Annotated in this window: 53 protein-coding genes (2 of these 53 running past the window's edge); 35 read left to right on the top strand and 18 right to left on the bottom strand. The window is 50.9% G+C overall.

The window, feature by feature from the left end:
• Positions 1-471, top strand: the 3' portion of a protein-coding gene (locus ABWW03_RS01860; protein ID WP_353406002.1) for a phospholipase D-like domain-containing protein. Its footprint begins 210 nt before the window's first position; only the last 471 of its 681 coding nucleotides appear in the window; its start codon lies off the left edge, out of view; its stop codon occupies positions 469-471.
• A 15-nt stretch (positions 472-486) separates the two neighbouring features.
• Here the strand turns inward: ABWW03_RS01860 and ABWW03_RS01855 are convergent, their stop codons facing one another.
• Positions 487-1,422 (bottom strand): alpha/beta hydrolase, encoded by a 936-nt coding sequence (locus ABWW03_RS01855; protein WP_353406001.1) that lies wholly within the window; start codon positions 1,420-1,422, stop codon positions 487-489.
• Positions 1,423-1,623: 201 nt separating this feature from the next.
• Between ABWW03_RS01855 and ABWW03_RS01850 the strand changes: the two genes are divergently transcribed.
• The gene (locus tag ABWW03_RS01850; protein WP_353407109.1) at positions 1,624-2,271 is read left to right on the top strand and encodes an MBL fold metallo-hydrolase; all 648 of its coding nucleotides are present in this window, start codon (positions 1,624-1,626) and stop codon (positions 2,269-2,271) included.
• 83 nt (positions 2,272-2,354) lie between these two features.
• On the top strand, positions 2,355-2,789 hold the full coding sequence (locus ABWW03_RS01845) for a hotdog fold thioesterase (RefSeq protein ID WP_353405999.1): 435 nt from the start codon (positions 2,355-2,357) through the stop codon (positions 2,787-2,789).
• A gap of 3 nt (positions 2,790-2,792) precedes the next feature.
• On the opposite strand, the gene ABWW03_RS01840 is transcribed toward ABWW03_RS01845, so the two are convergent.
• The 5 genes from ABWW03_RS01840 to ABWW03_RS01820 all read right to left on the bottom strand — a co-directional run bounded on the left by ABWW03_RS01840 (position 2,793) and on the right by ABWW03_RS01820 (position 6,541).
• Positions 2,793-3,191: an acyl-CoA thioesterase gene (locus ABWW03_RS01840; protein ID WP_353405998.1), complete on the bottom strand. Its 399-nt coding sequence runs from the start codon at positions 3,189-3,191 to the stop codon at positions 2,793-2,795.
• 84 nt (positions 3,192-3,275) lie between these two features.
• Complete coding sequence (locus ABWW03_RS01835) at positions 3,276-4,433, bottom strand: aspartyl/asparaginyl beta-hydroxylase domain-containing protein (protein WP_353405996.1); 1,158 nt, start codon at positions 4,431-4,433, stop codon at positions 3,276-3,278.
• A gap of 105 nt (positions 4,434-4,538) precedes the next feature.
• Positions 4,539-5,480 (bottom strand): DUF4097 family beta strand repeat-containing protein, encoded by a 942-nt coding sequence (locus ABWW03_RS01830; protein ID WP_353405995.1) that lies wholly within the window; start codon positions 5,478-5,480, stop codon positions 4,539-4,541.
• A gap of 10 nt (positions 5,481-5,490) precedes the next feature.
• The gene (locus ABWW03_RS01825; protein ID WP_353405994.1) at positions 5,491-5,985 is read right to left on the bottom strand and encodes a hypothetical protein; all 495 of its coding nucleotides are present in this window, start codon (positions 5,983-5,985) and stop codon (positions 5,491-5,493) included.
• Entirely contained in the window at positions 5,972-6,541 is a 570-nt protein-coding gene (locus ABWW03_RS01820) for an RNA polymerase sigma factor (protein ID WP_353405993.1), read from the bottom strand. Before ABWW03_RS01820 ends, ABWW03_RS01825 begins: the two co-directional genes overlap by 14 nt.
• A 202-nt stretch (positions 6,542-6,743) precedes the next feature.
• On the opposite strand from ABWW03_RS01820, the gene hemE reads away from it, so the two are divergent.
• Both hemE and ABWW03_RS01810 read left to right on the top strand, forming a co-directional pair.
• Complete coding sequence (gene hemE / locus ABWW03_RS01815; protein ID WP_353405992.1) at positions 6,744-7,820, top strand: uroporphyrinogen decarboxylase; 1,077 nt, start codon at positions 6,744-6,746, stop codon at positions 7,818-7,820.
• 100 nt (positions 7,821-7,920) lie between these two features.
• Positions 7,921-9,288 carry an HD-GYP domain-containing protein gene (locus ABWW03_RS01810; protein WP_353405991.1) on the top strand — a complete coding sequence of 456 codons (1,368 nt, stop codon included), beginning with the start codon at positions 7,921-7,923 and terminating at the stop codon, positions 9,286-9,288.
• A gap of 35 nt (positions 9,289-9,323) precedes the next feature.
• Here ABWW03_RS01810 and asd read toward each other — a convergent pair whose 3' ends face one another.
• The 4 genes from asd to rsgA form a co-directional block, all read right to left on the bottom strand.
• Positions 9,324-10,217: an archaetidylserine decarboxylase gene (asd, locus tag ABWW03_RS01805; protein ID WP_353405990.1), complete on the bottom strand. Its 894-nt coding sequence runs from the start codon at positions 10,215-10,217 to the stop codon at positions 9,324-9,326.
• Positions 10,218-10,230: 13 nt separating this feature from the next.
• A complete protein-coding gene (locus tag ABWW03_RS01800; RefSeq protein WP_353405989.1) occupies positions 10,231-11,046 on the bottom strand; it encodes a sulfurtransferase in 816 nt (271 codons plus the stop codon).
• Positions 11,047-11,122: 76 nt separating this feature from the next.
• Positions 11,123-12,661 carry a hypothetical protein gene (locus tag ABWW03_RS01795; RefSeq protein WP_353405988.1) on the bottom strand — a complete coding sequence of 513 codons (1,539 nt, stop codon included), beginning with the start codon at positions 12,659-12,661 and terminating at the stop codon, positions 11,123-11,125.
• A gap of 46 nt (positions 12,662-12,707) precedes the next feature.
• Positions 12,708-13,733: a small ribosomal subunit biogenesis GTPase RsgA gene (gene rsgA, locus ABWW03_RS01790; protein ID WP_353405987.1), complete on the bottom strand. Its 1,026-nt coding sequence runs from the start codon at positions 13,731-13,733 to the stop codon at positions 12,708-12,710.
• 102 nt (positions 13,734-13,835) lie between these two features.
• Between rsgA and orn the strand changes: the two genes are divergently transcribed.
• On the top strand, positions 13,836-14,396 hold the full coding sequence (gene orn, locus ABWW03_RS01785) for an oligoribonuclease (RefSeq protein ID WP_353405986.1): 561 nt from the start codon (positions 13,836-13,838) through the stop codon (positions 14,394-14,396).
• Between the two features lie 4 nt (positions 14,397-14,400).
• On the opposite strand, the gene queG is transcribed toward orn, so the two are convergent.
• Positions 14,401-15,507, bottom strand: a complete 1,107-nt coding sequence (queG, locus tag ABWW03_RS01780; protein ID WP_353405985.1) for a tRNA epoxyqueuosine(34) reductase QueG — start codon at positions 15,505-15,507, stop codon at positions 14,401-14,403.
• A gap of 129 nt (positions 15,508-15,636) precedes the next feature.
• Between queG and ABWW03_RS01775 the strand changes: the two genes are divergently transcribed.
• The 4 genes from ABWW03_RS01775 to mutL all read left to right on the top strand — a co-directional run bounded on the left by ABWW03_RS01775 (position 15,637) and on the right by mutL (position 21,193).
• Positions 15,637-17,154: an NAD(P)H-hydrate dehydratase gene (locus ABWW03_RS01775; RefSeq protein WP_353405983.1), complete on the top strand. Its 1,518-nt coding sequence runs from the start codon at positions 15,637-15,639 to the stop codon at positions 17,152-17,154.
• A complete protein-coding gene (gene tsaE / locus ABWW03_RS01770) occupies positions 17,148-17,654 on the top strand; it encodes a tRNA (adenosine(37)-N6)-threonylcarbamoyltransferase complex ATPase subunit type 1 TsaE (protein ID WP_435372743.1) in 507 nt (168 codons plus the stop codon). The genes ABWW03_RS01775 and tsaE overlap by 7 nt, the downstream gene beginning before the upstream one ends.
• 180 nt (positions 17,655-17,834) lie before the next feature.
• On the top strand, positions 17,835-19,190 hold the full coding sequence (locus tag ABWW03_RS01765) for an N-acetylmuramoyl-L-alanine amidase (RefSeq protein ID WP_435372733.1): 1,356 nt from the start codon (positions 17,835-17,837) through the stop codon (positions 19,188-19,190).
• A gap of 113 nt (positions 19,191-19,303) precedes the next feature.
• Positions 19,304-21,193: a DNA mismatch repair endonuclease MutL gene (mutL, locus tag ABWW03_RS01760; RefSeq protein WP_353405980.1), complete on the top strand. Its 1,890-nt coding sequence runs from the start codon at positions 19,304-19,306 to the stop codon at positions 21,191-21,193.
• Here the strand turns inward: mutL and ABWW03_RS01755 are convergent.
• Positions 21,177-23,612, bottom strand: coding sequence for a bifunctional diguanylate cyclase/phosphodiesterase (locus tag ABWW03_RS01755; protein ID WP_353405979.1), 2,436 nt, complete (start codon positions 23,610-23,612; stop codon positions 21,177-21,179). The two genes, mutL and ABWW03_RS01755, sit on opposite strands and share 17 nt — an antisense overlap.
• A 451-nt stretch (positions 23,613-24,063) precedes the next feature.
• On the opposite strand from ABWW03_RS01755, the gene miaA reads away from it, so the two are divergent.
• From miaA to ABWW03_RS01715, 8 genes are all read left to right on the top strand, one after another.
• Positions 24,064-25,062, top strand: coding sequence for a tRNA (adenosine(37)-N6)-dimethylallyltransferase MiaA (miaA, locus tag ABWW03_RS01750; protein WP_353407107.1), 999 nt, complete (start codon positions 24,064-24,066; stop codon positions 25,060-25,062).
• Positions 25,063-25,203: 141 nt separating this feature from the next.
• Positions 25,204-25,455, top strand: a complete 252-nt coding sequence (gene hfq / locus ABWW03_RS01745) for an RNA chaperone Hfq (protein ID WP_166850557.1) — start codon at positions 25,204-25,206, stop codon at positions 25,453-25,455.
• Positions 25,456-25,471: 16 nt separating this feature from the next.
• A complete protein-coding gene (gene hflX / locus ABWW03_RS01740; protein ID WP_353405977.1) occupies positions 25,472-26,785 on the top strand; it encodes a ribosome rescue GTPase HflX in 1,314 nt (437 codons plus the stop codon).
• Between the two features lie 145 nt (positions 26,786-26,930).
• On the top strand, positions 26,931-28,085 hold the full coding sequence (gene hflK / locus ABWW03_RS01735) for an FtsH protease activity modulator HflK (RefSeq protein WP_353405975.1): 1,155 nt from the start codon (positions 26,931-26,933) through the stop codon (positions 28,083-28,085).
• The gene (gene hflC / locus ABWW03_RS01730; protein WP_353405974.1) at positions 28,085-28,966 is read left to right on the top strand and encodes a protease modulator HflC; all 882 of its coding nucleotides are present in this window, start codon (positions 28,085-28,087) and stop codon (positions 28,964-28,966) included. The genes hflK and hflC overlap by 1 nt, the downstream gene beginning before the upstream one ends.
• A gap of 362 nt (positions 28,967-29,328) precedes the next feature.
• Positions 29,329-30,525 (top strand): ATP phosphoribosyltransferase regulatory subunit, encoded by a 1,197-nt coding sequence (locus ABWW03_RS01725; RefSeq protein WP_353405973.1) that lies wholly within the window; start codon positions 29,329-29,331, stop codon positions 30,523-30,525.
• A 37-nt stretch (positions 30,526-30,562) separates the two neighbouring features.
• A complete protein-coding gene (locus tag ABWW03_RS01720) occupies positions 30,563-31,855 on the top strand; it encodes an adenylosuccinate synthase (protein WP_353405972.1) in 1,293 nt (430 codons plus the stop codon).
• Between the two features lie 179 nt (positions 31,856-32,034).
• A complete protein-coding gene (locus ABWW03_RS01715; protein ID WP_353405971.1) occupies positions 32,035-32,850 on the top strand; it encodes a substrate-binding periplasmic protein in 816 nt (271 codons plus the stop codon).
• A gap of 2 nt (positions 32,851-32,852) precedes the next feature.
• Here ABWW03_RS01715 and ABWW03_RS01710 read toward each other — a convergent pair whose 3' ends face one another.
• From ABWW03_RS01710 to ABWW03_RS01700, 3 genes are all read right to left on the bottom strand, one after another.
• Entirely contained in the window at positions 32,853-33,323 is a 471-nt protein-coding gene (locus tag ABWW03_RS01710) for a hypothetical protein (protein WP_353405970.1), read from the bottom strand.
• 62 nt (positions 33,324-33,385) lie between these two features.
• Positions 33,386-35,248, bottom strand: a complete 1,863-nt coding sequence (locus ABWW03_RS01705) for an alkaline phosphatase D family protein (RefSeq protein WP_353405968.1) — start codon at positions 35,246-35,248, stop codon at positions 33,386-33,388.
• Positions 35,249-35,251: 3 nt separating this feature from the next.
• A complete protein-coding gene (locus ABWW03_RS01700; RefSeq protein WP_353405967.1) occupies positions 35,252-36,553 on the bottom strand; it encodes a DUF2252 family protein in 1,302 nt (433 codons plus the stop codon).
• Between the two features lie 426 nt (positions 36,554-36,979).
• On the opposite strand from ABWW03_RS01700, the gene ABWW03_RS01695 reads away from it, so the two are divergent.
• The 4 genes from ABWW03_RS01695 to ABWW03_RS01680 are packed head-to-tail and all read left to right on the top strand — an operon-like array spanning position 36,980 to position 40,443.
• Positions 36,980-37,987 (top strand): LysR family transcriptional regulator, encoded by a 1,008-nt coding sequence (locus ABWW03_RS01695; RefSeq protein ID WP_353405965.1) that lies wholly within the window; start codon positions 36,980-36,982, stop codon positions 37,985-37,987.
• 5 nt (positions 37,988-37,992) lie between these two features.
• The gene (locus ABWW03_RS01690) at positions 37,993-38,811 is read left to right on the top strand and encodes a spermidine synthase (protein WP_353405964.1); all 819 of its coding nucleotides are present in this window, start codon (positions 37,993-37,995) and stop codon (positions 38,809-38,811) included.
• 24 nt (positions 38,812-38,835) lie between these two features.
• Positions 38,836-39,699 (top strand): alpha/beta fold hydrolase, encoded by an 864-nt coding sequence (locus ABWW03_RS01685; protein WP_353405963.1) that lies wholly within the window; start codon positions 38,836-38,838, stop codon positions 39,697-39,699.
• A 51-nt stretch (positions 39,700-39,750) separates the two neighbouring features.
• On the top strand, positions 39,751-40,443 hold the full coding sequence (locus ABWW03_RS01680; protein WP_353405962.1) for a M48 family metallopeptidase: 693 nt from the start codon (positions 39,751-39,753) through the stop codon (positions 40,441-40,443).
• 93 nt (positions 40,444-40,536) lie between these two features.
• Here the strand turns inward: ABWW03_RS01680 and ABWW03_RS01675 are convergent, their stop codons facing one another.
• Both ABWW03_RS01675 and ABWW03_RS01670 read right to left on the bottom strand, forming a co-directional pair.
• On the bottom strand, positions 40,537-41,931 hold the full coding sequence (locus tag ABWW03_RS01675) for a TolC family outer membrane protein (RefSeq protein WP_353405961.1): 1,395 nt from the start codon (positions 41,929-41,931) through the stop codon (positions 40,537-40,539).
• Between the two features lie 177 nt (positions 41,932-42,108).
• Entirely contained in the window at positions 42,109-43,143 is a 1,035-nt protein-coding gene (locus tag ABWW03_RS01670) for an AraC family transcriptional regulator (protein WP_353405959.1), read from the bottom strand.
• A gap of 170 nt (positions 43,144-43,313) precedes the next feature.
• On the opposite strand from ABWW03_RS01670, the gene ABWW03_RS01665 reads away from it, so the two are divergent.
• The gene (locus ABWW03_RS01665; RefSeq protein WP_353405957.1) at positions 43,314-43,694 is read left to right on the top strand and encodes an MAPEG family protein; all 381 of its coding nucleotides are present in this window, start codon (positions 43,314-43,316) and stop codon (positions 43,692-43,694) included.
• A 60-nt stretch (positions 43,695-43,754) separates the two neighbouring features.
• On the opposite strand, the gene ABWW03_RS01660 is transcribed toward ABWW03_RS01665, so the two are convergent.
• The gene (locus ABWW03_RS01660) at positions 43,755-44,696 is read right to left on the bottom strand and encodes a LysR family transcriptional regulator (RefSeq protein WP_353405955.1); all 942 of its coding nucleotides are present in this window, start codon (positions 44,694-44,696) and stop codon (positions 43,755-43,757) included.
• A gap of 180 nt (positions 44,697-44,876) precedes the next feature.
• Between ABWW03_RS01660 and ABWW03_RS01655 the strand changes: the two genes are divergently transcribed.
• The 12 genes from ABWW03_RS01655 to cpdA form a co-directional block, all read left to right on the top strand.
• A complete protein-coding gene (locus ABWW03_RS01655) occupies positions 44,877-46,418 on the top strand; it encodes an arylsulfatase (protein ID WP_353405953.1) in 1,542 nt (513 codons plus the stop codon).
• Between the two features lie 139 nt (positions 46,419-46,557).
• A complete protein-coding gene (locus tag ABWW03_RS01650) occupies positions 46,558-47,523 on the top strand; it encodes an AAA family ATPase (RefSeq protein ID WP_353405952.1) in 966 nt (321 codons plus the stop codon).
• On the top strand, positions 47,523-48,473 hold the full coding sequence (locus tag ABWW03_RS01645) for a DUF58 domain-containing protein (protein ID WP_353405951.1): 951 nt from the start codon (positions 47,523-47,525) through the stop codon (positions 48,471-48,473). Before ABWW03_RS01650 ends, ABWW03_RS01645 begins: the two co-directional genes overlap by 1 nt.
• A complete protein-coding gene (locus ABWW03_RS01640; protein ID WP_353405950.1) occupies positions 48,470-49,120 on the top strand; it encodes a DUF4381 family protein in 651 nt (216 codons plus the stop codon). Before ABWW03_RS01645 ends, ABWW03_RS01640 begins: the two co-directional genes overlap by 4 nt.
• Positions 49,107-50,147 (top strand): VWA domain-containing protein, encoded by a 1,041-nt coding sequence (locus tag ABWW03_RS01635; protein WP_353405949.1) that lies wholly within the window; start codon positions 49,107-49,109, stop codon positions 50,145-50,147. Before ABWW03_RS01640 ends, ABWW03_RS01635 begins: the two co-directional genes overlap by 14 nt.
• Positions 50,140-51,054, top strand: a complete 915-nt coding sequence (locus ABWW03_RS01630) for a hypothetical protein (RefSeq protein ID WP_353405948.1) — start codon at positions 50,140-50,142, stop codon at positions 51,052-51,054. Before ABWW03_RS01635 ends, ABWW03_RS01630 begins: the two co-directional genes overlap by 8 nt.
• A gap of 3 nt (positions 51,055-51,057) precedes the next feature.
• A complete protein-coding gene (locus ABWW03_RS01625) occupies positions 51,058-51,747 on the top strand; it encodes a tetratricopeptide repeat protein (RefSeq protein ID WP_353405947.1) in 690 nt (229 codons plus the stop codon).
• On the top strand, positions 51,744-53,129 hold the full coding sequence (locus ABWW03_RS01620) for a hypothetical protein (RefSeq protein ID WP_353405945.1): 1,386 nt from the start codon (positions 51,744-51,746) through the stop codon (positions 53,127-53,129). The genes ABWW03_RS01625 and ABWW03_RS01620 overlap by 4 nt, the downstream gene beginning before the upstream one ends.
• Positions 53,130-53,182: 53 nt before the next feature.
• Positions 53,183-55,264 carry a tetratricopeptide repeat protein gene (locus tag ABWW03_RS01615; protein WP_353405944.1) on the top strand — a complete coding sequence of 694 codons (2,082 nt, stop codon included), beginning with the start codon at positions 53,183-53,185 and terminating at the stop codon, positions 55,262-55,264.
• Between the two features lie 16 nt (positions 55,265-55,280).
• Positions 55,281-55,937, top strand: a complete 657-nt coding sequence (locus ABWW03_RS01610) for an NUDIX domain-containing protein (RefSeq protein ID WP_353405942.1) — start codon at positions 55,281-55,283, stop codon at positions 55,935-55,937.
• 29 nt (positions 55,938-55,966) lie between these two features.
• Positions 55,967-56,422 (top strand): DUF1249 domain-containing protein, encoded by a 456-nt coding sequence (locus tag ABWW03_RS01605; RefSeq protein WP_353405941.1) that lies wholly within the window; start codon positions 55,967-55,969, stop codon positions 56,420-56,422.
• A 127-nt stretch (positions 56,423-56,549) separates the two neighbouring features.
• Positions 56,550-57,083, top strand: the 5' portion of a protein-coding gene (gene cpdA / locus ABWW03_RS01600; protein ID WP_353405940.1) for a 3',5'-cyclic-AMP phosphodiesterase. The gene runs 279 nt beyond the window's last position; the window shows 534 of its 813 coding nt (coding positions 1-534); its start codon is at positions 56,550-56,552; its stop codon lies beyond the right edge, outside the window.

The following is a 57,083-nucleotide window of genomic DNA, read 5'->3' as shown; positions in this document are numbered from 1 at the left end:
GTGGTTAAGGTCTGTAAGCAGGACAGCGGTTTTTATAAAACTGAGCAGGTTTATTTCAGCCCCGGAAATACCTGTCGAGAGGCCATTGTTCAACAGATCCGCGCTGCTCGGAAACAGATTGAAATCTGTGTGTTTACTATTTCAGACGATATTATTACGAAGGCAATTTTGGATGCGCATCAGCGCAATATCGATGTGCGTATCATCAGCGATAATGATAAATCCCACGACCTGGGCAGCGATATTGAACGTATGCAAGAGGCAGGTGTGAATCTGCGCTTGGACCACAGCCCATACCATATGCACCATAAATTCGCCTTATTTGATCAACGCCTGCTGATCAATGGGAGTTTCAATTGGACTCGCAGCGCCAGCACAAAAAATCAGGAAAATATTGTGCTGAGCTACGAACGTAAATTACTGCGAGAATTTTCTGTGCTGTTTGAACAGCTTTGGCAGGCCTACGAATAAACGCAGTTGCTTCTTTCATTGGCCGGCAGACAGCGTGCTGTGTTTGTCGACAAAGCTCACGATGTTTTGAATAAAGACTTCGGGCTCGAAATAAAACGCGGCAACATGAGTGCCCCAGGCTCCGTGCTTGTCGTAGATCCAGTGGTCACTGGCTGGATCAGCGAAGGCGTGATATTCAATATCTTTTCGAGTGTTTCTCAGGGCTTCAGCGTGCTCCAGGCGCGTGACCGGATCGCCAACGTCTTGCAGCAATAGGGTGGGCAAACGTTGTTGGCTGGCGACGGTAAAGGCCGACGGTTCGAAGTCACGTTGTTGCAAGGTACTCCAAACGACCAGTTCCGCGAGCCAGCTTGGAACCCCGGTGCTGGCCTGGGCGCCCAGTTCCAAAGCATCTTTGGTATTGAGCATCGGGTCAAATAAGATCAGGCCTCGGCTGCGGGAATCGACATCGGCAAGATGAATGACCGCTGCGCCTCCCATGGACAAGCCAAAACTGAAAATGGGCAGTTGCTGCGGGTTTTTCAGCTCGATTTGATCAAGAGCTGCAATGAGATCCGGGCGCTCAGCAATGCCCATTCCCAGCTCGCCTTGTTCGCTGCGTGCTGAGGTTCCGTGATTACGCAGGTCGATGGCCAATAGAGACAAACCTTCAGCCAAAAGAGCTTTGTACATTGCCAATGAATTGGGGAAGCGTCCTTCTTTTGAACCGTTTGCACCGTGCACCATCAACAGGATGGCCTTGGGGGTTTCAGCAGGCATCCACCAGCCGTGGAGCTTGAGGGCTTGGTCTTTCGGCTCGAAATGAATGTCTTCATAAGCAATGCCCAAATCGGCTGGGGTTTGCTTGGGGATTTGATTTTTCGCGGCGAGCATATGGTTCGGCAGTACCAGCCCAACAATCACACAGGTGGTGAGCAATAAAATGGCTAGCCCTATACTGAGCTTTTTCATGGAAGGTCCTTAGTGTCTCTTGTTCAGGTGGCGTTTCCGACCTGATTGGATAGGCTATGGCATTGAGTGCCAGCATTGCCGATAATAGTGAGTAATCGTTACCTTGGTCAATTCATCGTCGGAATAGGCCAGTGAGCCCAGCGGCTAATTTGGGCATAATACGAGACGACTATAAATCAATTCAGGCCCGATCAGAGAGTTATTGTGAAATTCCAAGTTATCCCCGTGACCCCTTACCAGCAAAATTGCAGCCTGCTATGGTGTGAAAAAACCATGGAGGGTGTTGTTGTCGATCCTGGTGGAGATCTGGATCGTATCAAGCAAGCGGTTCAGCAGTTGGGCATTACGCTGGTCAAAATTATTAATACCCATGCCCATCTGGATCATGTGGGAGGGGTGGCCGCGTTGGCAAAAGAACTCGAATTGCCGATTGAGGGCCCGCATCAAGAAGATGATTTCTGGATTCAATCGCTCCCCAATCAAGCTCAGATGATGGGTTTTCCACCGGCCAGTACCTTTGTACCGAACCGTTGGTTGGAACAGGGTGACGACATCCGCTTTGGGGAAGAGGTTTTGGAAGTGCGTCATTGTCCCGGACACACTCCGGGTCATGTGATTTTCTTTCACCGAGGCACTAAGTTGGCAATCGTAGGCGATGTTTTGTTTCAAGGATCGATCGGCCGTACTGATTTTCCTCGTGGGGATTTTGACACCCTGGTGAAGTCTATCCGTGAGCAGTTATGGACACTGGGCGATGATGTAAGCTTTATTCCCGGACATGGCCCGATGTCAACATTTGGCCATGAGCGTAAGACTAACCCGTTTGTTTCCGATAAAAATTTCGGTTAATTCCATTGAGAAGCTCGCGCAATTTATCAGCGCAAATCGCAGACACATTCAGCGAGCTTTGAACTGCCGTAGTAGAGAGTGTTATGACTGAGCGTATTTGGTTTTCAGAACCCAGCCTTGAAGAATTCACCAAGGGCCATAAAAACACAGCCGTAGAGGCCATGGGCATTGAAATCACCGAAATCGGTGATGATTATATTCGTGGCACCATGCCAGCGGATCATCGTACGTTCCAGCCCTTCGGTTTAATCCACGGTGGCGCCAATGTCGTGTTGGCGGAAACCTTGGGCAGTATTGGTGCGAATCTGGTGATCGATCCCAGTAAAGAATTCAGTGTCGGCCAGGAAGTCAATGCGAACCATGTTCGCGGTGTGCGAGAAGGCCATGTCATCGGAACGGCGACGTTAGCGTATCGCGGTCGCAGTTCCCAGGTTTGGGAAATTCACATCGAAGATGATAAAGGGCGTTTGAGCTGTATTTCCCGATTGACAATGGCGGTGGTGCCGCTGAAGCGTTAAGTGCTATTCCGCTTTGCGCAACACCGATTCCATAGCTGCACGTAACCCCAATGGAATGTCCACGGTCGCACGACTCGTTCGATCAATCCACACATGGGTAAAGTGCCCCTGGGCGGCTGCTTCATCGTCGTTGGGGGCAAACAATGCGGCAGCGTATTGCACGGAGCTGCGTCCGATTTTATTAACCCGTACACCGACATCAATAGTTTGATGTTCAGGCCAGCCCAATTCTTTAAAATAGTCGCAGCCGGAATTGACGATGAGGCCAATGATCGGGTCGCTGGCCATGTTCAATCCGCCTTCCTGATGCAGGAATAAGTTCACAGCATTATCAATAAACTGGCTATGAACATTGTTGTTTAAATGGCCGTAAATATCATTGTCCTGAAATTTGGTGCTCATCTGAGTGAACCAAAAATAATCACTGCGCGAGTCCGATGATGGTTTCATGGTTGCTATGCCCGGCTGGTAGTTAATGCTTATGAATTATGATTGATACGACTTGATGCTGTTGAGTAACTTGGCAATGGCGTCACGCTCGGCTTCGTTTAGCTCCGGGCGCCAGATTTCAAAAATCAGTACTACGCGTTCGGAGTCGGAATCGTTCCAGGCTTCATGCTCAATTGAATCATCAAAGATCATCACTTTACCCTCTTGCCAGGGGCGGCTCTCATTACCACAGCGCAGGGCGCCGCAGTTCTCTGGAATGATCAATGGCAGGTGGCAAATCAAACGAGTATTCAAAAATCCGTGATGTGGGTCTATGCGTGTTTTTGGTCGCAAGCGAGAAAACAATACGTTAGGGGAGCTGCCGGGAACTCGGGCGAACGGAATGTTGTCCAGAGCGCTGATGGTGTTTGGAAAATGCGCTTTGGCATCGTCCAGGCAGTTGCCGTTTTTCCAAAGATAGAATGCGCCCCAATCATTATTATTCCAGTTTTTACTCCGACTTAAGGTGGGCACTTCTTCGCTGCTTTGTAAATAGGGTTCAAAATCTACCCCTTTGGCCAGCGCGGCCTCCAGTTCCTGCTTGATAGTTGCGGTAGCGGATTCCAGTTCGTCCACCCAGTCAAATTGCTCGGTATCAAAAAATTGAATGTGGGGCAGTCGTGGAAAGAAAAACTTGGATGGTTGTTGAGGGTAAAATTGTTTTTTCCCCATGCTGATATCGAGCGCTTCCTGAAAACGGGGGCCGGTACTTTCCGAGTTAAGTCCCAGGGCGTTTACTTGATCCTGAAGATAATTCAGCTGTTCGGTTTCAACACGGTCGTAATTGGCTTGGGCGCGTGGAATTTGAGCGCGTAAGTCAGGGGCGAGTTGTGGGTCTTGTTCTGCCTGAATCAAAAAACCTTGATAGAACTCTGCCGCCGTAGCTTTGTCTCCGCTGTGCCAGAGGTTGTCTGCTTTGAAGAGCAGGGCCTGGGGATTTCTGGGTTGCAGCTGTAGGGACTGATTGACAGCATCGAGTGCGCCTTGTGAATCCTGGGCATTCCCGCAGGCAAACGCCAGTCCGAGCCATACGCCGGCATTTGCCTGAGCTTGGGGATGTTGCAGTGCAGACTGAAAGAGTCGTTTGGCTTGTTGGGCCTGGCCGCTACGCAGGGCTTGGGATGCCTGATTCAGCTGTTCTTGTAAGGCTTGCATGGCTCACTTCTTTTGGTTTGAAACGAAACGCCTAAGAGTAGAGCCTGGGGCTGCTCGGCACAAGCTTTTTAAGGCTTGTGCCGGTGGGGTTGCTATTGGATCGAGCTAGTTTGCTTTTAATTCGATACGTGCGCTGACGCTGGTAATTCGAACGTCGGCAGAGCCATTGTTTAAGGTCATATCCAAAGAGCGGCCGGGTCCGTATTGTGGTCGTACCGCTTCTTGGTCGCTCAGTTGATTTTTAATACGGCCGCCGGCGTGATTTCTCAAACTGAAATCCGCGGAGACATCGGCGTCCAGATTCAAGGTGATGCGCCCGCTGACGGAATCGATGCTGACATCCGCATTAGGCAGCAGCTTGTCAATGGTAATGTTCGCGCGGGCATTGGCGGTTTGAATGCGCAGATCGCTAACTTCTTTGGATTCCAGTTCGATCACTGAATTGACCGACTCCAGTTCAATTACCGGCGCATCTGTGTGACTGGAAATAGGCCCGTTGACGGTTTTGATCTCCAGCGTGCCGCTGGAATTTCTGTCTTCAATGCCGCCATTAATGCTTTGAATTTCAATTTGCCCGCTGAGGTTTTCAGTGGAGACATGGCCGTTGATGGTCTCGAGTCGAATTTCTTCACTCAGGGATTCCGCCTTGATGCTCCCGTTCACGGTTTCTACAATGCTGCCGCCATGAATATCGCTGATCTCGAAATCGACCAGAACACCTTCACCAAACAATTTGCTGTTTTTGGGAATGTGGAAGGTGAGTTCCGAGCCTCGGGATTTGTTACGGTAATTGCCGCGTGGCATGTCGACCTCAAAAACCACACGCTGACCTTGTCGTTCAAATTCATAGCCTTCAGCTTCATCGTCCAGCTCGCCGCTGACCTTGACTTGGTTTTTGTCCCAGCCAATGATGGTGATGTTACCGCGCATATTGTCGATGTAAACTCGGCCGTCGGATTCGGCGTCCAGGGTTTTTTCAATGCTTTGACCCGCAATGGCGGCACTGGAAAGAACAGCTAAACCAAATGTTAAAATTGCATGCTTCATGTCGTTCACCTTAAATTTGTTGCCATTGTGGTGCGTGAACCTTATTGATCAGGTCCAATTGTTGTTGATACACATTCCCCAGCATCCGAATCAGAACAGCATTGTCCGGATCATTTTCGAGGGCTGTGCGCAGGCTCTTTGCGGCCTCCTCCATATCGTGTAATTGTTGCTGCCAGTCGCTGACCAGAGCTTCCTGTCCTTTGTAGCGCACCAGCATCTGCTGTTTTTCCTGCTCATAGGTTTCCACCAGGGCGGCGATGCCCTCATTCTGTTGTGGCTGATTAAATGAGCTAAAATCCGTTTTGATCAGCAACACCGCCGCCAAAACCGAAGCGGCACTGCTCAGGGCAATTTTGCTGTTGATGGACATGCCCCAGGATCGCTTTTGCTGTTCCTGATTGATGGCCCGTTCGATGCCCGGCCACAGATCTTTACTGGGGCTGATTTCTTCTGGGCATTGGCTTTCATCGGCCAGCAACTCATCTAATGTTTTATTCTGCTTCATGGTTTAACCACTCCTGCAATAAATTGCGTGCGCGATGGTACTGCGCGCGACTTGCGCCGGATGAAATGCCCAGCATTTCGGCGATTTCCACATGGCGGTAACCTTCCACGCCGTGCAGAGTAAAAACAACCCTGGCCCGTTCGGGTAAGCGACAGAGCAGCTTATCGAGGCTGGAAAGCTCAAGGTTGCCCTGTTCCAGACTGGGGCCCTGTGCTTCGGGTATCGCTTCCTCTTCCTGGCTAAACACCAGCTTTAGCCAGGATTTGTGCTTGCGCAGGTAGTCCAGAGTGGTCCGGCTTGCCAGCGTATGTAACCAGGTGCTGAATCGACTTTGTTTATTAAAGGTGTCGAGTTTGCGCCAGGCCTTGATAAAGGCCTCCTGGGTACATTCTTCAGCGGATTCCGGGCTTGCAGTCATGCGCAGACACAGGGCGTAAACCCGTTTGTAGTGTCGCTCATAGAGCTGCTTAAAGGCCCGGCTGTCGCCGCTGGCTGCCTGATCCACCAGAGCGCTGTCTGGATCTTCTCCAGCATAGGCTTCTGCAACAGCCGTCATAGTGTCTCCTAGTGTGTGGCTTTGTTGATTATGACGGGGTTGTCCCTGAAAACGTTTGTCCGTCGTACAATTTATTTGTTCCTGCCATTTTCCGGTCCTGGGCGGCTTGGGGTACTTTACCGGGTAAAGCCCAATAAATCCCGGGTCAGCTTGTGGTATAGTGCGGGCCAATTTTGCATTGTTAAAGGTAGCGAATTTACCCATGTCCCAAGCGTTCCCTGAACTGAAAAACGACCGTTTCCTGCGTGCTTTGTTGCGCCAACCCGTCGATGTCACTCCTGTGTGGATGATGCGTCAGGCCGGTCGCTATCTTCCTGAGTATCGTGCCACCCGCGCCCAGGCGGGCGATTTTCTGTCCTTGTGCAAGAACACCGAGCTGGCCTGTGAGGTGACTTTACAGCCTTTACGCCGCTATTCCCTGGATGCCTCCATTCTGTTCTCGGACATTCTGACGGTACCTGATGCGATGGGATTGGGCTTGTATTTTGAAGCCGGTGAAGGGCCTAAATTCAAGAAACCACTGCGTACTGCTGAGGATATCGAAAAGTTGCCGGTCGTGAACACCGCTCAGGATCTCAGTTATGTGACCGATGCGGTCTCTATGATCCGTCGCGAGCTGAATGGCATGGTGCCTCTAATCGGCTTTACTGGCAGTCCCTGGACCCTGGCGACGTACATGATCGAAGGCGGTTCCAGCAAGGATTACCGACGCACCAAGGCGATGATGTACGATCAGCCTGAACTGTTCCAGATGCTGCTGGATAAACTGGTGGAGTCGATCATCGATTACCTCAATGCCCAGATTCGTGCGGGTGCCCAAGCGGTACAGATCTTCGATTCCTGGGGTGGCGCACTGGCTCACGATGCCTACCTGACGAACTCCTTATTGCCCATGAAGCGCATCATCGATGGTTTGATTAAGGAGCACGATGGCCGCCAGGTGCCGGTTATTCTGTTTACCAAGGGCGGTGGCCAGTGGTTGGAAGCCATGGCGGGCAGCGGTGCTCAGGCACTGGGACTGGATTGGACAACCGATATCGCAGATGCCCGCGCCCGTGTGGGTGATCGCGTGGCCCTGCAGGGGAATATGGATCCAAGCATCCTGTACGCGTCTCCTGAGCGCATTCGCCAGGAAGTAGCGACCATTCTGAAGGGCTTTGGAAAGGGGGAAGGGCATGTCTTTAATTTGGGACATGGTATTACTCCAGAAGTAGACCCAGATCACGCTGGCGCCTTTATTTCAGCCGTTCATGAACTATCGGCTGACTATCACTCATAGCTTGATTAGACTAAAATACCACCAAAGTATTTGTTTGAGGCCCGGGTATAACTCGGGCTTATGATGAGTGGGCCCCGAGAGGCTTTTCAAGGAGCGGGAGTTGGGCTTAAAGCAGGCGAAAGTAGGCGTTAACGACCTGGTTCTGGGTATGTTTGTATCCGGATTGGATCGCCCGTGGACGCAAACTCCTTTTCCTCTGCAAGGCTTCTACCTGCGTGACCTGGAAGAAATTAACCAGCTCAAACGCTACTGCCGCCATGTCTATATCGACATTCAAAAAGGCAAAGGTCCGGCAAATCGGCCTAACGCCCTTGCCCCCATTCGCAAGAAAACCATCGAAGCGCCCAAGCGCAGCCCGAAAAACCAACCTGTGGATGTTAAGGTCTCGCCCCTTAAAGTGCGTCATGATGTGTACAGCCACTACACGCCCTTGAAGAATGAAATCGATGGCGCGCGCCAGTTAAATCAGCGAGTGGCCAAGGCTATTGCGGAAGTGGACAAAGGCCTGGAGAAGCTGGATGGCGAAGTGCTGGCCAAGACCCGAAAAGTCGCCAGTGACATGGTCGACAGTGTGCTGCGCAATCCGGATGCATTGAGTTGGTTGAATCGTGTTCGGGAAGCCGATGAGCACAGCTACAGCCACTCCGTAAGAAGCGCCATATGGGCTATTTTGTTTGGTCGTCATATCGGATTGACTAAAAAAGATCTGGATATTCTGGCCTTTGGTGTCTTGCTCAAAGATGTGGGTAAAATCCAATTGGACGGCGAGTTGTTGCGCAAGGAAAATCGCAGCGATGAAGAAGAGCTGGAATACGAAAAATTTATTGATTACGGCGTAGAAATGCTGCGTAAAAGTCGTCAAGTAGAACCGCGGGCTATCGCGGTTGTGCATAGCCATTGTGAGCGCATTAATGGCAGCGGCTTCCCTCAGCACCTCAAAGGCGACAAAATTCCAGTGTTAGGACGCATTGCCGGCCTGGTGAGTTTTTACGATGAAATCACCAACCCTCGCGACAATAAAAAAGCACTCTCTCCTTCGCGAGCGGTCGCTAAACTGTACGATTTACGCAACGTAGCGTTTCAGGAAGATCTCACCGTTGAGTTTATCCGCGCTATTGGTTTGTACCCAACCGGAACTCTAGTGGAACTGAGCAGTGGGGAAGTTGCGGTGGTGGTTGAACAGAATTTCGAACGCCGTTTAAAACCAAAAGTAATGTTGGTTCTGGACAGTGCCAAGCAACCACTGAAGAAGTTACGTGTTCTGGATTTGGCTCAAAAAGATATGCGTATTCAACGCCAAATCGACAAGGGCAAAAAGCGGGCGCAGGATGTGGAGCGGGTCGAAATTTCTCACGACCTTGAACCCTCAAGCTACCCTATCGATATTGCCAAGGTGCGTGACGACTACCTGTTCAGTAAAGAGAAAAAAGGATTGTTTGAGCGCTTAAAGCATTCGCTGATGGGTTAAGCGCTCAATAATAATGGAGAAGCCAAGCTGGCTTTTTAATGTTCCTTCGTTTCCTGTTCTGCTGGCTGTTCTTCCTGAGAGGATCTTTGCCCCATGCGTTGGCCCATAACCGTAGGGCTACCCGCTTGCAGCTCATCGTTCCAGTCCATGACGCCTTTTCCGAACAGTACAATGGCGGTGGAGCCGAGTTTGAAGCGACCCATTTCTTCCCCTTTTTCCAGTTCGATGTCATCCAATAGCTGGTCGTAATTCTTGCGAATAATCTGGCGCAGCTGAGGGGTGATCTGGCCGGCCCATACGGTTTCGATACTGGCCACAATCATTGCGCCAACCAGCACCACGGCCATCGGGCCCAGTTCTGTGTCGAATACACACACTACGCGTTCATTGCGAGCAAACAGGCGAGGAACATTTTCCGCCGTTGTTTCATTCACGGAAAATAAATCACCGGGCACATGAATCATGCTGCGGAGTTTGCCTGCCAGAGGCATGTGAACGCGATGATAATCTTTGGGTGATAAATATACGGTGGCAAATTTGCCATCATTAAACTCGGCTGCCAATTCATTGGCGCCGCCGAGCAATTCCAGTGTGCTGTAGCTCTGTCCTTTGGCTTGAAAAATGCGGCCGTGTTGTATATCACCCAGCTGACTGATTGCACCATCAGCCGGGAACACAATGCTGTCTTCGCCTTCGTCAATAGGGCGGGCACCTTCTTTTAAGGCACGAGTGAAAAAGTCATTGAAACTGGCATAAGCGCAGGGGTCTTCTTCAGCCGCTTCGCTCATGTCGATGCCAAAACGATCAACAAACCACCGAGTAAAAGGGTCTTTTAACCACTTACGCTGGCTGTTAGCAATTTTTCCCATCAAACGCGACAACAAGTGTTGTGGCACGATGTATTGAAAGACAATAAATAATTTATCCATGTGATGATTCTACCTATTCAATCTCGGTATCACTCAGGTTTCCCCACTCAGACCAGGAGCCTGGGTAAGCGCGAATATCGTAATCCAGGGCTTTGCCAATTAAATAACTCAGGCCGGAACGATGATGAGTTTGGCAGTGTGTAATGATCGGGCGGCTGCCATCAATGCCTAATGTGTTTAAATATTCTCGGGCGTCGCTGCGAATTTTCAGGTGCTGATCGCGGTCCATAAAATCCAACCAGTTGCCATTGATGGCGCCGGGGATATGGCCACCTCTCTGCGCAAGTACTTTTTCTCCGCGGAATTCTTCCGGGCTGCGAGCGTCCCATATGTCGACACTGCCAGGCGCCCCTAGCAGAAATTCAATTTCCTCGCGATTGACACTCGGTGCTTCGGAGATGTCTACCGTAACGTTGCTTGTCTGTGTCGCTTGAACTTCGCCAGGTTGTCGCTCACCACCGATGGCTTGCCAGGCACTCAGGCCACCATTGAGATAGCTATAACGTTGTATGCCAATGCAATCGAGCAGCCAGATGAAGCGTCCGGCCCAGCCGCCACCTTCGTTATCGTAGATGAGGAGATGACTGTCTTCTTGTAAACCCAGGGCTTCAACGATGGCCTTGAGCTCATTGATCTCAGGAAGCAAGCCCGGTGGCTGGCCGCCTCTTGTGGTGGCTTTCGGGTCGATATGTATGGCGCCGGGAATATGGCCATTCAGATAGGTTTCTCTATCACACAGGTCGACAATAATCAGTTGCTGACTCTGATCGAGTTGCTGGAAAGCTTCGGGCTCCACAATAAGGGGCAGTAGCGCGGGGGCACTGGGCATGACAAGTCCTTATTCTCGCTGAAAAACGCAAAAGGCTATTGTATGCCAAGGGCTGGGCAAGCGCTAACGCTCGCGACTATTTTGCCTGCAATTGCCGCAACAGAGCTTGGTGGAAGCCATGGCTCAACTGCTTGAACAAGCGAAACTGCTCATCGTCAATACTGTGCTCTTCGATCAACATCAGTACGGCGGCAGGTTTGCCTCCCACCAAAATCGACATCATGGCAACTTGTTGTTGAGGGTAGAGCAAGCTTTTCAGTTCCGGGCTGAGGCTTGGGTGTTGTGCATTGATCCGGATGGCGGCCGGCTTTTGCAATAGGCGGTGGCATATATCGCTGCTCACCGCTTCGGGTTTGAAAGGTTGTGGTTGTCTGTCTTCATCCAATCCATAGAAATGCCGACAACTCAATTGGCCTTGCTGGTATACCCAGATAAAGGCCCCTCTGCTGGCCAAGCCTCGCCGAAAAGCTTGTAAGGTGAACGCCAGCAAATGTTGGCTGCTGGAAAAGCGTTGATCACCGAGTAAGCGTTTCAGGCACTGCTTGAGCAAAGGCTCATTTTTGGGGGCGCTGGCAGGCGAAGAGGAGGGTGAATCCGAAGTTGACGTATCGGCGGTATCATTCTGTTTCTGCAGAGCGAAATCCGGTAACCAGTGTTGTTGTTGCCACTGGCAGTGTTGCCAGCGCATAGGATGCAAGTCGATGCTCAGGCTGTCATGCCAAGGCATTGTCAACATGCTGTTATTGAGAATACGTATGAGGAGTGCGCGACTCAATCCGCTAACCCCACTGAGAAACTTTATATTTTGTTGTTGGCGACGTGGTTGCCACAGTTGCGAAACCAGACGGTGGCAGGCGATTAACACAGACTGAGCATCAGCACTTTGTGATACCGGTCGGCCTGCGCATCGTAAACGAAAAGCCTGCAGGATGGATTTCAGCTGTGCAAAGCTTTTGTGTTCCGGCCATTGCCAGGCGGCGCGGCAAGTGGGAAGAACGGCGCGTTGAGAATGGAAATCCTGTGACAGTTCTGAAAACCGACAGCCCAGCATATATTGTTGAACCTGTGGGTTGCCACGCCCCTGTTTCTGCAGGGTTTCAATTTGCAGCTGGAGATCCGGGCTGTCGATGGCTATCGCCCATTCGGGAAGGCGATACAGCAAACTGCTCAGTTGGTATTGTCGGGACCAGTCTTTTTTTAAAGCAACAGAAATGCCGTTGAAGAGCTGGGAGGCTAACAGGCTGGTGATGATACTTCGGCTGAGTACCGCGTAGTGGGTGTCCAGTTGCTCTCGTGAAAGTTCACGGCAACTTTGTACGATATGGTTGACCTGTGGGATGCCGACCAGACTGATGAGTGACTCCAGATGATGAGGCCATTTTTCGCGCTGTGGGATGAGGCTGTTGGCGCGTTCGCTGAGTATCCAGCACAGCAGTGGGTCGTTCAGGCAAGCCTTGGCAATACTGGCAGCACTGGCGTTCGGTGCCTGGCATGCTTGTAAGACTTGCTGGCGAGTACCGGGAAGGACGTTCCATTCAATGCGGTTAAGTTTTTGTAAGCAGTAACGATCGCCTTCGGCTTGAGGTTTGATTACGAGCTTGACCGGTTCTGACATGCATACCCCTGGAGTTCAATAAACACACAAGAGCTTCGAGTGGATCTCAGGCCGGGTCTTCAAAACTCTTCAGGATATGATAGTAGCTGTTGAGCCTTTCTGCTCTGATATGGCCTTCTCCAGCGGCTTTTTGTAGCGCGCAGCCCGGTTCTTTTTCGTGTTGGCAATCGCGGAAGCGGCATTGGCCGATATAATCTTTCAGCTCACGAAAGCCAGACATGAGCTCGTTGACTTCCAATGGCCAAAGTCCGAATTCACGGATTCCCGGAGAATCAATCAGATTACCGCCTCCTGGGAAATGCAGAAGAATCGCTGTGGTGGTGGTGTGGGTGCCTTTCTGGCGCGCTTCAGAAAGGGCGCCGGTACGGAGATCGAGGCCGGGTATCAAACTGTTGATCAGTGATGATTTACCGACACCGGATTGCCCGACAAAAACACTGTTGCCGTCTTTGAGGAGTTCGGTTAAGTCGTCCACGCCTTCACCGGTGCTGGCGGATAGCTTCAGGGTTTGATAACCCAGCTCGCGGTACATTTGAGCCAGGGTTTGCACTTTTTCTGATTCCTGCCCGCCATCCAGTTGATCGCATTTGTTAATCAGTAAGAGAGGCTCAAAGCCCAACAGTTCAGCCACCACCAGGTAGCGGTCAATCAGATTGCCGAACGGTTCGGGGTAAGGCGCAACCACAATCACCAGGCGGTCGATGTTGGCAGCAATGGTTTTCATGTTGCCGTGGCTATCCGGACGAGTGAGTACGCTGCGGCGTTCCAGAACCGCTTCGATAACGCCAATGCTTTGGCCCTGGCGCCAGACCACGTGGTCGCCGGTAACAATGGAACCGAGGTTGGCCCGGAGGTGGCAGCGCTGGCTGATGGTGTCGTCCAGATCGAGACTTTCAACTTCAACCTGTGTGCCATAGTGAGCGATAACGAGGCCGTTTTGCTCGTCCCCCAGACTGTCTGCTTCCAGGCTTTCCAGCTCTTTGTTGCGCTTCTTGGAAGCTCGTTCAGCCCTCTCGGCCTGTATTTTTTCAATACGCCAGGCTTGGCGGCGGCTGAGTTTGCGCTTCGACATACAAATGGGGTGCTAAAATTAGGTTAGAAAGATCGACATGGTGCCAGTACAATGCTCTGGCAACAAGTATTTCATCCGCGCGCGTGATTAAGAGGATAATCAATGTCTGTATCAGATACCCATCTCATCTGGATAGACCTGGAAATGACAGGCCTGATTCCGGTCAGTGATGTGATTATTGAAATCGCCACTATTGTCACGGACGCCGATTTGAATATCCTCGCTGAAGGCCCCGTTTATGCCATCAAACAGCCCAAAGGGCGGATGGAAAAAATGGATGCCTGGAACACCAAAACCCATGGAGAGTCAGGCCTGACGGCGCGGGTTTTAAACAGTCAAATCAGCATGAGCAAGGCGGAGCAGGATACTCTGGAGTTTTTGCGTCAGTGGGTGCCCGCGGGTGCCTCGCCCATGTGTGGAAATTCTATCTGTCAGGATCGCCGTTTCATGGCGCGTTATATGCCTGAACTGGAAGCCTTCTTTCATTATCGCAATCTGGATGTGAGCACGATTAAAGAGTTGGCCAAGCGCTGGCGTCCGAGTGTGTTAGCCGGCTTCAGTAAAAAGGGCTCACATTTGGCCTTGGATGATATTCGAGAATCCATTGCGGAACTCAAGCATTATCGCGGGCCATTTATTGATCCAGTCTTTGCGGACGAGTGAAGCTTCAGTCGTTGTCCTGGCGTTTAATTTTTCGCTTGCGGCGACGCTGGGGGTTTTCTTGTTGGGCAATCGCCCAGTGCAGATGATCCGCTAATACGGCATTTGCTTCAGGCAGTTTTCCGGCCAGAGCTTGGCGCGCTTCCATACTGGGTTTGGCATTGCCTAGACCAATAGCCAGATTTCTTTGCCAGCGTTGGTAGCCAATTCGGCGTAGCGGGGAACCCGCTGTGCGTTGCAGAAATGCTTCTTCGTTCCACGCGAACAATTCCAGTAAATCACTATCGTGCAATTTGTGGCGAGGTAAGAAATCCGGTTCTTGGGTTTGTTGGGCGTATTTGTTCCAGGGGCAGATAGCCTGGCAATCATCACAGCCAAAGACCCGGTTGCCCATTGGATCGCGAAACTCTTCGGGAATAATGCCATCGTATTCGATTGTGAGGTAGGAAATGCATCGGCGTGCATCAAGCACATAGGGTTTTGGAAAGGCATCCGTTGGGCAGACCTGCAAGCAGGCTTTGCAATCGCCACATTGATTCGGCTCAGGTTCTGGATTGAGAGGCAGTTCCAGATTGGTAAACACTTCCCCCAGAAAAAACCAACTGCCCGCTTCGCGATTTATCAATAGAGTGTGCTTACCGGTCCAGCCCAGTCCAGCTTTTTCAGCGAGGGGGCGTTCCATTACCGGGGCACTGTCGACAAATGCGCGTGCGCCGTGCTCCCGGCCAATAAAATCTTCAATCTGTTTCGCGAGTTGACTGAGTCGTTTACGAATCAGTTTGTGATAGTCGCGACCGAGTGCATAGCGTGAGACATACGCTTTGCTGGAATCTTTGAGCACACGGATAGGCTCAGTGGATGGGGGCAGATAATTCATTCGAGCACTGATGACGCGCTTGGTTCCAGGCAGCAATTCATCGGGGCGACTGCGTTTATGGCCATGCTCGCCCATCCATTTCATGTCACCCTGGTAACCTTTGTTGAGCCAGGTTTGGAGATCGTTCTCCTGCTGCTGTAAATCAGTGTCGCTGATGCCGACGGCCTGAAAACCCAGCTCACGTCCCCAAATCGGGATCAACCTGGCGAGTTCTTCAAGTTTGTCCGCACTGTTCATATTGCTGCCTTTCGCCTGCTGCTGTGGCTTGGGTATAATTCAAAAAATAACATCAGTGAAGTGTGCTCCAGACCGGGATGCTTGCCCTGGAGATTTGACTGAATACCTTCAAAGCACATTGGGATGACAATGTATAACCATACGCAAAGCCAAGCGCTACCGCGCGCATTATATACCGCAGAGCAGGTAAAAGCCCTGGACCAAAAGGCGATTAATGAGCTGGGTATTCCGGGCATTAAATTGATGAAGCGTGCTGGACGCGCTGCCTTTGAGCGATTGTTGCAACACTGGCCTGAACTCGACAGCCTGACCGTGTATTGCGGCGGCGGCAATAATGCTGGTGATGGCTATGTGGTGGCGGCATTGGCCGCGCAAAAACGCATTGCCGTGGACATTGTGCAATTGGCCGATCCAGAAAAATTGCCGGCCGATGCCTACACGGCCTACCAGTTTGCCCGCCAGGAGGGGGTCATTATGGCGCCCTTTGGTGAGCACGGTGCCATTGCCGGTGAGGTGGTTGTTGACGGTCTGCTGGGTATTGGCGCTCAGGGTACTCCGCGCGGTGACTATGCGGCGGCCATTCGCCAGATCAATGAAGCCAATAAACCGGTGCTGGCGTTGGATATCCCTTCGGGCCTGTGTGCGGACAGTGGTCATGCTGATGAGGCAGTGAGGGCGGATGTGACGGTCTGCTTCATTGGCTTAAAGCGTGGATTGCTGACAGCTCGAGGACCGAAATTGTGTGGCCAGCTTTATTATCATGATCTGGCCTGCGCAGAGGCCTGCCAATCGCTGCCCGCAGAGGTGGAGCGTATACAAAGTACCGAATTGCTCGCTCGTTTACCTGCTCGTGAAGCGGATGCACACAAGGGGCGTTTCGGGCATGTTCTCGTCATTGGAGGTGACTATGGTTTCGCGGGTGCGGCATTATTATCCGCGGAATCAGCCGCTCGCTGCGGGGCAGGCTTGGTCAGTGTCGCGACCCGCGCTGAGCATATTGGTGCAATCATTTCCCGACGCCCTGAATTAATGGCCCAGGCTGTAGTCTCCGGCCAGGAGCTGCAACCTTTGCTGGAAAAAGCATCTGTACTGGTGATTGGACCAGGGCTCGGACGCAGTCCCTGGTCAGAGCAGCTGTTGCAAAAAGCGGCGGATTACAGTGCTGAGCAGGGCGTCCCTATGGTAATGGACGCCGATGCTCTGAATATGTTGGCCGAGGGGCGAGTACTTGAAGGCGCGCGTGATAATTGGGTGTTGACCCCCCATCCTGGCGAGGCGGCTCGCCTTCTTAACACGGATATTCCAAGTGTTGAGGCGGATCGCTTTGCCGCCGTATCACAGCTGCAACAACGCTATGGTGGGGCGGTTTTGTTGAAAGGTGCAGGCAGTCTGATTTGTTGCAATCAAGCGGCGATTGGCCTGGCCAGTGTGGGTAATCCAGGTATGGCAACCGCAGGCATGGGGGATGTGCTCAGCGGTGTTATTGCTGCCTTAATTGCTCAGGGAATGAATGTGGGCGATGCCTGTCGACTGGGGGTGTGCCTGCATGGTGATGCCGGTGATTTGGCCGCCAATGAGTTGGGTCAGCGAGGTATGCTGGCCGCCGATCTGATCCCTCACCTTTCTGAGTTACTGGCGGAATCCTAGTCGTGAATATTGTAAAAACACTGAAAGATGAAGCCGCCAGTCTGGCATTGGCGACGGAGTTGTCACAGGCTTTGCAAACACAATTGCGTCATGACTCGTCCAAGTCACAGAGTGATTTCCCTGATGGACTGGTGATCTATCTGCTCGGAGATCTGGGGGCCGGGAAAACCACTTTCAGCCGCGGCATATTGCGTGGGTTTGGGCATCAAGGTGCGGTTAAGAGTCCAACTTATACACTGGTGGAGCCTTATGAGCTGAGCGTTCCGGTTTTTCATTTTGATCTGTATCGCCTCGCCGATCCAGAAGAGCTGGAATACATGGGCATACGGGACTACTTTGCACCGGGGCACCTGTGTTTGATTGAGTGGCCGAGTCGTGGCGAAGGCTTTTTGCCGACGCCGGATATCGTGATTCAAATTGACGTAGATGGGCCGGGAAGAATCATGGATCTACAGGCCCAAAACGTGGCCGCTGAACGAATTTTGAATGCCCTTGCCTAAGGGGCAGCATAAGGATATCGGGAGTGCCGGGCTGGCTGGTTCGGTTTCCCGAAAAAAGCGGCTATACTTGGCGTATAGCGTGTGTGACGGGCAGTTCAACCATAATATTTGCCCGCAGTAAAATAAGACTGATAAAACAGCGATTGTGTTTGCTGTTATTGACCGAAATTGGGGGAAGCAATGGGCTTTCGAGCAAGCGAATTAGTGCTGCCCAAGCGCCTATGGATGGTGCTGTCCTTTCTTTGCTTTTCTGTTGCCGAATTCGCGTACGCGAAAGCGCAAATTGAAGGGGTTCGTCTGTGGCGGGCACCCGACCATACCCGCGTGGTTTTTGATCTTTCTGCGCCTCTTGAACACAAATTGTTTAGTCTTGAAAACCCTCACCGTCTGGTTCTCGATATGGAATCGGCAGGGAATCAATTTGCCCTGGCTGATCTGGATCTTGATAAAACGCCGATTCGTCGAATTCGCAGTGGCGCTCGTGATAAACAGGATTTGCGGGTTGTTCTGGATTTGCATGAGGCCGTAAAACCGCGCAGCTTCTTGTTGAAGCGTCACGGCGATAAGCCCGATCGCCTGGTGCTGGATTTATTTGATAAAAGCCTGAAGACCGAAAAGAAACTGGAACAAACTCAGCCCAGTAAAAAGCGCGACATTATAATCGCCGTTGATGCTGGACACGGGGGTGAAGACCCGGGCGCGATAGGGCCGGGACGCTTGCGTGAAAAAGCGGTGGTTTTGGCCATCAGTAAGGAACTGGTGCGTCAGATCAATCAAGTGAAAGGCTATCAGGGGAAACTGGTGCGCACCGGCGACTACTACATTGGTTTGCGTAAGCGTCGTAATATTGCGCGAGATATGCGCGCCGATTTATTTATTTCTATTCATGCGGACGCGTTCAAGCATCCAAGTGCCAGTGGAGCGTCGGTATTTGCTTTGTCCCGTCGCGGCGCAACATCTGAGACTGCTCGGTTTCTGGCTCGCAAGGAAAACGAAGCGGACTTGATTGGTGGTGTTGGTGGCGTGAGCCTCGAAGATAAAGATGAGGTGTTGGCGGGGGTATTGGTCGATCTCTCCATGACTGCCAGCCTGAGTTCGAGTTTGCAGGTAGGAGATAAGGTATTGAAGTCGATGGGGAAAATCGCCAAGCTCCATAAACGCCGAGTCGAACAGGCGGGCTTTGCGGTACTGAAGTCACCTGATGTGCCCTCGATTTTGGTGGAAACAGGCTTTATCTCAAATCCGAAAGAAGCGAAAAACCTGGGCAGCAGTCGCTACCGCAAAAAGATGGCCAGTCAGATTTTCAAAGGGGTGCGCAGTTACTTTGATGATAAACCGCCCGTGGGCAGTTATCTGGCTTGGGTGAAAAGTGGTCAGAAGGATAGTCGGCCGAAAGAATACATCATCGCAAGAGGCGATACTCTCTCGGGTATTGCATTGGAATATAATGTCTCGGTCGCGGAATTGAAAAAGGCCAATAAGCTGCGTAATTCCCGCATTCGTATCGGGCAGCGTTTGAAAATTCCCACCTCCTAACCGCTCTCTGCCCATTGAATTGCATGGGGCTGTTTAAAGCCCGACTATCGAAGGATGCGAAAGCCTCCAAAGCCCGTTAAACTGCCTGCCTTGTCTGTACGGATTGGAATCACATGTCGAAAATCAAGCTTCTCAGCCCACGTCTCGCTAACCAGATTGCTGCTGGTGAGGTGGTGGAACGCCCAGCATCGGTAATCAAAGAGCTTCTGGAAAACAGTTTGGATGCTGGTGCCAGTCGGGTAGAGGTGGAGATCGAAGCCGGTGGCGTCAAGTTGATGCGCGTGCGTGACAACGGCAGTGGTTTAGGCAAAGACGATTTGCCCTTGGCGTTGTCACGTCACGCCACCAGTAAAATCTATGAATTGGATGATCTGGAAGCTGTGGGTACTTTGGGTTTTCGTGGGGAAGCTCTGGCGAGTATCAGTTCCGTGTCGAGATTGACCCTGACCAGTAATGCGGGTGATGCCGGTGAGGCTTGGCAGGCCAGTGCCGAAGGGCGAGATATGGTGGCCGAACTGAAACCGGCTGCACACCCTCGAGGGACCACAGTGGAAGTGCGCGATCTGTTTTTTAATACGCCGGCTCGCCGAAAATTTCTGCGCACTGAAAAAACCGAGATGAATCGCATTGACGACGTCATCAAGCGTTTGGCTATGTCACGTTTTGATGTGAATTTCGTATTGCGGCACAACGGTAAGGCTATTCATAACTTGCCTGCAGCCGGTAATCAGCACGAAAAGGAACGCCGCCTGGCGCAGATTTGTGGCCCGGCGTTTATGGAAAATGCTGTGCATCTGGATATTGAACGCAGTGGCTTGCGCTTATGGGGGTGGGTGGCACTGCCGAGTTTTTCTCGCAGTCAGGCAGACATGCAACATTTTTACGTGAATGGGCGCGCTATTCGCGACAAGCTGGTTACTCATGCTGTGCGGCAAGCTTATCAAGACGTGCTCTATCACGGCCGCCATCCGGCTTATGTTTTGTATCTAGAGCTTGATCCTGCCACGGTAGATGTAAACGTGCACCCAACTAAGCATGAAGTGCGTTTTCGGGATAATCGAATGGTGCACGACTTTCTGTTTCGGAGTTTGCACCGAGCGTTGGCTGAAGTCCGACCGGATGATCAACTGCCCAGTGCTGATGCCAATGTTTTACAAGCAACGGCGGCGCCGACTGGCGGTCTCGCTGCGGGTGAGTTTAAGCAACAGGAGGCGATGGACTTTCGCCCCCAATCTTCGCCCTTCAATGCGCCTTCTGCCAGTATGGCTTCGTCCGGATTTTCCTCGAGTTCGGCTTCAGGTTATCGCCCTGAGCAGCGTCCTGCGGAAGATCAATTGCGTGAACAAATGGCGAATTACGCCCAAGTTGTTGCGCCACCAGAACATCAGGGCGCAGGCCTGGATTCTTCAAATGAACAGATTCCACCTTTGGGTTATGCAATTGCTCAGCTTAAAGGTATTTATATTCTGGCTGAAAATGCCCAAGGGTTAGTGGTTGTCGACATGCACGCGGCCCATGAGCGGGTTGTCTATGAGCGCATGAAGTTGTCCCATGCCGCAGAAGGCATTAAGGCGCAACCGCTGCTGGTGCCCCAGAGCCTGGCGCTCAGTCAAAAAGAAGCGGACTTTGCTGAACAGTTTAATGAAAACTTCAGTTCTTTAGGTTTCGTCATTGAACGGGCGGGGCCTGAAACCTTATTGGTTCGTCAGGTACCTATGTTACTGAATAAAGCGGATGTGGAAACGCTGGTGCGTGATGTTCTTTCCGATTTGATTGAATACGGCGATAGTCGACGCATTACTGAGCATGCCAATGAAATTATGGCGACTATGGCTTGCCATGGTTCCGTGCGCGCAAATCGCAAATTAAGTATTGCGGAAATGAACGCTTTGTTGCGGGATATGGAGGCCACCGAACGCAGTGGCCAATGCAATCATGGCCGTCCAACCTGGTCCATGTTGAGCCTTGCTGAGATGGACAAACTCTTTATGCGGGGACAGTGAGGGAGTTGGTTTCCTGCTCCAAGCGTTGTTTGTTCAGCAATTCAATCAGCTCTTTTTGAGTCAGCGGCTTGGCAAACAAATAGCCCTGCCCATAGTCGCAGTTATTTTGATTGAGGAAGTCGTGTTGTTCCGGGTTTTCAATGCCTTCGGCCACGACTTTTAACTGCAGCTTATGGGCCATGGCGATGATGGCCGCCGTGATTTCCATGTCGCTCTGGCTATTGGGAATATCCATCACAAAGGAACGATCCACTTTCAAAATGTCGACGGGCAAGGACTTGAGGTAGCTCAATGAGGAATAGCCGGTTCCAAAGTCGTCGATGGACAGAGTGACGCCAAGCTCCCGGAGTTTTTGCAGCAACTCGAAACTTTCATCTATGTTACCCATCACCATAGACTCGGTGATTTCCAGTTCAAGGTATTCCGTTGGTAAACCGGTGGCTGCCAATGTTTTTTCTACTGAACGAAGAAAGCCCGGGTCGGTAAATTGTCGAGCTGAAATGTTCACGGCCACTTTAATGGGTGGTAGACCGGCTTTCAGCCAGCTGGATACCAGGCGACAGCTTTCTTTTAAAATCCACTCGCCAACGGGCACAATCAAACCGGTTTCTTCCAGGGTATCGATAAACTGATCCGGGTACTGCAAACCCTTGCTGGGGTGCTGCCAGCGAATCAGAGTTTCCATGCCACAAATTTCACTGCTGTTAATGTGCACCTGAGGTTGGAAATACAACTCGAATTCCTGATTGGCCAATGCGTTTCGCAGTTCATTTTCCAGAGACAGCTGGCGCGCCGCTCGAAGCGTGAGCTCCTTGCTGAACGCGCAGTATTTATTTCGGCCCATGGCTTTGGCTTGATACATGGCCAAGTCGGCGTTCTGTAATAATTCTTCGGTGGTGATGCCATCGTTAGGGGCGACAACAATGCCGATGCTGGCGGAAATGTTGATCTCGGTTCCCGCAATGTGGATGGGCATGATCAGGGTACTGAGAATATGGCTGGCCAGCGAGCGGGTTTCGTGAGGATCTTTTACGGTGTCGATCAAAATACAAAATTCATCGCCGCCCAGTCGCCCGACGACATCCGCAGCGCGAACACAGGATTTCAAACGGTTAGAAACAATACCGAGTAATTTGTCTCCTGCGCTGTGACCCAGGGAATCGTTGATGCGCTTAAAATTATCCAGATCCAGGAACAGCAGGGCAAAGCCGGTTTTGTTTCGTTTGAAACGTCGTTGACGCAGTTTGATTTCTTTCAAAAAACAATATCGGTTCGCCAGCCCTGTAAGATTGTCGAACATCGCCAAGTTTTTGAGCTCGTCGGTGCTCTCTTGCAATTGCATTTGAAGCTGGTCGAGTTGAGTGGACAGTTCGCCTTCTGCTTCCAGCAACTGGTCGACCTCATCGGCGAAAAAGCGGCGCGGTTTTTGTCGTTTGATTAGGGAAGAGGCCAGCTCATAATCGCCTTTGATCAAGGTGCGCATAATGCGAGTCTGTTTGATCATGCGATTCAAGGGCAAAAGCATCATCATGAACAAGACGATGCATCCGGTCAGCAGCGGCAGCAAAATTTGACTGAGGGATTGCTCTTCGGCGGCCTTGGTGGCTTGTACGGATTGGCTGATGTCGGACAGGATCACCATGCTTAAACGAGCATCCATAAACTGAGGCATGCTGAAGATGCTGATGTCGTAACTGCGGTTGTCAGATTCCAGAGTTTGGTTTGTGCCAATACTGTCGGTAAAACTACTTTGGTGAGACAGGCGGATAATATGCGGCAAGTTCTTCCGACGTTGGGTCAAATGCAACACGGATTGGGCCCAGTTGGGAATGTCCGGGGTGTCGATGTTGGGGCGGCGACTGATGATACCAATGTCCGTTTTGGTTACCTGTCGAAAATCATCCAGTAACTGGCTAAGTTGTACATCGATTTGAATCAGTCGATGCCCCTGTGGGCCTTTGATGGGCATTAACATGGATTGGCTGCAGCGTGTCTGGCAGCTGATCTTGGAGCCCGATTGATTCTCGCCGCTGATGGTTTCTTGTAGAACCGCGACAGGCATTTGAGGAGAGCTGCCCCAGCGCTTCAACATTTCTCCATTGCTGTTGTATAAGCTGATGCCCTCAATCCCCCAATCCGCTTGCAAATAGAGCCAGTAGCGATTGATGACTTGTTCTAGGCTGCTGTTCTGGGGGTATTTGAGAGCTTCTGGAATACCGCTGGCAACTTGTTGCAGACGTTGCTCGGATTGCTCGATCAATCCGGTTAATAAACCGACATGTTGCTGATGCATTTCAGCGCGTTCATTTGCATTGGTTTTATCAGCGCGTTGATCAATGAAGTAAAAGAAGACTGCACACAAAAACGCCAGTAATAGACTGACCGCAAGCGTCGCTTTCCATCTCAGACTGATAAACATTTATACACTCGCCTTATGTTCTTGCTGCTGCCTTTCTGTCGCCATGCGTAGGTAGGGGCACATTGTTACCGATGATGTGGAATCGCAGTCTGGTCGCCTGTGCTTGGGTGTGGGAGGAAGGCCTGGTGACAAAAACATCCAGTTTATCCCTATCCTTCTATAGAACTTCTCTGCCACCCAAATAAGCATAGTCTCGAATAAAGGCATCCGTGTTGTTTATCGTAAAACCTAGCTCAATGTTAATGGCTTTTTTCAATGCTTGAAGCCAGAAGGGCCGATTATCCCTGAATAACAAACTAATTTATGGGGAACTGTTCAAAATTGGAAAGCTTGTCATGCTTACTGTGGGATTTTTGGCTCAAGTTATCTGGTTATTAAGTTTTAGGTGTCCAGTATTTGCACAAATAAATATGCCCGAGAGAATCTTTTGAATCATCGTTATACTGCGGACATGACTGTATCGACATCCACAGGCGAGCGTGAGCTGCCTAACGTAATATTCCTGCTTGGCCCGACGGCGTCGGGCAAAACTGCCCTGGCCCTCGAGATTGCCAAACGCCTCCCTGTTGAAATCATCAGCGTCGATTCGGCGCTGGTTTACCGGGGCATGGATATCGGCTCGGCCAAGCCCAATGCCGAGGAGTTGGCACAGGTCCCTCATCATCTGATCGACGTTCGAGATCCTGCTGAGCCCTACAGTGCAGCCGATTTCAAAAGCGATGCGGAAGCATTAGTCGACGGCATTCTGGCTCGGGGTAACACCCCTTTGCTGGTCGGTGGCACCATGCTCTATTTCAAGGCGCTCTTGGACGGCATGGCTGATATGCCGGCGGCGGACCCGAGCATTCGGTTGGGGATTGAGCAACTGGCGGAAAAGGACGGTTGGCCGGCTGTCCATGCCGAGTTGGCCAAGGTTGATCCTGACAGCGCGGCTGCGATCCACCCTAATCACTCCCAGCGATTAAGTCGGGCCCTGGAGGTGTATCGCTCCAGTGGGCGAACCATGACGGAATTGCGTCGTCAGCAGCAAGCCGAGAGACGTGAGGGTTTTGCGGATCGCTATTGTGTTCTGCAAATGGCCATTGCTCCCCATGATCGAGCCTTATTGCACCGCCGTATTGAACAACGCTACCACGCCATGATTGATCAGGGTTTGCTGGAAGAAGTGAAAGCCATGCATTGTCGTCCAGATTTGCATGTTGCCCTGCCTTCCGTACGAGCGGTTGGGTATCGCCAGATCTGGCAACATCTCGATGGTGAATTGGGTTTGGATGAGGCTGTTGAAAAAGCTATTGTGGCGACACGCCAACTGGCCAAGCGCCAGTTAACCTGGTTGAGAGGGTGGTCTGAACTAAATTGGGTCTACATTGACAAAGAAAATGGGCAAATATTACCGGAAGATGAAATTATCTCCCAAGCGATGGGATTTATTGGCCGAAACGACATATAATAGGTAGGTCAGTTGTAAAAGGCCTCATTTGAGCCCTTTATTACGCTTGTTTCTGCCTCTTCAGAGTCGTCCCCAGCTATATTTGGCTCTAGAGAGTGTTTTTGCAGGAAGTTTTTTTGCTTATTTTTAAGGAGAATAACAATGTCAAAGGGGCATAGCCTACAAGACCCTTACCTGAATGTGCTACGTAAAGAGCGCATTCCAGTGTCCATTTATTTGGTAAACGGTATTAAGCTTCAGGGCCAGGTTGAGTCATTCGACCAGTTCGTGGTGCTGTTGAAAAACACTGTTAGCCAAATGGTTTATAAACACGCAATTTCTACGGTTGTTCCTTCTCGCCCTGTACGTGTACCTATGTTGAATCCAGCAGCAGGTGAAGGCGAAGAAGGTTAATCAATAGAGGGTAACCTTGTTTTTTGATCGACCTGATTCGGGTGAACTGGCGGTTTTGGTTCACCTGGATCTCTCTCGCAGTGAAGATTCAGACGATCCCCGCGAATTCGAAGAGCTTGTGCTCTCGGCCGGTGGAGACCCCGTCGCTTTTATGACCGGGCATCGTCACAGTCCCACCCCTAATTACTTTATTGGCAGCGGCAAGCTTGAGGAACTCAAGCAGACGGTGCAGCTGCACGGTGCCCAACTGGTTATTTTCAACCATGTGTTGAGCCCCAGCCAGGAACGCAATCTGGAAAAAGAGCTCGAATGCCGGGTTCTGGATCGCACTGGATTGATTCTGGATATTTTTGCCCAGCGTGCCCGTACCCATGAAGGTAAATTGCAAGTTGAGTTGGCTCAGCTGCGCCATATGTCTACCCGCCTGATTCGCGGTTGGACGCACCTTGAGCGGCAAAAAGGCGGTATTGGTCTGCGTGGCCCGGGTGAAACCCAGTTGGAAAGCGACCGCCGCCTGTTGCGCGGACGCATCAGCACGATTGAAAAGCGGCTGGAAAAAGTGCGCAAGCAGCGTGATCAGGGGCGACGGTCTCGGCAGCGTGCCGACCTGCCGACCCTGTCATTGGTGGGGTACACCAATGCCGGCAAGTCCTCCTTGTTCAATATCATCACTGAGGCTGGAGTGTATGCTCAGGACCAACTTTTTGCGACGCTTGACCCGACAATGCGCCGGGTTGAGCTCGATGGTGTTGGCGGTGCCGTGCTGGCCGATACGGTCGGGTTTATTTCACATCTCCCGCATAAATTGGTTGAAGCATTTCGCGCCACCTTGGAAGAGGCGTCCAATGCCGATTTGTTATTGCACGTAATCGATGCTGCAGCCGAAGAGCGGGATCGTAATATTGAAGCCGTGACTGAAGTGCTGGATGAAATTGGTGCGGGTGATATTCCGGCACTGAACATCATGAATAAAATCGATCTGCTGGGGTTAGAACCGAGAATTGATCGAGATGATCAAAATCGACCCGTGGCGGTTTGGTTGTCGGCCCACAGTGGTGAGGGTGTGGATTTATTACGGCAAGCCATTGCCGAGCGCGTCGGGCGAGACATGATTCACGATGTGTTTTCTATGGCAGGCGTCGAGCAAGCGGCGAGTGGTCGTTTGCGCTCTCGTTTTTATGCAAACAACGCCGTTATCAATGAAAGTTATGACGAAGTTGGGGACATGCGCCTTGAGTTACGGTTGCCTCGCAGTGATTTCCGGCGAATTCTGGCGTCGGAAAAGCTGAAAGAGGCGGATGTGCCCCACATTGGCGACGCCAAGCATTAAGGCGTTTCGTGCGCTGGTTGCCTTAAAATGCCTGTTGGCTTGGCTATTAAGTTGCGTAAGTTTGCTTGTAAAATAGCGCATCAGCCTTATATTGATTTATAACAATTCACGGGTAGTACTGCTGCCTTTTGACTGGAGAAAATCTATGGCCTGGAATGAGCCGGGTGGAAACAATAAAGACCCATGGGGCGGTGGTGGAAACCGCGGCGGTGGCAATAATAATGAAGGCCCGCCAGATTTGGATGAGGTGTTCAAAAAGGTTCAGGATCGCCTAGATAACCTGTTTGGCAATGGTGGCGGTAAGAACTCCGGCAGCAAGGGTTCTGGCCTTCCGTTCATGTTGATCTTTATTGTTTTGGGTGTGTTTTACATCGTCCAGAGTTTCTATCAGATCGATGAGCAGGAGCGCGGTGTTGTGCTTCGCTTGGGTGAATACAATCGCACTCTTGAGCCTGGTTTGAAATTTGCGCCTGCGCTGATTGATCAAGTTTTGATCGTTAATGTCACCAAGCAGCGTGTTCATTCGGCACAGTCCTCTATGTTGACCAAGGATGAGAATATCGTTCAGGTTGACCTGTCTGTGCAATACAACATTGCCAATCCGGTGGATTACACACTTCGCGTTCGCAACCCTGATGGCACCTTGGTTCAGGCGACAGACTCTGCTTTGCGTCATGTTGTTGGTTCCTCTCGAATGGATGACGTTTTGACGGTTGGGCGAGAGAAAATCGCGCAAGACGTGCAATTACGCTTGCAGGAATATCTGGATAACTACCAGACCGGTATTTTGGTGAGCAAAGTGAACATGGAGGGCGTAGAGCCTCCACGTGAAGTCCAGGATGCCTTCGATGATGTGATCAAGGCCCGTGAGGATAAGACCCGGACTGAGAACGAAGCCCAGGCTTACGCCAACGGCATTATTCCGGAAGCGCGTGGTAAAGCACAGCGTATGGTCGAAGAAGCAAATGCCTATCAGGCCGAAGTGGTCAGTCGTGCTAAGGGTGAGGCTGAGCGCTTTACCGACTTGCTGGTGGAATATCAGAAGGCCCCTGAAGTGACTCGCGAACGGATGTATCTGGATGCTGTGGAGCAGGTAATGTCCCGTTCTTCCAAGGTGATGATCGATGTCGAAGGCGGTAACAATATGTTGTATTTACCACTGGATAAGATCGCCAGGCCCGGTACCAGCTATCCGTCCAGTCAGGTAGTTTCGCCGGATGTCGTTCGCGATATTAAGAGTCGAGTAATTGACGAGTTGCGTCGTGACGCAGCCGCCAATCGTCGCCGGGAGGTACGCTAATGACGACTAAAACCTTATTTGGCCTATTGCTAATGGGCGTATTGCTGTTGGTTGGGTCCAGCAGCTTATACATCATCAATGAGACTGAGCGTGCGGTAATGCTGCGCTTTGGTGCGATCGAAAAGGATGACTTGCAGCCAGGTTTGGGCTTTAAAATTCCTTTCGTGAACAATATTCGTCGTTTTGATGGCCGGGTTCTAACTTTGGATTCACCGCCAGAGCGGATTTTTACGATTGAGAAAAAAGCCTTGATGGTGGACTCTTTTGCCAAATGGCGTATCACCGATGTGGGTATTTACTATCAAGCAACCTCAGGTGAAGAGCGCACTGCGGTACGCCTTCTGAGCCAGCGTGTAAACGAAGGTTTGCGTAACCAGTTTGGTGGCCGTTCTTTGCAGGAGGTGGTCAGTGGTGAGCGTGATGAGCTGATGGCGGACCTGACGCGTAATCTCACCGAAATCACCAAAAAAGAAATTGGTGTTGAATTGGTCGATGTGCGGGTCAAGAAGATTGATCTACCTGATGATGTCAGTGGCTCGGTCTATGACCGTATGACCTCAGAGCGTGAGAAAGAAGCTCGCGATTATCGAGCAAAGGGTCGTGAGCAGGCTGAAGTTATTCGTGCCGATGCGGATCGTCAGAAGGCCGTACTCGAAGCTGAAGCCTATCGTGAGTCTGAATTGATTCGTGGTGATGGCGACGCTGAGGCTGCTGGTATTTATGCGGATGCATACAATCGTGATCCTGAGTTCTACTCTTTTGTGCGCAGTTTGAATGCTTATAAGAACTCTTTTAAAGGTCGTGAAGACATGTTGTTGGTGGATCCCAACAGCGATTTCTTCCGCTACTTGAATGATTCCAAAGGTAAATCTGACAAGTAGACCTGAAATACACCGTTGACCGGCAGGAAATGGCCTTTAGGGGCTGTTTTCCACCGTGAAGAAAATGGTAAAATCAGAAAAACCGGGGCTAGCTCCGGTTTTTTTGTGTGTGGGCTTCGGCCTTGTTGTGTTTGGGCATGAGCCCAGTGAAGAGAACGTTCGCATGTGGGAGGATTGGGGCCAGGCCCTGTATCTGCTTAACCGTGCTAGAAAGGGTGATCCCGTTTCTGTACTCCCACCGAAAGCGCCGCCTGGTCGTACAAAGGCACAGGTGAACGATTCACACATTCGTGTAGCAGGTCTGCCGCGTGATTTGGCAGGCCTCAATGTACCTGATTAATTAAACGTGAAGGATTGTCACCATGAGCACTGGCCCGGCTAATGTCGACCGCTGGTTATTGCCCGATGGCGTGGAAGAAATGCTGCCCGCCGAGGCGGCAAAAATTGAAGCCTTACGTCGCCGTTTGATCGATACCTATCGCAGCTGGGGATACGACCAGGTTATTCCCCCATTGATTGAATACACCGATTCCCTGCTGATTGGCTTGGGGCATGACCTCGATCTGCTGACCTTTAAAATGACCGATCAGTTGAGTGGGCGTACCTTGGGCATTCGAGCGGATATTACACCGCAGACTGCCCGTATGGACGCGCACAGCTTTCGTCGCCAGGGACCTAATCGCCTGTGCTATGCCGGACATGTGCTGCATACCAAACCGAAGGGCCCACTGGCTACTCGCTCTCCGATTCAGGCGGGTGTGGAGCTGTTTGGGGAAGCGGGATTGGATGCCGATATTGAAGTGGTTTCCCTGATGTTGGAAACCTTGCAGCTGGCAGGGCTCGAAACCGCCAATATCGACCTGGGTCACGTTGGTATTTACCGCGCGGTAGCCGAAGCTGCCGGTTTGAGTACCGAGGAGCAAGAGACCTTTTTTGAGCTGCTGCAACACAAAGCGATTTCAGAACTGGAGCAATGGCTGGAAAGCCTGTCCTTGTCTGCTGAATTTGTTGACCTACTCCAACAGATGCCGCGTTTGGCAGGCGACAAGACGGTTCTCGATAAAGCCCGTCAATGGTTTAACGGTGTGTCCGAGGATGCTCTGGCCGCTCTGGATGAGCTGGAGGCTATTGCTGGAGTGATCGAGCAGCGTTACCCCTGTACGCAGATGTATTTTGACCTCTCCGAGGTGCGTGGCTACAACTACCACACCGGTTTGATTTTCGCAGCCTATGCCGATGGCATTGGCCAGGCTATCGCAAATGGCGGCCGTTATGACCATATTGGTGAAGTGTTTGGTCGAGCGCGTCCGGCAACAGGCTTTGCGGTGGATGTGACCAAGTTGGCTCAGTTGATCTCCGATGGCCCTGTCCTCAAGCGTGGCATTTATGCTGCATCGAGTGATGATCCCGAGCAATGGCAAGTGATACGAGACCTGCGTGCGAAGGGCGAAAGAGTTGTTTGTGGTTTGGCGGATCAGCCAGCCATTCAGGAAGAGCTGGCTTGTGATCGCCAGTTGCAGTTAATTAATGGCGACTACCAAGTCGTTGAATGGCGCTAAGCCAGTAAAGCTTTATTCAGTTTAAGAGCGTGAAAACATGGGCAAGAACGTAGTTATTTTAGGCACCCAGTGGGGCGACGAGGGTAAGGGCAAGATCGTAGATCTGCTCACCGATCAAGTTTCTCTGGTGGCTCGTTTCCAAGGCGGACACAATGCTGGCCATACTCTGGTGATCGAAGGTGAAAAAACGGTTTTACACCTGATCCCCTCGGGCATCCTTCGCGATGGTGTGACCTGCATGATCGGCAACGGTGTGGTGTTGGCGCCCGACGCGTTATTGAAGGAAATGGCTGAGCTGGAAGCCAAAGGTGTACCGGTTCGCGAGCGTCTGCGTCTGTCCCCGTCCTGCCCGCTGATTCTGCCTTACCATGTTTCTCTGGATCAGGCTCGCGAAGCGGCCCGTGGCAGTAAGAAGATCGGTACGACAGGTCGCGGTATTGGTCCGGCCTATGAAGATAAAGTTGCTCGCCGTGGTCTTCGACTGGGTGATTTAATGAATCCAGAGCGCTTTGCGACAAAGCTGAAAGACGTGCTGGAATACCATAACTTTGCGATCGAGCATTACTATAAAGCTGAACCACTGGATTACGATAAAGTGCTGGCAGATGCTTTGGCCTGGGGCGAAGAGCTGCGCCCATTGGTTGCCGATGTGACCGATATGCTGCACAACGCCCGCGAAACGGGTGAAAATATTCTGTTTGAAGGTGCCCAGGGTTCGTTGCTCGACATCGATCACGGTACCTATCCGTTTGTAACGTCTTCCAACACAACCGCCGGTGGCACGGCAACCGGTTCCGGTTTTGGCCCGCTGTATCTGGATTATGTGTTGGGCATTACCAAGGCTTACACCACTCGTGTAGGTTCCGGTCCGTTCCCGACCGAGTTGTCTTGTGAAGTGGGTAAACACCTCGGTGTCGTTGGCCACGAATTTGGTGCCACTACCGGTCGCGAGCGTCGTACCGGCTGGTTCGATGCGGTAGCCGTTAAGCATGCCATTCGTATTAATTCCATCTCAGGCTTGTGCCTGACCAAGCTGGATGTATTGGATGGTCTTGAGTGCGTGAAAATTTGTGTCGGCTATCAGGATAAAGAAGGCAATGCGATTTCCGTTCCTTTCGATTCCGAAGGTTGGGAAGATGTGCAACCCGTTTACGAAGAGATGCCTGGCTGGACCGATTCCACGGTGGGTGCCCAATCCATTGACGCACTCCCTCAAGCGGCCCGGGATTACATTGCCCGACTTGAAGAGCTGGTCGGTGCGCCTGTGGATATCGTTTCAACCGGTCCGGATCGCGTAGAAACCATTATTCTGCGACAGCCCTTCGCCTAAGCGATTCGCGGTTTCAAAAAAGCCGGATTTTATGTCCGGCTTTTTTGTGCCTACTGGATTCCGTTGGTCCGCTTTTGAACCGCTTTCTCACTTAAATTGGTCATGGTATTTGACCTTTGATAGGGCTTTAATCATGCTTCAACAATAATTAAATTCAACAAGAAGTGGCGAGTATTACGATGTATAAAGCTGCTGTTTTCTTTCTGCTGATTAACTGGTTTGCATTAGACTGCTTGGCCAATCCAGTCTCGACAACACCTTCTGTCTCTTACGCCAATACTCTTATCGCCAGTACGACTTTGGTGCCTCCCTATGTCTATAAAGAACATGGGCAGCTCAAGGGCTTGGCTGTCGATATTATCCGGGAGCTTGAAGAGCGAGTTCGCCTGGCTCCCATTGATATTCGTATTCAACCCTGGAAGCGCGCCCTGCGTTGGGCCGAAGATGGTACCAGCGATTTTGTTTTTATGTCGGGCGTCGATAAAGCGCGTGAACGCTGGGGAGACTATATGACTACGCCGATCATTGTGGAGCGCTATCGTTTGTATCGTTTGAAGTCACGTGCTGTTGAGTTGGCCTCGAATTATCAGCAGGCGGGACGATACCGTATCGGAACCGAGCGTGGTTGTTTATATGGTCACGGTATTTTGCGCGAGGCAATTGATCAGCGTTTTTCCAGTAATACGATTTCTAATGACACCGAGAGTAATGTAAAAATGCTTTTGCAGGGGCGTGTCGATGTGATTGCTGGCGATGCGATTCGGGTTGCTTGGGCCCTGAAGAAAATGGGTGTGAGTGAGAAGGTGGTCGCAGTCAATTTTTCAGATGGCGAAGACGGTACCGTACTTGAATGGCCAACTTATATTGTGTTTTCAAAGAAACGTGGACATCAGCGGTTAAAAAGTAAGATGGAAGCAGCGCTGAAAGAATTTTATTCCAGCGCCGACTACCAACGTTTACTGAAGCACTATTATGGTGAAGGTGCTCGTCTCTAGAGTTATTTTCGGGCTTGTCCTGCCTCTAGAATTGGCAGGCCAGCCTCGGTGGGGATGTATATGCGCTCGCCTTTGCCATCCTGCAATCCCTTGATCCATATATAGCGCAGATATTCCTCATTGTTTTTCAAGGACTCGCCAATAATACGATTAGCTTCCGCAGCGGCCTTCGCACGTTCAATATCGGCAAGACCTTCTGCTTTGGCGCGAGCAATTTTTGCTTTTCCCTCAGCTTCAGCCAGTGTCACACGTGCTTTCGCCTGCATTAATGCAGCTTGTTCACGCGCCTTGGCTTCTTCAATCAGTATTTGCTTCGACCATTCGGCTTCTTTCAGCGCTGCTTGGCCATTGAGTTCCTGCTTGTATACGTTGTACTTTGGCCAGGCCCAAAAGGCCAGCATAATCAATGCGATAAAGATGATGGTCAGTATTGCCAATGTACCTATGGCCATGGCTGGTCGATTCTGATACATGTTTGCCCCTCCTGTTGGCGTTAAATCTTAAAGGGAATTCCTCTTTTGATAAACTGATTTTCTTAATCAAAAAATGTAACCGTTTCACCGTTGCTGGCGTGCACCTTGACTTCAACATCTTCAATGTTGTCAGCGAGAAGCAGTTCGCCATAGCCAGCTTGATTGTATAACGTACGGCTTTTTTTATCGTTGGGGCGTCGGTGGCGTATGCGCATACGGCGTCGTTGAGTAAACCAGTTGAGTGGCGAACGCGATCCGTAAAATAAACGGTTGAGCCGGTCGAGCCAGCTCAACAAGGTCCCAGGGAAGGCGTTCTTAAAGCCACTGGCAGTTGCCTGAAGAATGCGAGGGCTGTTTTTACGAAAGCGAAGAGTGATGTCGTAAGCAAAGGAGTAGTGCACATCGCCAGAGAGAATAATAAAATTGGGGGGTGTTTTCGCATGCAGAAAAATGTTCAGCATGACATTCGCCGCACCGGGGTGAGCCATCCAGTTTTCGGCATCAACCAATAAAGGTTTGCCGAAGAAGGTAAACATTCGTTGGATAACTTCAATCAGCTTGACCCCGAATACGGGCGCCGGTGAAACCATGATGACCGATTCTTCACCGATCAGTTCCTGTTGTAATTCGCTGAGGCTTTCCCAGTCCATCAATCCTGAAGGTTTTCCGGGGCTGCTTTCTGAGCGCCAGCGATGGGTGCGCGTGTCCAGCACAATCACTTTCGGTTTTGTGTCGATACAGTAATGCCAGTGTTCCCAATCCAGAACAGTATCAATAAGCGCCTCATGCTCAGCGATGCCGTCTGCTTGGAAGCAATGCCGAGTGCGGTCACGCAATGGTTGAAGCGTTTCCGGTTGATTGCCCCAGCCCTGGCACAGCCAGTAGGCGATCAGTGTGTTACCGATAATGCGCCGTGAGAGAGGATTGTTATAGGCCGCTTCTTCCCAGCCACGCGTCAAATTCCAGTCATCAGTCACGTCATGATCATCAAAAATCATATAGCAGGGCAGACTGGCCAATACGCGTTGAACTTTGGGTAGTTCACGAATAAACCCATCCAAGGTCTGTTTTTCCCGGTCGTATCGTTCGAGATACTCCTCCGGAATTCGGTTGCGAGCTTCTTGCCAGTCAATGACTTTCCATAAACCCGGTGACCAGCACAGCAAATACATGGCGATGCTTTCGGCCAGGGTGATCAAATGATTGTGGGCACCTGCTGACGTGAATATTGGTTTGCGTGCGCCCCGGAAAAAGCTGTCGCTAACTTCTTGATTGCTTTTATCCTGAGGTAAGAGCTTTTCCCGTTGGTAATAACAATAAGGGTGATTCAGGAGTGCGTCCTGACTGTTTGCCATTGCGCCTTCCCAGCGCTCGCAAAATAAACCAAAATGTTCAATAACCTGGTGGATCGCGGCCAGGGTTGGGCCAGCAACATCATCGGCGTAAATTTGATCCCCACTCATCATGAGCAAAGCCGGACGCTCTTCGCTGTCGCTCATCTGGGCAAGGCGATCATCCATGCTGGCGATAGCATCACGTTGAGGGTGGTGGGGCTTGCGACAGGAGCCGTGCCAAATTCTGTCGATCTCGGCTTTACGTCGAAAGCGCGTACCTCTGTCGCCTGGATAGGATAAAGGCGCGTCGCAGGCTTCGTGCAGATCGCTCAGGCAATAAAAATAATCGTGCTCACTGTTAAGCTCTACCGCAACCTGCAATAAATGGATAAAACAATGTTGGCCCAGCTGGATGCTGTCGCAGATGTTGTCGTCTATGTCAAAACGCTGCTCTTGTTCGTACTCGTCGCTTATCAGGAGTTGCCCCTGCAAAGGTTTGCGGGTAGCCAGCCATAAGGTAAATGTGTGTTGATCAATATGACGCAGAATGGGCCCCGCTAATACATCGGGCAGCTCACGCGGTGTTGGCATCACTTATCCTTTGTTCGTCAGTAATTGCTGTAAAATCTGGCAGTCTTCATTCACCTGATCCGCATAGGCTTTGGCGGCTTTGACAATATGGTGTTCCTGCCCAATGAGATATTGCCGCACAGATTGTTCAAATTGTTGCGAACGTCTGTCGCCTCGGCTGTGGGCAAGGGCCAGGGCGGTGCCGCAAGCCTCAGCGTACTCTTTGAATCCACCTTTGGTGGCTTTTTTCCCGAGAGCAATATCTTCCGGGTCGAAACCCAGTCGGGCGTGGTGCCTTGAGCGGATGAGCCAATGACCGTCTCGCCACTCGGTTTCATCCAGTACCATATCGGGTGAGCGCTGCATGCGCCGTTGGCACATGACGGTTAAGTGGGCCGGGTTCAGACGATTGTTAGGGCTCAGTTCCGGAAAATAATAAATAGGTGCCGCCTCTCGCTGATGTTTAACTTCGACCAGGTGGCACAATTCCAGCTCATGTTTACCGGCGTCTTTGGGGCCGACGAGCAGATAGTAGCGGTCCATGTTTACTGAGCCGGTTCCGGCATTGAGACGTTTGACAATATCCAGAATGCAATCATCAACAAAAGGGGATAGATCGAAATGAAGGGTGCTGAATTCATCTTCATGGAGTCGTTCAAAACGTTCTGCTCGGCGGGCGAATGTTAAGGGGTAGGAGTCCAAGTCAACGGATTTGGCAATGGCGCTTTTACGGTAGAAATCTTCACCGCCCGCGGCCCGTCGTCTGGCTTTGTTAAAGCTTTTAAACAAGAAGTGCTGTTCGGGAAATTGATCGAGTCCACTTTGGTAGCCTGCTTTCTCCTGACTGTTGCAGGCCTTGCCATAAGCGCTCACAAAGGCGAAGGCGGCGTCTTCAGCCCCACTTTGGTCGACGTAAGCTTTGCCTTGGCCTGCGTCGCTCGCTATGTCTCCCCGACTGATGGCCTGGCAATGTGCGGCGCATAGGAACAAGCTGCAGCAGAAACGCAATAGGTCCCAGCTGGCATGGCCGATGCAGGCATCATCAAAATCATTGGGGCTGAAGATGATGTCACTACTGTGGGACCCTTCTTCACTCAGAAAGCCAAAGTTGGAGCTGTGGCAATCGCCCATAATCGTGGTCAGGGGTAATGATTGCAGGGGTTTTGGTACCTGCAGCAAACCAGAAGCGAGATCTTGATAAAACAGGGACGCTGAACCTCGGAAGAAGATAAAAGGGCTCGAGCTCATTTTGTAATGTTTAGGAATGCCCAGTTGCTGGTCTATGCGTTCCAAACACTCTTGAATTTCGGCGGGTCTCGCTGACATGATGGCTCCATCTACTGCATTTGTATTGCTTAGACGAGTGTATCAGCCATTGAGTGACGGCAGTATGCTGGGGATTTACTGAAGAACAGACATAAAAAAACCGCTAGGCCATTGGGGCTTAGCGGTCTAAAAAAATCTCTAAATAATAGAGAAGAAGCGATGATGAAACTGACTGCTTAAGTAAGCCTCGCAAGCTTACTTAGTTAAATCCTGTACGGCGATGAAAGCCAACAGGGCTAGATAAATACCGAATGCTGCTTGCAACATGTGTCTAATCTCCTGCTAAGTTAGGGTTGGTGGCGAGTAATTCGCCGTGTTCTTTAAGATGTGTGTAGTCTAGTTATTGAGCTGATATGTTTCCAATGGTTTAGATTACTAGCTATAATGAATTCAATTCATAACTAATAAAAACGATGTAAATACACCATGGATACACGTCAGTTGGCCAGAATGGACTTAAACCTTCTGGTTGCCTTTCAGGTTCTGCTGGAAGAAAAGCACGTTTCGCGGGCAGCCGATCGCCTGTTCATTACCCAGTCCGCCATGAGTAAAACACTCGGGCGGCTGCGTGAGTTATTTGATGATCCCCTATTTACCCGCAGCTCCCACGGTATGGTGCCGACGCCCAGGGCTCTGGAACTGCAATCCCAGATACAGGGGGTCTTAGCCCAGGTACAGTCGATCACTGCGGGCCAGCAGTTTGACCCGAAGACCTTCGAGGGTGAAATCTCTATTGCGGTATCGGAGTATGTGGGAGTTGTTTTGCTGCCAGCCTTGATGCAGCTTCTGCAGAAAGAGGCTCCTTTGCTGCGAGTAACGACCCTGTCCCGCGTTGAGAGGCAGTTGGATGAGTTGACGGAGGGGAGCCTGGATTTCGCCATCCACGTTCGTCGCAGCCATTATCGACCGGAGTTCAATCTGCAAAACCTGGGTTCGACCAAGCCTGTTTTGTTGGTGCGCAAGGGGCATCCGTTGCGTCGCCAGCGCAAGCCTGACTGGGATTCGATTATTCAATTTCCTCGAGTGGCTCTGTATATGCCCAATGTTGAAGAGATGGAGCTGATAGACCAAGTTGGTGAAGTTTTTTATCAGTTGGAACACGATGTGCGAGAGGTCTTTGAGACCTCTCATCTATATACGGCAATGGAGGTAGTGCGGCGTACGGATTGCATCATGATGGGGCCTCCCTTTCTGACAGACTTTGCGCAGTTTGGTGGTGGTCTAATGAGCTTGCCGTTACCGACACATCAGGAAATTCAGATCAATTATGTGCTGGTTGCTCATAAGCGCACGGAGAATTCCCCCCTGCACAACTGGCTTGCTGAAAAGATTGTCGGCCTGTCGCAGCTTTTCAATGTTGAACTAGAAGAAGATGACAACCCATATTCAGCTTTCGGTCGAACAGGACAACGAGGGCGCTGGACGCGTTCCTGATAATTATGAATAGGATTCTGGATGAATTAAAAGCGGCAAATGCCGAGTTGATGTGGCAGTGCGACAGTTGCTTTGGGGATCTTCAGGTGCTGCAAAGCGATCGCTACCGTTATTTGCAGGTGGACGGCCATGTGCAGAGCGTAATGGATTTAAGGGAGCGCCATCGAGCTTGCTTGCCCCATGCGCAATGGTTGAATGTGGCTTTGTTATCTCGCCCAAACACGGTATTAATGGCCGGACTTGGCGGTGGAGATTTAATTCGACAGTTTCGTGGGGCTGGTCTGGCCAGCCATTTCAGCTGCTGTGAACTCTGCCCGGATATCCTTCATGCCTACCATGAATACTTTGTGCCTGAATCTGGTGAGCTTGGGCTTGAGATCTTGCAAGAAGATATCAATGATTTTATTCCCCAATGTCAACGTCAGTTTGATTTAATTGTTTTGGATGTATTTTCCGGCTCCGATCAGCCCGACTGCCTGGGAGAGGAAGCTTTTTTTCAAAACTGTTTTGAATGTCTCGATGAACGTGGTGTGTTGGCATTGAATGTTTCGATTAATGAGCCTTCATCTCTATTGCAGTTAGCGTTGATATTGCGCCGTGTCTTCTCGAAAAAGCTCCTGATGATGCCTGTTGAGGGCTGTGATAATGTCGTGATGCTGGCGTTTAAAGGTAAGCCTTTGGCGGGTAGTAACGACGAATTTCTGCTGGCGATAGAGACGCTCAATAAAACCTTGCCCAGCGCGATACCGGTTCAGATTGAGCGGCTGGTCAACAGCAATGTGTGTGATGAATTTGGCGAGTTGGAACTTTGGCGCTTGCCCTGACAAGAATAAACGGTGAGTGGCGGTATGTATCAGAGAATTCAAGAGCAGCGAAGTGAGATGATCCATGGCAAGGGGCATTTTCATGAAGTACGCGCTAAACGAGATGCTGCAGACACCATTCATTTTTATCATGCCACGGGCTTCCCTTTTGGAAGTTATGCCGATTTATTCTCTCGTTTGGCGGAAGACAACACGATTTTCGGCTTGGCTCATCGTGGTTGTTGGGAAGATCAGGCAGAGCCGGAATCCAGTGTGGCCTGGCATAATTATGCGGATGATCTGATCGAATTTCTCGACAAGCAGAAGCGTGGTCCGGTTGTTGGCATGGGGCATTCAATTGGCGGTGTGACAACCATGTTTGCGGCCATCAAGCGCCCGGATCTGTTTTCCAAGATTGTGTTAATTGACCCGGTATTTGTCGCGCCTCCACTTTGGTACATGTCGCGCCTCGCTCATTTGATCAAGAAGCCAGTGCCTATGGCTGCGATAGCAAAACGACGTCCGAATCATTGGAGTACTCGCGAGGAGGCGGTGAACTTTCACCGTGGTAAGCGCGCTTTCTGTCGCTTTACCGACGTATCCATGGAGGCTTACGGGCATTTTGGAATTAAGGAAACGGATAAGGGGTTTGGTCTGCGTTTTAGTCGCGACTGGGAAGCCCACATCTACAGTTCGGTGCCGTATATCTGGCGACAGTTACCTAAACTGCAATTGCCGGTACTGGGTCTGCGAGGCGAGTATTCAGACGTTTTGATGGATAAATCCTGGCGCCGCTGGAAAAAACTCAGACCTCAGGATCAGCTAATCAGCTTGGCTGAATGCGGGCATATGCTCCCCCATGAACGACCTCTGGAATGTGCAGAACGTATTCGCGATTTTTTAAAATAAGAGGGTCGTTTTAACATTAAAAAATCCGCATAGAAACGCTAAACTAAGGTCATGAATCAGCCTCCTGAAAGCGTCGGTGATGTCGCCGGTATCCAACTTATTCGCAGCAAGCGCAAAAGCCTGGCGATTACCATTGAGCATGGCCAGGTGATTGTTCGTGCGCCTCTGCGTTTGGCTCGGGCTGAGATCCAGGCGTTTGTTCTTCAGAAGCAACGTTGGATTTTACGCAAGGTGAAAGAACAAACCGCGCAGCTCGCAGAAATCCCCAACCGCCGATATGTCGATGGTGAGTATTTCCCGTTGAGAGGGCGCTCCCTATGTCTGCGTGTGCATCAACGGCACAGCAGCACTCAGAGGATAGGCGATGAGCTTTATACGCCTGAAGCCAGCGTCGAGCACATTGCTGAGCGGGTTCAGGCCTGGTATCGCAAGGAAGCCAAACGGGTGCTGACAGACAAAGCTGAGCGCTTGGCTGCTGGTCTGAATCTGTCCATCAGTGAAGTGAAAATCAGAAAAAACAAGCGTCGCTGGGGGCATTGCACATCAACAGGTGTATTGCAATTCAATTGGTTGATTTTGCTGGCGTCGGAATCGGTGATTGATTATCTCGTTGCTCACGAAGTTTGCCATCTGCGTCATTTCAATCACGGTCCGCAGTTTTGGCGTTTGGTTGAGCAATGTGAGCCGGATTATGAAGACGCGCAGGAGTGGTTAAAACAGAACGGGCATTTGCTGGTTCTTTAGGTCTGCAATGGAAGGTTGTTGGCGGAATGGCTTGAGACAGGCAAGAGAGGTCGCGGTATCAGTACCGCGACCTCTTGTTTGGCTGGCGGCTTCTTACAGAGCGTCAACCTCATCGCGATTAATGGATTGGCTGTTGCTCATCCACTGGTCCAGAGACTGAATGTCTTCCGGTGACAAGGTGCCGGCGGCTTGCTTTAAACGCAGATTATTCAGAATGTAGGCGTAGCGTGAGTTATCGTAGTTACGCTGGGCGGCATACAAACGCTGCTGAGCCTGCAAGACATCAACAATATTTCGAGTACCGACTTCGTAACCAGCTTGAGTGGCTTCCTGGGCGCTCATATTTGAGGTCAGGGCCTGCTTCTGAGCTTTTACCTGGGCAACGTCGGTGACGACTTGCAAGTGCGCGGAGCGTGCTTGCTGAATGGTGTCGCGCAGGGACTTGTTGTACAGCTCCTGGGCTTGCATCCAATTCTGGTAGGCCTGTCGACGACGGGCAGAAGTGCCGCCACCTGAGTAAATCGGAACATCCAGAGTTACGGCGAAGGTTGTGCCATCGACGGTGCGGCTGTCAGAAGCGCTGGTGTTGCCTTGTGCTGTAATGTCAGTGTTGGTGTCATCATAGTGGGTATATGAAATTCGACCGTTTACTGTTGGCAAGTGACCAGCTTTGGCCGCTTTGGCTCCCTGTTTGGAAGACTCGGAGCTCGCTTTGGCAACTTTCAGTGCGTAGTTGTTTTTCAGGGCGAAGTCGACCCAGTCGGCACGGGCAGCCGGAGTTGGATTGACGACAGGGAAATCATCTTTCAGAGGTGAAATCGCATCGGCTTTCTTTCCGGTCAGAACTTCCAGGGCTTCGAACTGAATGCCGACGTTACCCTGAGCTTGCAAGGTGCTGGCGTTGGCGGAATCGTACGCGGCTTGAGCTTCATGCACATCGGTGATGGCCGCCAGACCCACTTCAAAGCGTTGCTTGGTTTGTTCCAGCTGATGTGACAATGCTTTTTGTTCGGCTTTGGCCGTGCTCAGGGTATCCAAGGCTTGCAGAACGTTTAAGTAGGCTTCAACAACACGAACAATCAGAGTTTGCTGCGCAGACGCAAATTGATATTCAGCTTGCTTGGATTGGGCTTTGCCTTGTTGGAAGTTGTACCAAGCGGCCATGTCGAACAGGGGTTGCGTCAGAGAGGCGGTATAAGCTTCGTTTTCGCGGTCGATTTCAGTCGTAGAGGCTGGGCCTCCGGTGAATAAGGCGCCAACTGAATCCTGCTCGGTGTTGGAATACTGCGCGCGTGCTGACACATTCGGCAGCAGGCCTGCACGTCCGATATTAACCGCTTCTTTGCCTGCCAGGAATGCGGCTTCATCTGCTTTAATCTGGTGGTCGTTTTGCAGTGCTTGCAGATACACTTCTTGCAGGCTGTCAGCGTAACTGGCGCTGGCAGCAACGAGGCCGCTAATGGCGACTATGAGGGTTTTTCTTAACATAGGTATTTTTCCCTGATAATAAAGCAAAGTGCCTGATGCACCGAGTTTGCATATTAGACGATGCTGCGGCAAAAAATAGCAGGCAGCTTCCAAAATTTAGCCGCTAATTTTAGCCAGTTCACCGCAAGTGGTCGACCAAGACGCCTTAAAGGATAGCAAACGTGCCGTAAATAATTGTTAATCGAGGTGTTCGTTTTGCGGGAGCTTGCGTTGTTGAGCTCGCCATTGCTGTGGACTGATCCCCTGCCAGCGTTTAAAACTGCGCGTAAAAGCACTCAGTTCGGAGTAACCCAATACGGCGGCCACATCGGTCAGGCGATAATGGGGTTCTGACAGATAATCGAGGCTGAGTTGGTGGCGCACGCCATCAATCATGTCCTGAAAATTGGTGTTTTCTTCCTGAAGGCGTCTTTGCAGCGTGCGCTTGCTGTAGCCGATGGCGTGGGCCACGCTTTCCAGTTTGCACTGGCAGCTCGGCAACATAATGCAGATAACGTGCTGAACTTGCTCAATCAGGCTGTCTTTGTGACGTCGTTCCAGGTACTGACGCAGCAGCTGAGGCAGGGCCCGAGCCGATTGGGCAATGGGTTGCTCAAGCTGGCTGGGTTCAAAGGACAAGCCAACAAAATCGTGATTAAAGCCCACTGGGCATTTGAAAAACCGGCTGTAAATGCTGGCGTGGTCGCAGCCGTCATGTTGCAAATAAGCCGCGCGCAATCGCAGCGGTTCGCCATATAAAATTTGCAGCAGGTTGTAGATCAGGGCCAGAGCGTGATCTTGCAGGGCCTGACTTTTGGCGATGGCTTCGTATTCACAATGGACAATAAACTGCGCAATTTCACCTTGCTGACGTAATTCAAGGCGAATCATCTGTACATTGAACTGCAAATGGTCAGCGAGCATCTGCAGGGCGACGCCGATGCTGTCACTTTCAGTGGCCATAATACCGATCGGGCCATACACGCCAACTGCCTGGCGGCTTGCCAGTTCAAGGCAGAAGCTTGGGCTCTTCAAGCGCTCCCGGGCCAAATCCAACAAGCGCACATGGCGATCGAATGGGTTGAGTGTCCCGCTTTGCAAGTGCAGAGTCTTGTTGTTTTCAGGTAGATCCAGCCCGGCTTCCTTATATAAAGCAACGGGGTCGCCGCCCAGCTCGCTAACATATTCGCTGAAGCCGTCTAGATACTCGCTGTTGATCAGGGGGACTGACATGGCCAAGCCGCTGTGGTGAAAAATTCAATTGTGTTTTTCTGGCGCTAAAAGTCAATACGCAAAGGCGAATTCTCTGCACATGGGGCTAAGATGCGGAAGCTCGATACATTCTCGATACAACAATAAACAGTGCACCGATCATGACGGTGCGCACATCATAAGGATTCGCTATGAACGCACTTGCTCTCTATATGTTGTTCAATCTTTTGTTGCTGGTGTTGAGTAAAGCTCCAGTCGCCATTGCTATGGCCAAGTTGGGTTATGACAACGCCTCTCCGCGGGATCAACAACGGGAACTGGCGGGTTGGGGAAAGCGTGCACTTGCGGCACACCACAACACCCTTGAGGCGATACCGATCTTCGGCTTGGCCCTGCTAACGGCCGCGTTTTTGGAGTTACCAGCGAGTCAGTTGCATCTTTGTGCGGGTGGCTTTGTGCTTGCACGCGTGCTGTATCAGCTGTGCTACCTCGCCGACTGGGCAACCTTGCGCAGCGTTGTCTGGATTGCCGGTTACGGTTTCTGTATCGCCTTGGTTGGGCTGTCTCTGTAAGCACAATCGGGGTAGTGGGCTGCGCTACCCCGTTTAACGATCGATTGCCTGTTTGTGAATTTACAACAGTGCGGTGGAGCGAAACAGGCGTTCCTCTCTAACAAAGCGAGACATCAAGTCTGACATCACCCCGCGCAACCAGAGGTGCGGTTGGCTGTTCATGCTTCGGCGGTGCTGAATGATGACGGTTTCCAGTGTTGGGTAGCCGAGCTCGAGGGGCATGGTTTTGCAGATGAATGCTGGGTCCTGAAGCTCCACTGGATTGTCAGCGATCACCATCAGGCAATCGGATTTACGGATAACATTCAAGGCCGCAGACAGTGATGGGGTTTCCAGGATGATTCGGCGTTGCCGCCCACTCTGATTCAAAATTTCGTCCACCACACCGATGTTGGCGTGGGTGATCTGTGCCACGTAGAGTCGCACATGAGGAAAATGAAGGTAATCCTCCAGGGTGATTTGTTCTTTCTCGGCCAGGGGGTGCTCGGCTCTCATCGCGCACACCACTTCACCAAAACCTACGCTGGTTTTGATCAGGTCTTCCGGCATGGAGCGATTGATGTGAATCACAAAGTCCAACTGGCCTGAGCCCAGTTGTTCAGTGAAATCCGTCGTCACTTCGGAAACGGTCAAACTGGTTTGTGGGGCTTGTTCCTGCAGAGTAATGCTCAGATCCGGAATAAGTTGCTCCAGAATGACGCCCGGGCCAGCGATATTAAAACGACCGCAATAAGAGGCGGGTGCAAAATCCGTTGGATGCACCAGATTGTTGATTTGATCCAGCAGTTCCGGCAAGCGTTGCTCTAATTGTTTGGCTCGGGGGGTGGGAATCAAACCATGAGATGAGCGAGTGAATAATGGATCATCCAGTTCCTCGCGCAGCTTCTGCAGTGTTTTGCTCATGGCGGGTTGTGACACATGCAGTCGCTTGGCGGCGTGGGTGACATTCCGCTCTTCCAGCAGAACACGTAGGGCGGTGAGTAGGTTCAGATCCGGTCTCATGGCGGTTAGTCCTGAATAGGCATTCCTTTTGGTTATGATATGCCAGGAAAAAATCGATTTCAATTATGTCTTGCATTTGTTTAGAGTGCATAAAGCGCATCTGCATGGATGGGCACGTTACTGTGCTCCTCCACAGTTGCTGATTATCTGAACGATAACGATAAAAGAGGCATAAAGACAATGCTTAAGTCCATACTGAGAGGGATGGCTGGAATGCTCGCCCTGGGTGCCAGCTGGACGGCTGTCGCTCAAGACCGCCCCAATATTCTGGTGATTTGGGGGGATGATATTGGAATCACCAACATTAGTGCCTACAGCCATGGCTTGATGGGGTATCAGACCCCGAATATTGACCGTATTGCTCGCGAAGGCATCATGTTCACCGACTACTACGGTGAGCAAAGTTGTACCGCAGGGCGTTCCGCCTTTATTACTGGCCAGAGCCCGATGCGTACCGGTTTATCCAAAGTTGGGGTGCCCGGTGCCGATAAGGGCATTCGCAAAGAAGACCCTACCTTGGCTTGGCTACTGAAAGACAAAGGTTATATGACAGCCCAGTTCGGTAAAAACCATCTGGGTGATCGTGATGAATTTTTGCCAACGAATCACGGCTTCGATGAATTCTTCGGTAACCTGTATCACCTGAATGCCGAAGAAGATCCGGAAGATCCGGATTACCCCAAGGCGCCCGGTTTCCGTAAGCGTTTTGGACCACGTGGTGTGGTCCACTCCTTTGCGGATGGCCGTGTTGAAGACACGGGTCCGTTAACACGCAAGCGCATGGAAACGGTTGATCAGGAGTTTGTCGATGCGGCGAAGGGTTTTGTGGACAAAGCGCATAAAGCGAAAAAGCCGTTCTTCGTCTGGGTCAACACCACAGGGATGCATTTCTATACTCACCCAGCGCCGGAAACCAAGGGCAAATCAGGTCAAGGTTTCTATAACGACGTCATGGTCGCCCACGATGAAAAAGTGGGTAGCCTGTTGGATCAGTTGGATCAGTTGGGCATTGCGGATAACACCATCGTATTGTATTCCACTGACAACGGTGTCCACTACAATACATGGCCGGATGCGGGCATTACGCCGTTCCGTTCCGAGAAGAATACCAACTGGGAGGGCGCTTACCGTGTGCCAGCTATGGTTCGCTGGCCGGGCAAGATCAAGCCCGGAGTGTCCAATGAAATTGTGTCCCACCTCGATTGGTTTCCGACGTTGATGGCTACGGTTGGCGAAGGGGATATCGGTAAACAATTGCTGAAAGGGAAAACCGTGAATGGGCGTAATTATAACGTTCATCTCGACGGCTATAATCTTTTGCCATACCTGACCGGGAATGCGGAAAAATCGCCACGTAATCACTTTATTTATCTGTCAGACACTTCGGATATTGTGGGGTTGCGCCGTGAGGATTGGAAGGTTGTTTATGCGGAACAGCGTGCAAAACGATTTGATGTCTGGCGTGATCAGTTCGAGTTTTTACGCATTCCCAAACTGTTTAATCTGCGTCGCGACCCTTACGAGCGAGCTGACGAACATTCCAATGCTTATAATGAATGGTGGGCGCGTAAGCTTGGGCCTCAGTCTGCGATGGCTGCTACGGTATTGGTGCCGTTTTTGCGCTCCTTTAAAAAGTTTCCGCCTCGTCAAAAACCCGATACGTTCACGATTGATACCATCGTAGAAGACGCCAAAATCTGGGACAACGTGCAATACAAATAAATGCAAATGGCGCTCTGTTGATCACAGCGCCGTTTAATCGAACGCCTTTGTTTGGCACTGTTGTGCAATTGCCCAGCCTCGCGCTGGGTTTTTTGTTATGCTGTAAAGGCCAATGCAATAATAAATAACAGGTTTTATCATGGATGCTTTGCATCAGGAATTTTCTGATTTACGCAGCAGTTTGCATGAGCATTTGGTCGGCCAGGAAGCCTTATTGGATTCCTTGTTGCTGGCTTTGTTGTGCAATGGTCATATTCTTTTGGAAGGCTATCCCGGTACCGCCAAGACTCGTCTGGTAAAACTGTTAGGTCAGAGTATTGAAGGTAGCATGGGGCGCGTTCAGTTTACGCCTGATTTGTTGCCGGCCGACGTGAGTGGTGCGGAAGTTTTACATCAGGAAGCTGAGGGGCAGCGCTTAAGTTTTCAGGAAGGCCCTATATTCAATAATTTGGTGTTGGCGGATGAAATCAATCGTGCTCCGGCGAAGGTGCAGTCGGCTTTATTGGAAGCTATGGAAGAGCGCCAGGTAACCGTTGCGGGAAAAAGTTACTCACTGCCGGATGTGTTTTTAGTTGTGGCTACCCAAAACCCCATTGAGCAAGAAGGAACCTACCCCTTACCGGAAGCTCAGCTGGATCGGTTTTTATTAAAAACTCGTATCGGCTACCCGAATGCGGATGAAGAGCTGAATATTATTCGCATGGTTCGCGCTGAAGAGAGTTCGATTCCTGCGCTTAGTAAGACGATGAGTCAGGAAAGTTTGCTTGCTGCACGAAAAGCATTTCAGGGTGTGCACATTGCACCCGCCATAGAGCAATACATCGTCAATCTGGTTGTGGCGACGCGCCATGCTGACTTGTACCCTCACAGCCAGTTGGCCAACTACCTGCAATTGGGCGTTAGCCCACGAGCGAGTATCGCTTTGGATAAGTGTTCTCGAGCGAAAGCCTGGATGGCTGGGCGAGATCATGTTCTGCCAGAAGATGTGGCCGCGGTTTTGCCCGAGGTTTTTGCTCACCGCATTCATTTGAATTACCGAGCGCAGGCCGATTCCTATACGACGCTTGAGGTGTGTAAGGAGTTGCTGGAGCAGGTTCTCGTCTGATGTTTTCCTGGGGCCGTTCCACGCCAGAGGCTGCACGCTTGGTCGACGCGGGCATACAGCTGGATATGGACACGCTGCTTAAGCAGGCTGAGCTGTCGGAGGCATTGTTGTCGTTGCTGTCACAGGGGTTGCTGGGGCCGTTGCAGGGGCATAGGAGTGGCCCTCAAAAGGGCAGCGGCCTGGATTTTTCAGAGCTTGCTCATTATCAGCCGGGTGACGACGTGCGTCATCTGGATTGGAAATTAAGTAGCCGAAAACAAAGCCCGTATGTTCGCCATTTTCAGGAAGAAAAAGAACAGTGTTTTGATATTGTTGTCGACCAGCGTATCGATATGCTGTTTGGTTCCCAAGGTGAAAGCAAAGCTGTTGTGGCGGCGCGCTTGGCTGCACAAATAGGATGGCGGGCCATTCAGCAAGGTGATCCTTGCGCTTGTTCGGTCGTGTCGGTATCTGGAGTGTATCGAGGCACCAGTAGCCGCCGTTTAAATCACTGGTTTGATAGTTTGGCCGTGTTGCTCGAGAAAAATCAGCAGCTCCAGGTGTCTGCCGAACCGCAAGCTGAGAGCTTTTGTCAATGTTTGGAGGAAATGGTGCAGTCCCGCTACCGAGGGCACCACGTTTACCTCATCGGTGATTTTTCTGGTTTGGAATATCCGGAACTGCGTAACGAATGCTTGCAACTCTTGTCGGCACTGGCGAGACATAATAGCGTTCGTCTGCTCTTTGTGTTTGATGAGCTGGAATATCGATTTCCGAGCTTGGGCTTTCTGCCTATTTCCGATGGTGTTCATCATGCCGAGATGAACAGTTCGGCCCCCGATCTGGCGCCTGCGTTAAAAGAAGCCTTTGACCAACGCTTGAAGCCTCTGCAACAGTTGGCAATGGATGAGCCGAATATTCAACTCCTGGCCTTTGATGGTTTCATGCGGCACCGTGAGGACTTGTTATGAAGGCCTCTGAGATTGAAGGCGGTGACGTTGAACACGATATTGAAGCACCCTTTGTTGATGTTGTTCTTCCTCCCTCGGAGGCGGCCAAGCCGGATTATTGGTTTCAAGGTTTCGGTAATGATTGGCTAGAGCATTTCTACGAGCTGGATTCCATCGCGACAAAATTACCTGAAGGTTGGGCCATGTACATGCCCAGTCAGTGGGGTGTTGTGATACTGGTCTCATTAGCGGCAATGCTGGTTATGAGGTTTGGGGTTCTGCGAGTTTTGCAGCGAAGGCTGGATGCCTATCGCAGGGAAGCATTTTCAATACTCAAGAAAATATCCAATGATGTGACTCAAGGAAAAGTAGAGGCAGCGCGTGAGTTGCCAGATTTGATCAAGCGCAGCCTGCTGGTGTTCACTGAACGTTCCTTTCTGTCGGGGATCGCACTCGATGAGCAATTAGACTATATGAATCGCCTGTTGCCATCTGGTGCCCAAGTGGATGAGTTGTTGTTGGATACACAGGACTGCGTATTGCTGGAAAAATTGAGTTATCACGCCGATATCGATCGTATCGATTCAGCGCAGATTGCTATGTTGATATGCCGATTAGAGCATTGGCTGCAATGGCACGATCCGGGGAATGCTCATGTTGTTGTTTGAGAACCTCTGGGTGTTTTGTTTGCTTCCCATTCCCTGGCTGGTTCGAAAACTTGCGCCTGCCTATGGCAGTGAACGACGTTCCCTGAAGGTCCCTTTTTTCAATGCTTTGCTTAAACAACAGGGTGAGCTATTGAATACTCAGGCGGTTCAGCGTCGTCGGAAAATTCAGACCGCTCTTCTATTAAGTGTTTGGTGTTTGTTGCTGCTGGCTTTGGCAAAACCGGTTTGGCTGGCAGATCCGCTTGAAATTCGAGAGCCCGCTCGGGATTTATTGGTCGCGGTAGATTTGTCCGGCTCTATGGCTGAGCAGGATTTTGCGCCACCCGGGCAAGCTCCAGTGTCTCGGTTGCGTGGTGCTAAACAAGTCTTGGCTGATTTTGTGCAAGCAAGGGATGGGGATCGTTTTGGTCTGATGGTCTATGGCGATGCCCCTTATTTGCAGTTGCCGTTTAGCGAAGACAAGTCACTCTTTGTGCAGCTGTTGGAAGAAAGCCGTGTGCGTATGGCTGGCCCGAAAACCATGTTAGGTGATGCCATTGGCTTTGCTTATAAGCATTTTCAACAGGATGACTTTAGTCGTTCGGAAAATTCCAGATCGCGCAACAAAGTCATGCTACTGTTGAGTGATGGAAACGATTCCGGCAGTCGCGTGCCACCCAAAGAAGCCGCCCGCCTGGCGGTTTCTTTGGGAATTAAAATATACCCGGTCCTGTTGGGAAAGCTGGATGCAGTGGCGGATCAGGCGGTTGATGAACAGCAACTCAAAGCGTTGGCGGACATCACCGGGGGGCGTTATTTTCATGCTCAGGACCGCATCGCTTTAGCTGAAGTGTCCAAAATGTTGGATCGACTCGAGCCCAGTCGCTTTGCGGTACATTATTATCAACCCAGTAGAAATTTATTTTTTTGGCCGGTGCTGCTGTCATTATTATTGATTTACAGCGTGCATTTTTATCTTGCTGCTGAGGCCATAAGGCAAAAGAGGGTCACGCTGAGCGAGCCATCACATGAGGTGGGTAATGCCTGAGCTCTCCCTGTATTGGCAGGACTTTCACTTTTTGCGCCCATGGGTATTGTTGTTTATTGCTCCTGTATTACTGCTCTATGGTTTGGCTCGTTGGCAGGCTCAGCAGGACAGTTTGTGGGGGCGGGCGATTAAGGTTGAATATCTCGAATTGTTAGGGGTCGGCAGTCCTGCTCGGGCCTGGCTTAATCCTGCCCGGTTATTGCTCATCAGCTGCACCTTGGCAGTGTTGGCTGCCGCGGGGCCAAGCTGGAAAATGAAAGCGAACCCACTGCAGCAAAAGCAGCAAGCTATTTTTCTGGTGTTGCAATTGAATGCGAGCATGCAGGACGATGGTGAAGAGCAATTGTTGCGAGCAAAATTAAAAATAAGACGGCTGATGGCCGCGCATAAATCCACGCCTATGAGCTTGCTGGTATTTTCTGGCAGTGCACATACAGTGCTGCCTTTAAGTTTGGATCAACAAGCCATTCATTTGTATCTGTCAGACTTGAGTGCAGGCATCATGCCGGAAGAAGGATTTCGTCCCGATCGGGCATTGCAGGCCCTTGACGCACAGATTGACCCTGAACACTTCTCACAGAGCAGTGTGATTGTCATAGGGAATGACGAAATGATGAGTCATGTGGTTCCCTCAGAGTTTTGGGGACAGGGGATTCTTAAAATTCATTGGTCAACCAAAGCGCATGAGTTGGACGAGTTTTATCGTCAACAGGGGTTCCAGCAATTGCTAATGGATCACACGTCGGACGATGTTGATCACATTGCTTGGTTGCTGAAGCGACAACAGTCTCGTCAGTCCCAGGGGGAGGAAGACAATTGGCAGGATGCCGGTTACGTGCTGTTGTGGCCATTGTTGCTTTTGGCCTTGCTGTGGTTTCGTCGCGGCATGGTGTTGAGCTGGGTATAGAGTATGTATTGGGAATATCGACAAACCATCACGCGTATTCGCATGTGCTTCAATATCAGCATCAGTTCTTTGCTGGTGGGTTTCCTGGTGATTCATCTTTATTACTATGTGTCGCCGGGTAAAAGCATTGCCAGTATATGGTGGGCAGAGGACCAACAGGCCGCGCAGTACTGGAAGCAAGGAAACTATGTCAAGGCTGCCGAGTTGCTTGCTGATTCGCCACTGGCGGCACAGGCGTATTATGCCAGTGAGGGTTTTGCATCGGCAGCAAAGCGATTTTCCCGAGAGCATCATGCCGAAGCTTATTTCGCGTTGGGTAATAGTCTGGCTCATCAAGAGTCTTATGATGAGGCTATCCTTGCTTATCGCATGGCCCTGGCACTTCAGCCGAAGTGGCCAGAGGCTGAATACAATCGACAGCTTGCAGAAGTGCTAAAAGACAAACCCTGCCAGGCGGGTAAGAAAGAACAGAATACAAAGAGTGATTTCGCTGCCGACGATATTTCGTTTGACCTGGACAAGCAGAATAGCGATCAGGCAGTAGACGATGCCCTGGCGATGGGAGAGCTCAGTGAACATTCTCTGCGAAAATTATGGCTGCGCCAGTTAAATCGAAAGCCTGTTGATTTTCTACAGAGAAAATTTGCCTATCAATGGCAGCAACAAAAAAACGACAGCGAGGGTTCTCAATGACCGCGCTCGCTCGAATCCAGTTGTTGGTGTTGATACTTCTGCAAAGTGCGTTTTCTGTGGCGGCGGATACGCCTGAGGCTTATGTTGTCCTGAGTCTGCCGGGCGGCGAACAAGAACGGGTTCAGGGTCAGGAATATCCGCTGAGTGTAAAGCTGTATACCGGAACCTGGTTGCGCAAAGCGCCCCGGTACCCCGAGATTGATGTCGAGGGAGCATTGGTTGTTCGTCCCCTGTCATTTGCAACACACGGCCAGGAAACGGTCGATGGCCATGACTATATTGTGCAAGAACAGATTTATCGAGTGTATCCACAGCGCCTCGGGGCGTTTTATGTTCCGCCCGTCCAGCTGTCTATGAGCCTGGCTCGAGTGGGTGGCACGGCTCAACCTTTGAGGGTGCAAAGCAATGATCTGATCTTTACGGTGGCGCAACAACGTGAAGGTCTTATCGCTGCCAATGTTGAGTGGGAAGAAGAGTACCGGCTGATTGCAGGTGAACGCTCGAGTCGCCTTCCGCTGGGCGAACTCTGGTCCTTGCAACAAGGAGATGTGATTGAGCGAAAAATCACTCTCAAAGCAGGCCGGACTACGTCAATATTGTTGCCCGACTTCAGACAGTTGCAGATTGAAAGTGAGCAGGGCGATGAGTCCGTTACGGGCGTGCAATTCAGTCAGCAGACGTTTGCCGGTGGTAAGCTTTATCGACAAGTTTCTCAGCTGGGCGATCAAGACAATCGGGGTGAGTTCCTGGCGGTACGCGAGGAGATCTGGCGTTATGAGTTTAATGAAGGTGGGCAATTTGTCATACCTGCAATGGTATTGAGTTATTGGAATCTGTCTGAAGAAGCGCAACAGCGGTTAACCCTGCCGGCGCAATCGGTGGATCTTTCTGCCCCCTTTCAATGGCGACGTACAGCGTGGGGTGTTGCGGGAGGAGGCTTGGCGTTGTTCTTGTTGATGTGGTTCTTAAAGACGTATCGCCGAAGAAACGGGTTCGCATTCCTTGCTCAGAAGCCTCTCTTGAAGCGTTCAAAATACAGCGGGGAGTCTGATGCTTGGCGAGCGCTCTGCGCATCACTTCGACAGCAAGATAGGCAGGCCTTTAATCGCCACTTGTCGCAATGGGCTCGGTTTTGGAATGTGAACCCAACTCGCGTGAGGGTTTTGGTTACAAGCCGTTACACCGCGCTACCAAAATATTTGTCTACGCTCTATAGTCGAGATGGCAGTGCTGTTAGAATGATGACATTAGACGCCATTGAACAGGGACAGTTACTCAATGAATTGCAAGCGCTCCGCCGACAATTAAAGGGGAGCAAAAAAACCACAGTTGCTGATACGAGCCCATGTTTGCCCCCTCTCAACCCTTCACCAAAATCTTAGGCCGTTCATTGCGCTTATGGACCTTTATGTTGTGTCTGCTTTGGGGGGCCTCTGTGCAAGCGCAATGGTTGGGCAGCGAGCAATGCAAAACCTGCCATGAAGTGGAGTATCAACAGTGGCAGGGATCCCATCACGATTGGGCCATGAGGCCAGCACGGGCGCCATTCGTGCTCGGAGACTTTTCAGATATAACTTTTGAGCATTTTGGAGATAAAAGCCGTTTCTATCGGAAAGGCGAAGATTACTTTGTCGATACGCAAAATGCTCAGGGAAAGTTACAAAGTTTTAACGTCGCATACACGTTTGGTTTCTACCCGCTACAACAGTATTTATTGCAAATGCCCAAGGGGCATTTGCAGGCCCTGACCATCGCTTGGGACTCGCGGCCCGCAACGGAAGGTGGCCAACGCTGGTTTCATCTCTACCCGAATGAAAAGATCGGTGCAGACGATCCGTTGCATTGGACCGGTGCTTATTTCAATTGGAACAGCCGTTGTGCTGAGTGCCATTCCACCAATCTACAGCGAAATTACCAGCCCGAGACTCACAGTTATCAGACCCAATGGTCTGAAGTGAATGTCGCCTGTGAGGCCTGCCATGGTCCTGGTGGCGCTCATTTAAAATGGGCTAAAGCGGGCGCTAATGGTGCGGATAAAAAAATCAGCCGTCTGCATGCCAATGGACGTTGGGTACTAAAAGCGGGTGAGTTCATTGCAAAGCGTGAGCAAGGGCCGAGAGTTCAGGGTGAGCAAAGCAATCAGATCAGCGTGTGTGGCAGTTGTCATTCGCGCCGGCGCCTGCTGGGTGAAAAACGCCCGCATGATGCCGGCGAGACTTTCCAGGCACAACATGCGCTTCAGAGTTTGATGGAGCCTCTGTACCATCGGGATGGTCAGATACAAGATGAGGTTTTTGTGTTGGGCTCATTTATGCAAAGCAAAATGTATCAACACGGGGTGGAATGCAGCAACTGTCATGAGCCTCACAGTTTGGCATTGAAGGCGCCAGGCAATGCGGTATGCAGTCAGTGCCATGTTCCAGCAGTTTATGATCAGCCAAAACACCACCATCATCCGGTAGATAGTCGCGGTGCGCAATGTGTGAATTGTCATATGCCGGAAACCAACTATATGGTGGTTGATCCTCGCCGGGATCACAGTTTACGAATTCCCCGCCCGGATTTAAGTGATGAATCAGGCAGCCCAAATGCCTGTGTGCAATGTCATCAGGATCGCAGCAATGAATGGGCAAGCAAGCATTTTAAAAACTGGTTACGTGACGCTGGCAAACCTCTGCCGAAAAAAACCGCTCTGGCTGAAACGGAGCCTGGAAAATTATTGTCTCGTGTGAGTCAGGAGCCTCCGGTAGTTGCTGCCACGATTCTCGAACGACTGGCGCAGGCGCCAAGCCATCAGTCCTTGTTGGTGGCGCAATCTCGCTTACACCATGCAGAACCGATGTTGCGAGAAGCGGCGGTGAACTTCCTTGCTGTTTTGCCGTTGCCGCAACGAGTTCAGGAATTATTGGCCAGTTTGGATGAGCCGGTAATGGCGGTTCGCCTGGCCATTGCCCGACAAACCTTAGGTGCTGATTTATCGACATTGGATAGTGAACAAAGCCGGGCTTTGAAAGGTCTATGGCAGGACTATTGGCAAAGCTTGCTGTTTCATCAGGATACAGCGGCCGGACAATTGAATTTGGGTTTGTATCATTTGGCCTTTGCTCAACTCGATTTGGCGGAAGCGCGCTATCGCAAAGCTATCACTATGGAACCTATGCATTTAGGGGCGCATTTGAACTTAGCGGATGTTTTGCGCCAGCGAGGAAAAACCCAAGAGTCTTTAAGGTTATTGCGAAAAATAAGTCGAGCATTACCTCAGTCGGCTGCCGCGCAGCACGCTTTAGGGTTGGCTTTAGTGCGTCACAAAGATTATGAGTCAGCCTTGCAAGCTCTGAAAGAAGCCGCCAAGCTTGAGCCGAGTAATAGGCGCTATGGGTATGTCTATGCGGTGGCTCTGCACTCAAGCAATCGGAGCCGAGAGGCGTTGCTGCAAATGCGTTCGATGGCCAAACAGTTTTTGTTGGATGCTCAGGGTCAACAATTTTTACGTCAGCTTGAGCAGTTAAATCGATAGTAAGGATGGGAACTTCATGACATCGGATTCGGATAAGGCGTTGTTACGAGACAGTCAGTTTGAGGTTGGAGACGTCGATGTCAAGAGTCAGGAATCGGCTTATAAGGGTTTCTTTCAAATGGAGCGCTGGGCACTCCGTCATCGTTTGTTTTCAGGCGAATGGACAGAGACATTTCAACGCGAAATCTTCCGTCGAGGCAATGCTGTGGCTGGCATCATTTACGACCCCTGGCGAGACGAGATCGCGTTGATAGAGCAGTTTCGAATCGGTGCACATGACAGCCCCTGCGGTCCCTGGTGTTTGGAAGTTGTCGCTGGAATGATGGATAAGGACGGTGAGGCGCCGGAGCAGGTTATGGCTCGCGAGCTTCAGGAAGAGGCGGGGCTCGATGCCCACCATATGGAATTTATTTGTCGTTATTTATCCAGCCCGGGTGGAACCGATGAAGAGGTTTTCCTCTACGCCTTACTTTGTGATTTGAGTGGGGCTGATCAAGGTATTCATGGCCTGGACGAGGAGCATGAAGATATTCGATTACTGGTTTTTCCAGCGCATGAGGTGTTTGCTGCTATGCTTAACGGAAGGATGAATAACGCGGCGACTTTGATTGGTTTACAATGGCTGCAATTGCATCGTGAGCGACTTCAAAAAGAAGCCGCTGAACCGGCATGAATTCGCAACCATAAGTTGAACGTATTTTTATGAAGTCCCGTTATAAAGTAGATCTGAAAGGCTTACAGGCAGTGTGTGGTATGAACTACGCGAAACTGCTTCGGCTGATGCCTGGTCGAGAGACTCGGGACAGTTGGGACTACAGTGCTAGCCCCAATGGGGTGCACACTATTACCATTCGCATTTTGGATCGGGCGCCATACACCACAACGATTGCGGTGGAACAGCAAGGCAACATTAGTAAGTGGTTGCGGGATTTATCGCTGGGGGTTCGAATTTATCATGATGCCGAAATGGCGGAAGTGGTGAATTGGGCACAATACCGACAATTTTTAGGTCGTTATCCCTATCCGAATAAAGATATGCATCAGATGGATGAAAAAGCTCAGTTAAATCAATTTCTTTCAGACTGGTTAAGTCTCTGTATTGCACAGGGTCACAGTTTGGAATATCCAAACTTCACTAAACTGGGTGAAGGGATATAAAGTAAAATTAAAACTCTCGTGCCATATTAAAGGTAATTGAGAATTATTAAGTTAGGGTTCAGTCGTAGGTGCTAAATTTGCCCCAAATAAAACGCCTGAAACGCGGGTGTAATATAAAGGTAATGCGGTGATTCTACCCATTAATGCAGAGCGTCCGACACGCATTCTGCATATAACAGATTGCCACTTAGGTGCGGAATCCGGAGAAACATTGTTGGGCTTGAATGTAGAGGCCAGCTTTGTTGACGTGCTGGAGCACGCCCTTGTCCGTGAAGAAAGCCCCGATTTGATCCTGGTGACGGGCGACATTGCTGGTCACGCTTCTCACGAAGCCTATCAGCGCTTCAGTTATCATGTGGAAAAAGCGTTCCCAAACATTCCTTATGTATGTGTGCCGGGGAATCACGACACCAAAGACATCATGGCTTCAGCTTTTCCCGAAGCGGCTTTGCCCAGATTGGTGGAGTTGGGTGATTGGTTAATTGTGTTATTAGACTCTACTATTCCGAACTGTGAACACGGAAACCTCAGTGAGGCGGAGCTCAATTTCTTACAGCAAACCCTGGCAGCTCATAAAGAGAAGCACATCATTGTCTGCATGCACCACCAACCCGTAGCCGTTGGCTGTGATTGGATTGATCAATATCAGGTGGCCTCTGCA

Origin of the sequence: Pseudoteredinibacter isoporae (assembly GCF_040372805.1) — a bacterium.
Classification (GTDB): domain Bacteria; phylum Pseudomonadota; class Gammaproteobacteria; order Pseudomonadales; family Cellvibrionaceae; genus Pseudoteredinibacter; species Pseudoteredinibacter isoporae_A.
The sequence above is the reverse complement of the archived record's forward strand: the minus strand, read 5'-3'. Positions and strand labels throughout refer to the sequence as shown.

What these genes read in the sequence shown, in the direction of transcription:
- ABWW03_RS01800 (WP_353405989.1), bottom strand. Translation starts at nt 11,046, where the DNA reads ATGCCCAGTGCCCCCGCGCTACTGCCCCTTATTGTGGAGCCCGAAGCT.
- ABWW03_RS01660 (WP_353405955.1), bottom strand. Translation starts at nt 44,696, where the DNA reads ATGAGACCGGATCTGAACCTACTCACCGCCCTACGTGTTCTGCTGGAA.
- ABWW03_RS01630 (WP_353405948.1), top strand. Translation starts at nt 50,140, where the DNA reads ATGCCTGAGCTCTCCCTGTATTGGCAGGACTTTCACTTTTTGCGCCCA.
- queG (WP_353405985.1), bottom strand. Translation starts at nt 15,507, where the DNA reads ATGAACAGTGCGGACAAACTTGAAGAACTCGCCAGGTTGATCCCGATT.
- ABWW03_RS01625 (WP_353405947.1), top strand. Translation starts at nt 51,058, where the DNA reads ATGTATTGGGAATATCGACAAACCATCACGCGTATTCGCATGTGCTTC.
- ABWW03_RS01710 (WP_353405970.1), bottom strand. Translation starts at nt 33,323, where the DNA reads ATGTATCAGAATCGACCAGCCATGGCCATAGGTACATTGGCAATACTG.
- ABWW03_RS01795 (WP_353405988.1), bottom strand. Translation starts at nt 12,661, where the DNA reads ATGTCAGAACCGGTCAAGCTCGTAATCAAACCTCAAGCCGAAGGCGAT.
- ABWW03_RS01830 (WP_353405995.1), bottom strand. Translation starts at nt 5,480, where the DNA reads ATGAAGCATGCAATTTTAACATTTGGTTTAGCTGTTCTTTCCAGTGCC.
- ABWW03_RS01605 (WP_353405941.1), top strand. Translation starts at nt 55,967, where the DNA reads ATGAAGTCCCGTTATAAAGTAGATCTGAAAGGCTTACAGGCAGTGTGT.
- hflC (WP_353405974.1), top strand. Translation starts at nt 28,085, where the DNA reads ATGACGACTAAAACCTTATTTGGCCTATTGCTAATGGGCGTATTGCTG.
- ABWW03_RS01610 (WP_353405942.1), top strand. Translation starts at nt 55,281, where the DNA reads ATGACATCGGATTCGGATAAGGCGTTGTTACGAGACAGTCAGTTTGAG.
- ABWW03_RS01825 (WP_353405994.1), bottom strand. Translation starts at nt 5,985, where the DNA reads ATGAAGCAGAATAAAACATTAGATGAGTTGCTGGCCGATGAAAGCCAA.
- ABWW03_RS01675 (WP_353405961.1), bottom strand. Translation starts at nt 41,931, where the DNA reads ATGTTAAGAAAAACCCTCATAGTCGCCATTAGCGGCCTCGTTGCTGCC.
- orn (WP_353405986.1), top strand. Translation starts at nt 13,836, where the DNA reads ATGTCTGTATCAGATACCCATCTCATCTGGATAGACCTGGAAATGACA.
- ABWW03_RS01775 (WP_353405983.1), top strand. Translation starts at nt 15,637, where the DNA reads ATGTATAACCATACGCAAAGCCAAGCGCTACCGCGCGCATTATATACC.
- ABWW03_RS01620 (WP_353405945.1), top strand. Translation starts at nt 51,744, where the DNA reads ATGACCGCGCTCGCTCGAATCCAGTTGTTGGTGTTGATACTTCTGCAA.
- hflK (WP_353405975.1), top strand. Translation starts at nt 26,931, where the DNA reads ATGGCCTGGAATGAGCCGGGTGGAAACAATAAAGACCCATGGGGCGGT.
- ABWW03_RS01670 (WP_353405959.1), bottom strand. Translation starts at nt 43,143, where the DNA reads ATGTCAGTCCCCCTGATCAACAGCGAGTATCTAGACGGCTTCAGCGAA.
- ABWW03_RS01655 (WP_353405953.1), top strand. Translation starts at nt 44,877, where the DNA reads ATGCTTAAGTCCATACTGAGAGGGATGGCTGGAATGCTCGCCCTGGGT.
- ABWW03_RS01720 (WP_353405972.1), top strand. Translation starts at nt 30,563, where the DNA reads ATGGGCAAGAACGTAGTTATTTTAGGCACCCAGTGGGGCGACGAGGGT.
- ABWW03_RS01680 (WP_353405962.1), top strand. Translation starts at nt 39,751, where the DNA reads ATGAATCAGCCTCCTGAAAGCGTCGGTGATGTCGCCGGTATCCAACTT.
- ABWW03_RS01645 (WP_353405951.1), top strand. Translation starts at nt 47,523, where the DNA reads ATGTTTTCCTGGGGCCGTTCCACGCCAGAGGCTGCACGCTTGGTCGAC.
- ABWW03_RS01705 (WP_353405968.1), bottom strand. Translation starts at nt 35,248, where the DNA reads ATGCCAACACCGCGTGAGCTGCCCGATGTATTAGCGGGGCCCATTCTG.
- hemE (WP_353405992.1), top strand. Translation starts at nt 6,744, where the DNA reads ATGTCCCAAGCGTTCCCTGAACTGAAAAACGACCGTTTCCTGCGTGCT.
- ABWW03_RS01855 (WP_353406001.1), bottom strand. Translation starts at nt 1,422, where the DNA reads ATGAAAAAGCTCAGTATAGGGCTAGCCATTTTATTGCTCACCACCTGT.
- ABWW03_RS01690 (WP_353405964.1), top strand. Translation starts at nt 37,993, where the DNA reads ATGAATAGGATTCTGGATGAATTAAAAGCGGCAAATGCCGAGTTGATG.
- ABWW03_RS01845 (WP_353405999.1), top strand. Translation starts at nt 2,355, where the DNA reads ATGACTGAGCGTATTTGGTTTTCAGAACCCAGCCTTGAAGAATTCACC.
- mutL (WP_353405980.1), top strand. Translation starts at nt 19,304, where the DNA reads ATGTCGAAAATCAAGCTTCTCAGCCCACGTCTCGCTAACCAGATTGCT.
- rsgA (WP_353405987.1), bottom strand. Translation starts at nt 13,733, where the DNA reads ATGTCGAAGCGCAAACTCAGCCGCCGCCAAGCCTGGCGTATTGAAAAA.
- ABWW03_RS01635 (WP_353405949.1), top strand. Translation starts at nt 49,107, where the DNA reads ATGTTGTTGTTTGAGAACCTCTGGGTGTTTTGTTTGCTTCCCATTCCC.
- asd (WP_353405990.1), bottom strand. Translation starts at nt 10,217, where the DNA reads ATGGATAAATTATTTATTGTCTTTCAATACATCGTGCCACAACACTTG.
- ABWW03_RS01835 (WP_353405996.1), bottom strand. Translation starts at nt 4,433, where the DNA reads ATGCAAGCCTTACAAGAACAGCTGAATCAGGCATCCCAAGCCCTGCGT.
- ABWW03_RS01700 (WP_353405967.1), bottom strand. Translation starts at nt 36,553, where the DNA reads ATGTCAGCGAGACCCGCCGAAATTCAAGAGTGTTTGGAACGCATAGAC.
- ABWW03_RS01665 (WP_353405957.1), top strand. Translation starts at nt 43,314, where the DNA reads ATGAACGCACTTGCTCTCTATATGTTGTTCAATCTTTTGTTGCTGGTG.
- ABWW03_RS01820 (WP_353405993.1), bottom strand. Translation starts at nt 6,541, where the DNA reads ATGACGGCTGTTGCAGAAGCCTATGCTGGAGAAGATCCAGACAGCGCT.
- ABWW03_RS01840 (WP_353405998.1), bottom strand. Translation starts at nt 3,191, where the DNA reads ATGAGCACCAAATTTCAGGACAATGATATTTACGGCCATTTAAACAAC.
- miaA (WP_353407107.1), top strand. Translation starts at nt 24,064, where the DNA reads ATGACTGTATCGACATCCACAGGCGAGCGTGAGCTGCCTAACGTAATA.
- ABWW03_RS01715 (WP_353405971.1), top strand. Translation starts at nt 32,035, where the DNA reads ATGTATAAAGCTGCTGTTTTCTTTCTGCTGATTAACTGGTTTGCATTA.
- ABWW03_RS01650 (WP_353405952.1), top strand. Translation starts at nt 46,558, where the DNA reads ATGGATGCTTTGCATCAGGAATTTTCTGATTTACGCAGCAGTTTGCAT.
- ABWW03_RS01755 (WP_353405979.1), bottom strand. Translation starts at nt 23,612, where the DNA reads ATGTTTATCAGTCTGAGATGGAAAGCGACGCTTGCGGTCAGTCTATTA.
- ABWW03_RS01765 (WP_435372733.1), top strand. Translation starts at nt 17,835, where the DNA reads ATGGGCTTTCGAGCAAGCGAATTAGTGCTGCCCAAGCGCCTATGGATG.
- ABWW03_RS01685 (WP_353405963.1), top strand. Translation starts at nt 38,836, where the DNA reads ATGTATCAGAGAATTCAAGAGCAGCGAAGTGAGATGATCCATGGCAAG.
- ABWW03_RS01695 (WP_353405965.1), top strand. Translation starts at nt 36,980, where the DNA reads ATGGATACACGTCAGTTGGCCAGAATGGACTTAAACCTTCTGGTTGCC.
- hfq (WP_166850557.1), top strand. Translation starts at nt 25,204, where the DNA reads ATGTCAAAGGGGCATAGCCTACAAGACCCTTACCTGAATGTGCTACGT.
- ABWW03_RS01640 (WP_353405950.1), top strand. Translation starts at nt 48,470, where the DNA reads ATGAAGGCCTCTGAGATTGAAGGCGGTGACGTTGAACACGATATTGAA.
- ABWW03_RS01725 (WP_353405973.1), top strand. Translation starts at nt 29,329, where the DNA reads ATGAGCACTGGCCCGGCTAATGTCGACCGCTGGTTATTGCCCGATGGC.